Raw genomic sequence first — 56384 nt, forward strand, 5'->3', positions numbered from 1 at the left:
GATGCTCGTGAGTGAGCACTTCCGAGTACGCGGCGGAGCGCGCCTCGTCGGCGCGGTGGACGTGGTCGGTGCGAAGAACAGCGTCCTGAAGCTGATGGCCGCTGCGCTGCTTGCCGAAGGCACGACGACGATCGTGAACTGTCCCGAGATCCTGGACGTTCCGCTGATGGCCGACGTCCTGCGCAGCCTCGGCTGCGAGGTGACGATCGATGGCGGCACGGTGCGCATCACCACGCCCTCCAGCGTCAGTCACGAAGCGATTTCGCCTTCCATGGGCAAGCTGCGCGCCTCGGTGTGCGTGCTGGGTCCGCTCGTGGCGCGCTGCCGCCGCGCAGTGGTGACGCTGCCCGGTGGTGACGCGATCGGTTCGCGTCCCCTGGACATGCACCAGAACGGCCTGCGAAAGTTGGGGGCGGCCAGCCACATCGAGCACGGTGCGGTGGTGGCCGAGGCCGAGAACCTGCAGGGCGCGCAGATTTGGCTGGACTTCCCGAGCGTGGGCGCGACCGAGAACATCCTGATGGCCGCTGTGCTGGCCGAAGGCACCACGGTCATCGACAACGCCGCCCGCGAGCCGGAGATCGTCGATCTCTGCGTAATGCTCCAGCAGATGGGCGCCAAGATCGAGGGCGCGGGCACCTCAACGCTGACCGTGCACGGCGTCTCCTCGATGCGCGCGGTGGAGCACCGCGTCATCGGTGACCGGATCGTGGGTGCGACCTGGGCTTTCGCGGCCGCCGCGACCCGCGGTGACATCACGGTCAACGGGGTCGATCCGCAGCACACCAACCTGATGTTGGAGAAGTTGCGCAGCGCGGGCGCGGAGGTCACCACCGAGGAGGAGAGCTTCCGGGTGGTCATGCCGGAGCGCCCGAAGGCCGTCGACTACGTGACCTTGCCCTTCCCGGGGTTCCCGACCGACTTGCAGCCGATGGCCCTGGCGCTGTCCGCCGTCGCCGACGGCACCTCGATGATCACCGAGAACCTCTTCGAATCGCGGTTCCGGTTCATCGAGGAGCTGGTTCGGATGGGCGCGGACGCGCGCACCGACGGCCACCACGCGGTGGTGCGCGGGCTGGACCGGTTGTCGAGCGCTCCGGTGTGGGCCACGGACATCCGAGCGGGTGTGGGTCTGGTGCTGGCGGGCTTGTGCGCCGACGGTGACACCGAGGTGTGGGACGTCTTCCACATCGACCGCGGGTACCCGAACTTCGTAGAGAACCTCCGCAGCCTGGGCGCCGACATCGCGCGCGTCGCGGACTGATCTTTCGACTTCCTGTGGCCGGTGATCCCGCTCAAGGCGGGGATCACCGGCCACAGGTGTGTTCGGCGCGATCCCGATGATCAACTGCGGCGGTTCGGGTGGCTAAGGTCCTCTGCGCACGAGCGAGCATCCGGAAAGGGAACCGATGAGCACCACCACGCGGGTCGGCCGCATCATGACCTTCACCGCGAAACCCGGTAGGGGCGACGAACTCGCCAAGATCATGATGCAAGTGGCGGAGGGCCTGCGCGGATCGTGGGGCTGCGAGCTGTACCTGGTCAGCCGCGATGCGGAATCGTCCGACACGGTTCGGGTGATCGAAGCGTGGACGGATTTCGCCAGTGCCGACGCTGCGCTGGCCACGACGGTGGCCACGCACGCCGACATCGACCTCAACGACGTGCTGGGAATTCTCGCCGAGCCACCGGGGCAGGTCGACCTGGACGCGCTCGGCGGCGTGGGCCTGTGAATCAGGCGGTTCGCCTGCGCTCGTGCAGCAGGAGCAGGGTGTAGGCGGCGACCGACTGGGCATCGGTGATGTCGCCGGCGGCGATCATCTTCTCGAACTCGTCCCGGCTGAACCAGGCAGTGCGCATGTCCTGCTCCTCGTGCTCGCGTTCGTGCGCCCCTTCGGTGAGCCCGGTGGCCAGGAAAACCCGGCCGCGCTGACTGGACATGCCCGGAGCGACGTCGAGGAGCCCCAGGTCGAGCATGGTCGCCGCGCGCAGCCCGGTCTCCTCGCGCAACTCGCGCGCTGCGAGCTCGCCGGCTTCGACGTCCGCCCGGTCAGGTGCGGTGCCTTGCGGGAACTCCCAGCGGCGCATGCCCAGGGGGTAGCGGAACTGCTCGACGAGGTGCAGGCACCCGCCGTCGAACGGGATGACCAACGCGTAGTTCGGTTTGTCGATGACCCCGTACACGCCGGGGGAACCGTCGTCCCGCCGGACACCGTCCTCCCGCACGGACATCCACGGATTCGCGTACACCTCGCGGCTGCTGGTCTGCTCCATGCGACTCATCCTGCCGCTCACCGGCGCCGGAGGTGCGCATGGGAACCTTCCTGTCATCCTGGGCACGAGAATCTCCAGGTGGGCGGCTTGTCGGGAGAGAGGTTCCCTTACTCGGTCGCGTGGTTGAGCTGCGACTTCCGGCGGCCGTAGGCGAAGTAGACGGCCAGTCCGATCACGGTCCAGATCGCGAAGGTCAGCCAGGTGACGGCGTCGAGTCCGGTGATCAGGTAGGCGCACAGCGCGAGGCCGAGCAGCGGGATGAACGGCATCAGCGGGGTGCGGAAGCTCCGCGGGAGTTCGGGGCGTGTCCGGCGCAGCACCACAACACCGATGTTGACCAGGCCGAAGGCGACGAGCGTGCCGATGCTGGTGGCTTCGGCGAGCTGGTTGAGCGGCACGACGGCGGCCAGCAGTGCCACCAGGATTCCCACCAGCGCGGTGTTGCGGGCGGGAACGGACCGGCGGTTGACCCGCGACAGCGCGGGTGGGACCAGGCCGTCGCGCGACATGGCCACCAGGATGCGCGTCTGCCCGTAGAGCACGGTGAGCACGACCGAAGCGATGGCGATCACGGCGCCCAGCGCGAGCACGACGGCGGGCCAGCCCTGCCCGGTGACCACGCGCAGGGCGGTGGCCAGCGACGCGTCGGACTCGCCCAGCACGCCTGCACCGACCGCGCCCACCGCGGCGAAGGCCACCAGCACGTACATGGCGGTGACGATGATCAGCGACAGGATGATCGCTCTCGGCAGGTCGCGCTGTGGATTGCGCGCCTCCTCGCCTGCTGTGGAGGCGGCGTCGAAGCCGATGAAGGAGAAGAACACAGCGGATGCTCCCACCGAGATTCCGGCGATCCCGGTCGGTGCGAAGGGAACCATGTTCCCGGAGTTGAAGGCCGTGAGTGCCACGGCGACGAAGAACACCAGGACCGCGATCTTGAGCACGGTGGTGACGGTGGTGGCCCACGCGCTCTCCCGCACGCCCAGCAGCAGCACGCCGGTGGCCAGCAGTACGACGACCGCGGCGGGAACGTTGACGACACCGCCCTCGCCCGGCGGCGCGGCGAGCGCCTCGGGGATGGTCACGCCGATGGTGCCCTGGAGGAATTCGTTGAGGTAGCCGCCCCAGCCGACCGCGACGGCGGCGACCGACACCCCGTACTCCAGCAGCAGGCACCAGCCGCAGATCCAGGCGATGATCTCGCCGAGCGTGGCGTACGTGTAGGAGTAGGCGGATCCGGAGACCGGCACGCTGCCCGCGAGTTCCGCGTAGGACAGGGCTGAGCAGAGCGCTGCGAGTCCGGCGAGGACGAACGAGACCACCACGGCTGGGCCTGCGGCCGGCGCGGCCTCGGCGAGCACCACGAAGATTCCGGTACCCAGAGTCGCACCCACGGACAGGGCCACCAGCGGGACGAGGCCGAGCGTGCGGTTCAGCTCGCTGTGCGAGCCCTCGCTGGAGAGCCGTTCGGCAGGTTTGACGCGGACCAGGCTTCGGGCGAAAGACACGAGCGGTAACGGTAACGCCGGTGGTGGGAGGGCGTGCGGCGCGGGTCCTGACGGCTGATTCGTGTTGATCACCCGTGGGGGTGCTCGACATCGATCGCTGCGCCCGTACTCTGTGCCGGGTGCGACTTGTGATTGCCCGCTGCCAGGTGGACTACGTCGGTCGTCTCACCGCGCACCTGCCGATGGCGCAGCGACTGCTGCTGGTGAAGTCCGATGGTTCCGTGTCGGTGCATTCCGATGACCGCGCCTACAAACCGTTGAACTGGATGAGCCCGCCTTGCTGGCTCATCGAGGACCCCGACGTGTGGACGGTGCAGAACAAGGCCGGCGAGAAGCTGGTGATCACCGTCGACGAGGTGCTGCACGACTCCAAGCACGAGTTGGGCGCCGAGCCGGGCCTGGTGAAGGACGGCGTCGAGTCGCACCTGCAGGAGCTGCTGGCCGAGCACGTCACAACCCTGGGCGACGGGTGGTCGCTGGTTCGCCGCGAGTTCCCCACGGCGATCGGGCCGGTCGACCTCATGTGCCGGGATGACGCGGGCAAGAGCGTCGCGGTCGAGATCAAGCGGCGCGGCGAGATCGATGGCGTTGAGCAGCTGACCCGCTACCTGGAGTTGCTCAACCGGGATCCGCTGCTCGCTCCGGTCGCGGGTGTGTTCGCGGCGCAGCAGATCAAGCCGCAGGCGCGGACGCTGGCCGAAGATCGCGGGATCCGCTGCGTGGTGCTGGACTACGACAAGCTGCGCGGCATCGAGCCCGACGAGTACCGCCTGTTCTGATCCGCGTTGTGCGGCAGCGGGCGGTCAACAATTCCGCTGCGGGTGTTGGTGAACTGCTGCGATGCCCGATCGGAGTTCTTCGCCGCGCGCATTCGGCCGCTTGTGGAACGTCGCGATCGAAGTCCGAATCTCGATCGGAATTGGTGCGGAAACGGCAACGCAGGAGAAATTCTCGTCCGTTCCCATTCTTGAGCCCGGAGAGGGGCACAGGCCGGTGAGCGCTCGCGGCGCGGAATGATCGAAAGGTTCCCTTGCTCGCACCGGCCGACCGGCGGTGTGACGCTTAGCGGTCCGCTTGACCAGGGCAGTCGCTGGGTTGCAGGCGGAGTGTGGACAGCGGCGCGAGGGCGGTGGCCAGCTGGCGCAGCAGGGTCTCGGGGCGGCTTGATCGTTCGGCGGTGGTGTCGGGGCGAGATCGTTCGCGCGGTTCTTCCGCGAGTCCGGCGCTGATCGCCAAGTCGATACGGGCGTTCACGGTTCCTCCCCGCAGCGTCGCGAATGCATAACGTGACCATACCGTCACGGTGCGTCGAATTCGGTGGCCGCTCGCGTATATCACTCGCATGGCCCCGGGTGATGACGGGGTGCACACGCGTACGACCGGAAAGTCCCCTGGGTGACGCCACTCGGCGCAAGTTCCGTGATCGATTTAGTGTCTTCCCCAACGAATTGATATCGACTCACGGTCGATGCCTCATCTGTGCGGTACTGTCCGACCGCTATCGCGAATGTGGTGGTTCTCGTTTGACTTTGTTGGGTCTGTGGGAGGTGGGGCGGCAGTGCTGCTAGCCCAAGGTCAGCTACTCGACGCGAACGGCGTCGACTACGTGTTGTTGGCGCTGTATTTCGCGTTCGTGCTGGGGATCGGCTGGTTGGCGCGGCGCGCCGTTTCGACCAGCCTGGACTTCTTCCTCTCCGGGCGCGCGCTGCCCGCATGGGTGACAGGTCTGGCGTTCATCTCGGCGAACCTCGGCGCCATCGAGATCATCGGCATGTCGGCCAACGGTGCCGAATACGGAATGCCGACGATGCATTACTTCTGGATCGGTGCAGTCCCGGCCATGCTGTTCCTCGGCGTGGTCATGATGCCGTTCTACTACGGCTCGAAGGTCCGAAGCGTTCCCGAATTCATGCTCCGGCGCTTCGGCAAGGCCGCGCACCTGGTCAACGGCATTTCCTTCGCCCTGGCCCAGGTGCTCATCGCCGGTGTGAACCTGTACCTGCTGGCCAGCATCGTCAACGCGCTGCTGGGCTGGCCGCTGTGGGTCTCGGTGCTCGTCGCGGCGCTGATCGTGCTCTCCTACACCGCGCTGGGTGGCCTGTCCGCGGCCATCTACAACGAGGTCCTTCAGTTCTTCGTGATCGTCGCGGCGCTGCTGCCGCTGACCATCGTCGGCCTGGTCAAGGTCGGCGGCGTGCAGGGCCTGGTCGACAAGGTGTCCGCGAGCAAGGGCGGCGCCGAGCAGCTGACCGCCTGGCCGGGTGCTGAGCTCACCGGCTTCAGCAACCCGATCCTCAGCGTCGTCGGCATGATCTTCGGCCTGGGCTTCGTGCTGTCCTTCGGTTACTGGACCACCAACTTCGTCGAGGTCCAGCGCGCGATGGCCTCCAAGTCGATGTCGGCCGCGCAGCGGACCCCCATCATCGGTGCCTTCCCGAAGATGTTCATCCCCTTCATCGTGATCATCCCCGGCATGATCGCCGCGGTGATCATCCCGGAGATGACCAACTACAAGCTCACCGAGCAGGGTCCGTACGACTACAACGACGCGATCCTGCTGATGATGCGGGACCTGCTGCCCAACGGCATCCTCGGCATCGCGCTGGCTGGTCTGCTCGCGTCCTTCATGGCAGGCATGGCCGCGAACCTGTCGTCGTTCAACACGGTGTTCACCTACGACATCTGGCAGGCGTACGTCGTCAAGGACAAGCCGGACAACTACTACCTGCAGATGGGGCGCTGGGTCACCGTCGGCGCCACCCTCGCCGCCGTGGGCACCGCGTTCATCGCCTCCGGCTACGAGAACCTGATGGACTACCTGCAGCAGTTGTTCTCGTTCTTCAACGCGCCGCTGTTCGCGACCTTCATCCTCGGCATGTTCTGGAAGCGGATGACCGCGCACGCCGGTTGGTCCGGTCTCGTGCTGGGTACGGCCTCGGCCATCACGGTCTACGCTCTGTCCGAGACCGGGGTGCTGGACCTGCCCGGTCAGGGCGCGAGCTTCGTCGGTGCCGGTGTGGCGTTCGTCGTCGACATCGTGGTCAGCGTCGTCGTCTCCCTGGCTACCAAGCCCAAGACCGAGGAGCAGCTGGTCGGGCTGGTCTGGGGCCTGACGCCGAAGGAGAACCTGCAGGCGTCGACCTCGGGCGAGGACTCGGGCTGGTACCGGCGTCCGGGTCTGCTGGCTGGCATCGCGCTGATCCTGATCATCGCCCTCAACATCATCTTCGGCTGAGCCTGGACCGGGAGGAAATCTCATGGCTAGTGGAGGTTCGGGGCACAGCGCAGGTGCCTTCGACATTCGCACGGTGATCGCGCTGCTGTTCGCGATCTACGGAGTCGTGCTCGTGGTGCTCGGTTTCATCCAGCCGCAAGCTGAGATCGACAAGTCCGCCGGGCTCAACATCAACCTGTGGGCAGGCGTGGGCATGGTCGTGTTCGCCGCGGTGTTCATCGCGTGGGCGCGCCTGCGTCCGATCGCGGTTCCCGATGACGTCGAGGGCGGCACCGCCGCCGAATGACGTGAACCGACCGGGACGGCGTCCGCACTTCAACGTGCGGGCGCCGTTTCGCTTTTCGGCACCGATTCGGCCGTTTCGGTTCCGAATTCAAGATCGTCTGGCTAGCGTGTCCGCCAGCGCGCAGCTGACAAGTGCACCAGTGTCAACAGCACTTGTCCAGCACATGAGTCGGGCGGTACATGACGGTTCTTTCCCGCCCGGTCATTTCGTAGGCTGCGCATTGACAACGAACGTCGCAATGGTGGGAGGCCGGCAATGACCCAGACCGCCCGGGGGAACGTCGAGGAGATCGCCAGCGCGCGGTTCGAGACGTTCCAGTCGATCGACCCGCGCACCGGTGAGGTGGTGGGCGAGCATCCGATCCACGACGCCGAGGCGGTTGAAGGCAGGGTCGCAGCGGCGCGCGAGGCGCAGACCGCGTGGGACGAGCTCGGATTCTCCGGCCGGAAGGCGCATCTCGACCAATGGCGCAAGCTGCTGGTCAAACGCCTCGACGAACTCGCGGCCGTGGTGTGCGCCGAGACCGGCAAGCCGCTCGAGGACGCCAAGCTCGAACTCGTGCTCGTCATTGACCACCTGGCCTGGGCCACCTCCAACGCGGAGAAGGTCCTCAAGCGCCGCAAGGTCTCGCCCGGCGTTCTGATGTCCAACCAGACCGCCACGGTCGAGTACCTCCCGTACGGCGTGGTCGGTGTCATCGGCCCCTGGAACTACCCGGCCTTCACCCCCATGGGATCGATCGCCTACGCGCTCGCGGCGGGCAACGCCGTGGTGTTCAAGCCCAGTGAGCTCACCCCCGGCGTCGGGGAATGGCTGGTCAAGAGCTTCGCCGAGGCCGTGCCGGAGCACCCGGTGTTCCGCCTGGTGACCGGCTACGGACAGACCGGCGCCGCGTTGTGCCAGTCCGGTGTGAACAAGGTGGCCTTCACCGGTTCCACCGCCACCGGCAAGCGCGTGATGGCCTCGTGCGCGGAGAGCCTCGTCCCGGTGCTCGTGGAGTGCGGTGGCAAGGACGCCTTGATCGTCGACGCCGACGCCGACCTCGCAGCGGCCGCCGACGCCGCCGTGTGGGGAGCGATGTCCAACGCCGGCCAGACCTGCATCGGCGTGGAGCGCGTCTACGTCCACGACGCGGTGGCCGACCGCTTCCTGAAGATGGTCAGCGACCGCGCGGCCAAGCTGCGTCCGGGTGGCGAACCGGGTGCCGACTTCGGTCCCATCACGATGGCTTCGCAGGTCAACATCATCCGCGACCACATCGACGACGCGATCGAACGCGGCGGTCGGGCAGTGGTGGGCGGCCGCGACTCGGTGCGCCCGCCGTTCGTGGAGCCCGTGGTGATCGCCGACGTCCCGGAGGACTCGTCGGCCATCACCGAGGAGACCTTCGGTCCGACGCTGGTCGTGCAGCGGGTCCGCGACGTGGACGAGGCCGTCACCCTGGCCAACGCCACCAAGTACGGGCTCGGCGCGACAGTCTTCTCCCGCGCCCGCGGCCAGGAGTTGGCGCGTCGGCTGCGCAGCGGCATGGTCGCCGTCAACTCGGTGATCGCCTTCGCCGGTGTGCCCGCGCTGCCCTTCGGTGGTGTCGGAGACTCCGGCTTCGGCCGGATCCACGGTGCCGACGGCCTGCGCGAGTTCGCTCGCCCGCAGTCGGTGACCCGCACCAAGTTCAAGATCCCGCTCAACCCGATGAGCTTCGCCCGCCCGAAGGGAACGGTCCGCACGGTCGTCAAGATCATCAAGCTGGCGCGAGGCCGCTGAGTGACTCCAGCGCACCCCGGTCGGTGCCTTGGCTTGCGCCTGCGGTGACAGGAAGGTTCCCTTGCTCGCATCCCCCGGAGTTCGGCAGGGGGATGTGCGCGGGCGCACGTCCCGGGCAGAGTTGACCGCGCGCGGTTGATCGCGCCAAGTCCCGGCGGGGAGCGCAAGCAAGGAGGCCAGCGGTGAAGAAGATCATCAACGAGCCGGCGGACGTGGTCGCCGAAGCGTTGCAAGGGGTGGCCGCAGCCCACCCCGAGCTGCTTCGGGTGCAGACCGATCCGGCGGTGATCCTCCGCGCTGACGCGCCGGTCGCGGGCAAGGTCGCGGTCATCTCCGGTGGCGGCTCCGGGCACGAGCCGCTGCACGGCGGGTTCGTGGGATCGGGGATGCTCGCCGCGGCCGTGCCCGGCCCGGTGTTCACCTCGCCCACGCCCGATGCCGTGCAGGCCGCCATCACCGCAGTTCACGGCGGCGCCGGGGCGCTGCTGGTGGTCAAGAACTACACCGGAGACGTGCTCAACTTCGAAACGGCCGCCGAGCTCGCCGGCATCGAGGACGTCGATGTGCGCAGCGTGATCGTCGACGACGACGTCGCGGTCAAGGACTCCACGCACACAGCGGGTCGTCGCGGTGTGGGTGGCACCGTGATGGTCGAGAAGATCGTCGGCGCGGCCGCCGAACGAGGAGCGAGTCTCGACGAGTGCGAGGAACTGGCCCGCAAGGTCGTTTCCCAGGTCCGGTCGATGGGCATGGCCTTGACCGCCCCCACCGTTCCGCACGCAGGACAGCCCAGCTTCGAACTCGCCCCCGACGAGATGGAGCTCGGCATCGGCATCCATGGTGAACCGGGGCGCGCTCGCGTGCCGCTGGGCAGCGCTGATGAGGTCGTGACGCAGCTGCTCGACCCGATCCTGGAGGACCTGCCCTTCTCCGACGGTGACGACGTCCTGCTGTTCACCAACTCGATGGGCGGCACCCCGCAGCTGGAGCTGTACCTGGCGCACGGCATCGCAGAGCGGAAGCTGGCCGAACGCGGCATCCGCGTCCGCCGCCGCCTCGTCGGCCCGTACGTGACGAGCCTCGAGATGCAGGGAATGAGCCTCACACTGCTGAAATTGGACGACGAGCTCACCGAGCTCTGGGACGCGCCCGTGCGCACCACGGCGCTGCACTGGTGAGGAGGAGTCCCAGGATGGGTTGCACAGCACAGGACATCATCGCCGTGCTGAGGGCGGGAGCCGCGGTGGTCGCCGAGCACCGCGACGAGCTGATCCAGCTGGACCGCGAGATCGGCGATGCCGACCACGGCGAGAACATGGACCGCGGTTTCCGGGCGGTCGCAGCCAAGATGGACACCACTGATCCCGAAACCCCGGGTGCCGCGCTGAAACTCGCCGCAACGGTGCTGATCTCCACCGTCGGAGGAGCGTCCGGCCCCCTCTACGGCACGGCGTTCCTGCGCGCGGCGGCAGCGGTCGGGGACGAAACCGAGCTCGACGCCGCTGCTGTGGCGAAAGCCCTGCAGGCGGGCATGGAAGGCGTTGTCGCGCGCGGACGCGCCGAGGTCGGGGACAAGACCATGATCGACGCGCTGTCGCCTGCGGTCGAAGCGGCCAAGAGCGCCGCCGAATCCGGTGCCGACGGCGCGAAGGTGCTGGCCGCCGCCGCCGAAGCCGCGCACCAGGGAGTGCAGGCCACCGAGCCCCTCGTGGCCCGCAAGGGGCGCGCGTCGTACTTGGGTGAGCGCAGCGCCGGGCACGTCGACCCAGGTGCTCGTTCCACCGCGCTGTTGCTGTCCGCGTTCGCCGAAGCCGCAGGAGCCCGTTCATGAGCGTGGGACTGGTCATCGTCTCGCACAGCGCAGGCCTCGCCGAGGGCGTTGTCGAGCTGGCCGCGCAAATGGCGCCCGAGGTGCGCATCGTCGCGGCCGGCGGTCTGCCGGACGGAGGGGTCGGCACCGACTTCCAGAAGGTCTCGGCCGCGCTCTCCGACGCCGACACCGGCTCGGGTGCGGTCGTGCTCTACGACCTCGGAAGTGCCCAGATGGTCGCCGATCTCGCAGTGGAAACCCTCGGCGATCCCGAGACCGCGCAGGTCGTCGACGCCCCGCTGGTCGAGGGTGCCGTTGCCGCCGCCGTTTCTGCGCAAGGCGGCAACGACATGAAGACCGTGGCGCAGGCGGCCGAAAGCGCGCGCGGCAGCTCGGAAGCCGCCGGAGCGCAGCCCGCCCGTGCCGAGTCGGACTCCACCGACCAGGTCACCAGGGAACTCGAGCTGACCAACGACGTCGGCCTGCACGCCCGCCCCGCCGCGTTGCTCGCGCGCAGCCTCACCGGCTTGCAAGCCACGGTCAAGGTCGCTTTGGACGACAAGCAGGCCGACGCGTTCAGCGTCCTCGGCCTGATGGGCTTGGGCGCCCGCAAGGGCGATCGGATCACCCTGCACGCCAACGGGCCCGACGCCGTGCAGGCCGTCGATCGCATCATCGATCTCGTCCAGCGCGACTTCGGCGAATAGCCCGGGGACCTGCGCAAGGGAACCTTCCTGTCACCGATGTTGAGAGGAAGGTTCCCTCGCGCACGTCGTCGGCGGTGTCGGTGACTGCGTTTCAAGGTCGTCGGGGGCTAGGCTGAGTTGATGTCGCCGCGTCGCCACCGAGGCATGCTGCTGCTGTTGCTGTGCTGGGTTCTGCTCGCCGGGTGCACAGCGGACACCTCGACCCCGACCGGCGAATCCAAGCCGGTCGATACGAGCGCACGTGCGATGCTCGGCGAGCTTCGCACCCTCGACCCGTGCACGTTGACCGATCCTGCCGCGCTGCAGCACCTCGGTGCGGTGTCCGAGGCGGGAACGGTGTCGCTGGACTACTGCCTGCTGCACCTCAAACCGGATGACCAGACCCTCATCCAGCTCGCCGTCGGCGAGCTCATGGGCCCCGGAGAAGGCGGAGAAGGGGACCCGGTCGTGCAGCACGGCGCACTGCGCATCGCCCAGAGCGCACCGGTTCCCGGGCATTGCAGTCGCCGAGTGCAGTTCGGTGATGGGATTTCCTTGCAGGTCAGCGCGGATCTTCTGGGTGGTGACCCGGCATCCGGGTTGTGCGGCATCGCGGATTCGGGCGCGAAGCTCGTCGCCGACGCGGTGCAGCAGGGACGCGCGGGTCACCGCGCCTACCCGTCCCACTCATTGGCCCTGCTGGATCCCTGCGCGGTGCTGGACACCGAGTGGGTGAACCAGGTCCCGGGTTTGGAGGAGGCGACACCACGCCCCGGTCTGGCCAACCACGTGTGCTCCTGGGGAGAGCAGTCCGCGGATTCCCCGCGCGTGCAGTTGCAGCACACGGCGGGCGAACCACCGAGGCTCTTGCACGGTGCCGCCGTGGAGGAGCAGGTCGACGGGCGGCGCACCGTCCTCAGCGTCGTCGGCGGTGACCCGCAGGTTCCCCTGTGCTCGGCGGAAACCGCCCACATCTCCTTCGGCCACGTCGCGGGACAGGTGGAGGTCGCTCAGCTCGTCGTCGCCTTGCCCGGCATGACCGGTACTGATGCGTGCGATTACGCGCGCGGGCTGGCCCGCCTGGCATGGCCGAACCTGCCGCCTGCGAATCCCTGACGACCGAACCGGTTACCGTTGTCAACGTGCCTCGACGCAACCGACAGCAGCGCCAGAAGGGTCTTCGCGCGGACACCAGTCACCGCGGAGCCGGCGCGGCGTACGGGGCGTCCCGCGTTGAGCAGGGGCCCGATGGCGACTGGATGGTGCGCACCGTTCCTGCTGCTCAGGCCACCAAGACCTACCGATGTCCGGGCTGCGACCACGAGATCCAGACCGGTATCGCGCACGTCGTGGCATGGCCGGAGGCGGAACTGGGCGGGGTCGACGAGCGCAGGCACTGGCACACCGGTTGTTGGAAGGCCCGCGCACGTCGCGGTCCCACTCGCCGCTGGTCGTAGCCCGCGTCACTGCTGCGCAGGTCACCACGAGCCGACCACCCCAACGTGGCAGGATCGGGTTCGATGAGCACCGAGATCCGCGCCAACACGATGCTGCCCGCCCGCCGGGAGCAGATCACCCTGCACACCGCTGACGGGCTGGAACTGCTCGGGGAGCTCGCGCTGCCCGAGTCGGGGCAGCCGCGGGCCACGCTGATCTGCTTGCACCCGCTGCCCACGCACGGCGGGATGATGGATTCCCACCTCTACCGCAAGGCCGCTTTCCGGCTGCCGGCACTCGCCGACATGGCGGTGCTGCGCTTCAACACCCGCGGTACAGCGAGCGAAGCCGGGCGCAGCCAGGGCAGCTTCGACAACGGCGACTCCGAGCGGTTCGACGTCGCCGCGGCGCTCGAGTACGCGGAGTTCAACGACCTGCCCCACGTGTGGCTGATCGGCTGGTCCTTCGGCACCGACCTGACGTTGGTGCACGGCCTGGACCCTCTGGTGGAGGGCGCGGTGTTGATCTCCCCGCCGCTGCGGTGGAGCACCGAGGACCACCTGCGCGCCTGGGGTGAGTCCGGGAAGCCCGTGCACGCGCTGATTCCCGAGTTCGACGATTACCTGCGTCCGGAAGAGGCGCGCGAGCGCTTCGCGCTCATCCCCCAAGCGAAGGTCACCGGGTTCGCCGACACCAAGCACCTGTGGGTGGGCAAGGCCGAGGCGGCCTTGGACGCCATCGTGGACACCGTCGACCCGTCGGTCACCACCCCGCTGCCTCGCACCTGGGACGGCCCGTCGGAGAACCGGCAGGTCACGATCGTCAACTCGTGATCGCGGCCCGCGAGTGACAGGAAGGTTCCCATCCTCACGTCAGCAGGCCGGACGCTGAGGACCGGTACAGCACCTCGGGGATACCGTGGTGGGTCCGTTCCAGCACTCGTTCGAAGCCGAGCTTCTCGGCGACCCGGATCGCCGGAGCGTTGCGCACTGCGGTGGCGATGACGACGGGCAGCTCCGGGCGGTTGCGGTGTGCCCACCGCACTGCGGCGTGCCCCAACTCCGGGGCGTAGCCGTGCCCCCACGCGATCGGCAGGAAGCGGAAGTACAGGTTGAGGACCTTCTGACCCTCGTCGAGGGCGTTCCTGACACCGCCGAACCCCAGCACCTCGCCGGTGCTGGTGGCCTGCACCGTCCAGTACCCGACGCCGTGGGTGTCCCAGTCGAGTTGGAAGTGCTCCAGCAGTCGCAGCGACTCGGACCGGTCTCTTCTGCCGAATCCGGAGAACGCGTGCGTCTGCTCGCTCGTGTGCACTTCGACGAACTTCTCGGTGTCGGTCGGCAGCGGCCGCCGGAGGAGCAGTCGCCGGGTTCGTATCTCCGAAGGATCGGACACGTGACGCACGGTATCGGGAGCCGCAGCAGTCCGGCAGCCGATTTTCCAGGTTGCCGCGCGGGCTGGTGACAGGAATGTTCCCATGCTCGCTCCCGGCCTGTTGCGTGCTCGGGTAGGGGCGGGTCCGGCAGGATGGTTCCCGTGCACTACATCGAATCCGGAGCCGGTACGCCTCTCGTGCTGCTGCACGCCTTCCCGGTGGACGCGCGCATGTGGAATCCGCTTCGTGGCCGGTTGGAGGAGCAAGCTCGGATCATCGCGCCCGACCAGCGGGGGTTGGGGGAGAGCTCGCTCGACGGGTCCACGGCGCGGGGCATGCTCGATCCGAAGACCGCGCCGCTGACCGCCGACCGCCCGAGCGTCGACGTCGCTGCTGCCGACATCCTGGAGCTGCTCGATCAGCTGGAGCTGCCTCGGGTGGTGCTGGGCGGCTGCTCGATGGGCGGCTACGTCGCCACGGCTGTGCTGCGGGCGGCTCCGCAGCGGATCGCCGGGCTCTTGATGGTGGACACCAAGGCTCCGGCCGACACCGATGAGCAGCGCGACAACCGGCTCGGCGTCGCGACCCGCGCTGAGCAGGAGGGCACTTCCGGCTGGCTCGCCGACTCCATGTTGCCGAACTTGCTGGGGGAGAGCACTCGCCGGCAGCGCCCGGAGGTCGTCGAGGAGCTCCGGGCGCTGATCGAAGCGCAGCCTGCCGATGGGGTGGCGTGGGCGCAGCGAGCCATGGCCGCACGCCCCGACAGCCTCGACACTCTCCGCGCCTTCAGCGGGCCGTCGATGGTCGTCGTCGGCGCGGAGGACACCATCACCCCGCCGTCGGCGGCCAGGGAGATGTCTGAGGTCCTGCCGCGCGGTGAACTGGTCGAACTGGCCGGTTCAGGGCACCTGCCTTCGTTGGAGGTTCCCGATGCCCTGGCCGATGCGGTGCTGCCGTGGCTGGCTTCCCTGGACGTGTGAGGTCTACTGCTCCTCGTCCGCGTTCTGCTCTGAGGTCGGCTTCGTGGTGTCCGGCTCGTTGTCGTCTCGCCGGAACCGCTCCGCGGTTTCGCTGGGCAGCATGAAGTACCGCCCGGAGTCGCGCTGACCGCGCGCGCGGGTGTGGTCACTGCCGGGGTCGCTGTCCGCCATTGCGTTGGTCCTCTCCTGGGGCGTCGGCACGTGGCCGACTTCGCCTTGAGAGACACCGATCGCGGGAACCGATGACGCGCGTTCCCCTGACCAGCGTGAACGCGATCAGTGCTGCTGGTTGGCGTCCACCCGAGCGCCGTCTTGGGAGTACTGCCCCGCCGGCTGCTCCCCGGGCACCGGGAGCTGGATCCGGTGCGTCGGCTCGTCCGTCGAGGCCTGCTTGCGCTGGATCTTGTCCGTGGGCTCGTCACCGGACTGGGCATCCCGCGCCGAACCGCCCTGGCGGGGCGTGCGCTTGGGCAGTCCCGAACTGGTGACGGCCTGGCTCGCGGGCCGCTCAGCGGATTGCGGCTTCTTGTGGATCTCGCCGGTTTCGCGGCCGTCGCGGGCGATGGCTTCTTCCGCGTCCTTGCGCGCCTGCTCGCGGGCTTCGATGGCGGACTTGCGCAGCTTCTCCTCTTCGGCGTCCTCGAGGTCGAGGCGCTCCAGCAGCGGCGTGGTCTGACCGAGCATCTCGGCCGCGTCCCGCAGCTTCTTGGCGACCGTGTCGCGCAGCTCGGTGAGCGAGTGCACGTGCTCGTCGGCCTGCGTGAGCCTGCGCTGCACCTCTTCGGTGGTCGCCCCGAGACGGCGCTGGGCATCGGTGCGTGTGGCGGTGACCAGGCGCTTCGCTTCACGGGTGGCGACGTCGATGCGGCGAGTGGCCTCTTCGGTGCACTCGCGGACCATCCGCTCGGACTTCTCGTTGGCCTCGTGGACGATGCGCTCGGCCTCCTGCTTGGCCTCGTGCAGGCGCCGCTGGGCGGCTTCCTTGCTGGAGGCTTCGCGGGCGTTGGCGGTCTCGGTGGACTCGCGTTCGAGCTTCTCGGCCGCGGCGGTGGACTCCCGCTCGAGCGTCTCCGCCTTGGTCGTGGCGTCGCTGACCAGGGTGTTGGACTGCTCGGTGGCTTCCTGGACGCGGCGGTGAGCCTCGTTGGTGCCTTCGCGAAGGCGGCGGTTCGCTTCCTCGGTGGCTTCGCGGACCCGGCGTTCGGCCTCGGACTTGCTGGTGGCCTCCTGCTCGGCGAGCGTGCGCATCGACTCCGTGCGGCGGGCCGACATCGCGATCTCGAAGTCCTCCTCCACCTGAGTGCGGTGGGCTTCGGACTCCTCGTCGGCGCGCTTGCGGCTCTCCTCGGCCTCGCGGGTGATGCGTTCGGCCTCGGTCTTGGCGCCGTCCATCAGCGACCGGTGCTCGGTCTCCATCTCGCTGCGGCGGTTGTCGACCTCGCTGATCAACCGCTCGTAGCGGGTGCGCAGGTTGACGGCCTCGGACTCGGAGCGTGAGCGGATCTGGGCCGCGTCGCCCTCTGCCCGGGAGCGGATGTCGGAGGCTTCGTCCTGGGCCAGGCGGAGCATGCGCTGCAGGCGCTCGCTGAGGCCTTCGAGCGTTGTCGGGGGCTTCGCCAGACGATCGACCTGACCGCGCAGGCTCTCGATCTCGGATCGGGTCGACTCGAGCTGCTTGGACAGGTCGGCGGCCTGCGACACCGCGGCGTCCCGGTCCGAGGTGAGGATGCGGATGTCGGCATCGAGGCGCTCTAGGTGCTCGTCGACCTGGGCGCGGTCGTAGCCGTTCTTTCGAGCAAGATCGAATCCCGATCCCAGTGGCAGCAAATCGCGGTCGTCGGCAAGGCCCATGAGAACAAAGCTACCTGGAAGCGGACGTTGTTGTGGGAGGTGCGCCTGGGTCTCGAGAGGATTTTCCTCACCTCGTGGAGGCCTGTCGGGTGACACCGCGAACCCGAGTCTTGACCGGCTGGCCAACCAAGGGCGAACATGGGCTGGTCAAGTCGGACATAACGGAGGTGATCGACGTGGCCGGACAGTCGAGCGCTTCGACCTCGAAGCCGTGGGTTCGCTGGCAGGACTGGGTGGGTGTCGTGCTCGGCGCCTACCTCATCCTCGGCACGATGTGGACGTCGACGGACGGTGCCGCGATGTCGGCGATGATCGTGCTCGGCGCTCTGCTGCTGATCGCCAGCGTGTGGTCGCTGTCGATGCCGGATTCGATGACCAGCGAGTACAGCCACATGCTGCTGGGCGTGCTGCTGTTCCTCTCCCCGTGGGTCCTCGGATACACCGAGATGGCGGGGGCCTCCTGGACCTCGTGGATCGTCGGGGTGCTGGCGGTGATCGTCGGTGCGGCGGCGCTGCCCGAGGCCAACGCGGCGCATCGCGGCATCGCCGGGCAGCACTGATTCCCAGCGGGCACGTCGCTCGACACCGCCTGTCGCGCAGGTCCGCTGGGTTGCGAAGCGGTGACGACCAGGTGGTGAACGGTTGCGACAATCGCGCGGTCCGGCGGTAACGTCCGGGCCGCGCTCTTAGTGTTCATCCCGCCATGAGGAGGTCCGGCCGATGCCCAACGAGCTGGGCGAGGGGACCCGTCAACGCCCGTCCACTTCGGACTCGAACCGCGGCGAGCACAGCGGCGGCACCCGGGAGCGCATTCTGACCGCGGCCGGTGAGCTGTTCGCCGAGCACGGCTTCAACGCCACGCCGACCTCCCGGATCGCCGAGCGCGCCGAGGTCCCGAAAGGCCTCATCCACTACTACTTCCGTCGCAAGCAGGACCTGCTGGCCGCGCTGATCGAGCGACTCCCGGAGGAGGAGCTGGAATCCGAGCACCTCGTCGTGAGCGGTGACGTGGCCGGCAGTCTGCGGCGCTTGGTGAGCGAGCTCGACGCCCGGCTGGAGTCCTCGATGCTGCTCAGCCACCTGCTGTGGCGGGAGGCCGATACCCACGACGCGGTGCGGCGAGCCATGCAGCAGAGGTTCGGCGTGGTCGTCGAGCAGATCCGCCGCGTCATCGAACTGGCCTTGCCGCCCGGCCTGGCGGGGTGTGACATCGAGGCGGCCGCGATGCTGCTGGCGCGCGTGGTCAACCACCGGCACTCGGTCGCGCGCCACCGCACCGAGGACGACGAGCTGGACCGCGAGATCGGGTTCATCGCCAAAGCCCTCGAGCTGGGCGCCGCCACCCGCGCGGTGGAACCGGCCTGAGGCGGCTCCGGCCTTGTGACGGGGTGTTCCTCGCGCTAGAAACTCCCGCAGGCGATCACCGCGGGAGGTTGGGGTGGGCATTGGGCGCGTTCGGTTATCCCGGAGGCAAGGGCTCGTCGCCACCGGTTTCGGCATCGCCGGGGCAGGTGCCATGACCACGACGTCGTTCGTCGACGCGTCGCCGGATCCCGTGACCTACCCGGTCGCCGGCCTCAACGACGAGGTGGAGCTGATCGAGGACCGCTACGGCGTCCCGCACCTCTACGCCGACAGCGAGGACGACGTCTTCCTCGCGCAGGGCTTCAACGCGGCGAGGGAACGTCTCTTCCAGATCGACCTGTGGCGGCGTCGCGGCCTGGGCTTGCTCGCGGAGGTCTTCGGGCCCGACCACGCCGCGCAGGATCGTGCGACGCGCCTGTTCCTCTACCGCGGCGACATGGACGCCGAGTGGGCGCGCTACTCCGAGGACGCGCAGCACATCGCCACGCTGTTCGTGCAGGGCATCAACGCCTACATCGACTGGCTGGAAGCGCACCCGGAGCGGCTGCCGGAGGAGTTCCGGCTCCTCGAATACCGGCCCGCCCGTTGGGAACCGGCCGATGTGGTGCGAATCCGCAGCCACGGGCTGACCCGCAACCTGGAGAGCGAGGTCGAGCGCGCCCGGGTCGTCTGCGCCGAGGGAGTGGAAGCCGACCTGGTGCGCCAAGGGCTGCAACCGGGTCACCGGACGGTCGTGCCGCGAGGATTCGACCCCTGCGCGCTTCCCGCCGACGTGCTGGACGTCTTCGACCTGGCGACCCAGGACGTGGAGTTCAAGGAAGGTTCCCTTCGTCGCATCCCGCGCGACGCGACGACCGAGGGCAGCAACAACTGGGTGGTCGGCGGGAAGCGCACGGCGACCGGACGCCCGATCCTGGCCAACGACCCGCACCGGGCCTACTCGGCGCCGTCGCTGCGCTACATCGCGCACCTGTCGGCGCCCGGCTTGGACGTGATCGGAGCGGGTGAGCCCGCGCTTCCGGGGATTTCGATCGGTCACAACGGGACCGTCGCCTTCGGCTTGACGATCTTCCCGATGGACCAGGAAGACCTCTACGTCTACCAACTCGACCCGGCCGATCCGCACCGCTACCGCTACGGCGAGGGCTGGGAGGAGATGACCGTGCTGCCCGAAGCGGTCCCGGTGCGCGGTGAGGCGGACCGCGAGGTGGAGCTGGCCTTCACCCGGCACGGCCCGGTGATCCACGTCGACCGGAAACGCAACCTGGCCTGCGCGGTGCGCACCGCGTGGCTGCAGCCGGGAATGTCCCCGTACTTCGGCAGCATCGCCTACATGCGCGCGCAGAACTTCACCGAGTTCACCGATGCGCTGCGCAATTGGGGTGCCCCGACCGAGAACCAGGTCTACGCCGATGTGGAGGGAAACATCGGGTGGGTTCCGGCCGGGATGGCTCCCAAGCGGGTTGGCTACGACGGGTTGCTCCCCGTCCCGGGCGACGGGCGCTACGAGTGGGACGGTTTCCACTCGGGCGACGACCTCCCCAGGTCGTTCAACCCGGCGGAGGGCTTCATCGCGACGGCGAACCAGTTCAACCTGCCGCCCGAGCACCAGGACCTGGGGCTGGGTTACGAGTGGACCAACCCCTTCCGCCACCAGCGGATCGTGGAAGTTCTCTCCCGTCAGCACAAGCACACCGTCCGCGACTCCGAACTGCTGCAGAACGACCAGTTGTCGATCCCGGCGAGGCGGATCCAGCCGCTGCTGTCGCGTGTGGACAGCGGCGAAGCCGAGTTGCGTCGTGCCCTGAGGATGCTGCGCGACTGGGATGCGGTCCTGGGGGCGGATTCTCACGCCGCGGCCCTGTTCGAGGTGTGGTTGTCCAAGCACCTCGGCCCGGGGTTCGCGCGGGCAGTGGTGCCGAGGGCGGCGAAGCTCATCGACAGCGTGGACAACCTGGTCATGCTCGAGGAGCTGGAGAGGCCGGGGCGATGGCTGCCCGATGCGGCCGCGCGCGACCGACTCCTGCTGGACACGCTGCGCACGGCCTGCGCGGAGGTGAAGGAACTGCTCGGCCGCGGTGAAGCGTCGTGGAAGTGGGGACGGCTGCACCACAGCCTCTTCGAGCACCCGGCCTCGGATGCTTTCGACGAGGCTCAGCGGGCGCGGTTCGACGTGGGACCGCTGCCGCGGGGCGGATCGTCGGCGACGGTGAACCAATCGACCTACCGCGTCAGCGACTTCCGCCAGACCAACGGCCCGTCCTTCCGGATGGTGCTCGACGTCGGCGACTGGGATTACTCGGTGGCGGTGAACACGCCGGGCCAGTCGGGGAACCCGTGGGATCCGCACTACCGCGACCTCGCCGAGAGCTGGCAGGAGGGAACCTACTTCCCGCTCCGCTACAGCCGTGAAGCCGTCGAGGAGATCGCAGAACGCAGGATCCTGCTGGTGCCGGCCTGATCGCGCCCGATCGCGAGGCTCGGTTGGTGGGAGAAAGGTTCCCTGGCACCGGTCGCGGAGCCGACAAACGGCGGGTCCGCGCGGGACCCGCCGCAGGCCAAGCGGGTCAGTGGGCCTGGGCCGCCGGCTCGACCAGTTCGACCAGGACACCGCCGGCGTCCTTGGGGTGGACGAAGTTGATGCGGCTGTCGGCGGTACCGCGACGGGGCTTGTCGTAGAGCAGGCGCAGGCCCTTGGCGTGGAGGGCGGCCATCGCGGCCTCGACATCGGTGACCCGGTAGGCGAGCTGCTGCAGGCCAGGGCCGTTCTTGTCGAGGAACTTGGCGATGGTGGAGTCGTCGCGCAGCGGTGCGATGAGTTGGATCTGGGTGGCTCCGGTGGTGGTGGTGTCGCCGGGAGCGCGCAGCATCGCTTCGCGGACGCCCTGCTCCTCGTTCTCCTCGGAGTGGGCGACCTCGAGGCCGAAGGTGTCGCGTTGGAAGGCGATGGCCTCGTCGAGGTCGGGGACCGCGATGCCCACGTGATCGATTGCCGTGACCAGGTCGTTCAGTTCCGCTCGCATGGTCGCAGCGTAGTCGCCGCGGAAAGCCTGGGAAAAGCGGCGAAATCCGAAGATCGAATTGCCCCAACAGGTGGAGTCGGGTGCTCTGTCCCGGAGGCGAGCATGTGGCTAATTCACGCGGAAGGGGTAGAAATGGTCAAGACGCAACGAACCCGCAGACTCGCCGTCCTCCTCGTCTCGTTCGGCATCGCCGCCGCGACGGCCACTCCCGTCGCGCTCGCCGCAGGTGATGACGGGACCATCAGCGGCGGAGGCGGTCCCAACCCGAACGCCGAGCGGATGAGCCGAGACCGCGGCTGGGTGGTTCCCCTCGCGCCGCTGCACTTCGGTGCGGAACCGTACGCGCAGGTGCAATCCGCGGCCGCCACCGCAGCCGACGAAGCCGGCTGCAGCATCAGCGCCGCCGCCGCGACGAACCTGGCGCTGTCCACGACATGGCCGGAGGTCTCTCCCTCCGGGGAATCCCCGTCCCCGATGACGCTGTCCCGCTACGACGACCAGACCTCGCTGGCCGATCCCGAGCAGCGGGCGGAGGGACTGTTCTTCAACCCCGGCGTCGGCATGTGGCAGCTCGACTCGGCCGGCCTGGGCTCCAAGGAGACCGCCGCGACCGCCATCGACAGCTCGTCCGCGGCCGCGAAGATGGTTCCCTACATGGTCGACAAGTACTGCTCGTCGATCAACGGTGGTTCCAGCGAAGCCTCCGCCCGCGCCTCGGCGTGGGGTGACTGGCACGCGTGTGATTCCGGTGCCTGCGAGGACGTCTACCAGCGACTGGGCTCCGACGGCGTCACCAAGGACGAGAACGTCGGGCGCTACGGTGGCGCCGAGGCGCGCAAGTGCACCTTCGAAGGCGCCGAGTACGACTGCCTGTACGTCGACCCCAGCGCCGCGCAGGGCGAGGACGCCTGGACCGCCGACGACTACGGCCCCGCACCTCTCCCGTCCCCGTTCTACGTCTTCACCTACGAGAAGAGCGGCGTCGACTACGAGGTCAGGTACTGGCTCAAGGGCGACTCGGGTGCGTCGACCGACGTGTCCGCCTCCAGGGAGTTGGGCGTGGACGCCCGCAGCAAGCTGTCGTGGGACGAGGAATCGACCCTCTGCGACACCACCACCGGCACCGGCAACTGCTGACGCCGCTCGGTTCCGGGGCCGGTGTGAGCATGGGAACCTTCCTGTCACTCCGGCCCCGGAAAACCGCTGCAAGGGAACCTTCCGCTCACTCCGCGAGCACGTTTATGGCAGTCGTCACAAGCGGTGCTCACGAGGTTCGCGGGTATGGTCCCGATGGCGTTCGCGGGAGATGATGGTGCGCGACGCCGAAGAGCTGGTGTGTCGACGATGACCGGGAGGCAATCGTGAGTGGTTCTGTGATCGTTGCGGGCGCGCGCACCCCGATGGGGCGACTGCTCGGTTCGCTCAAGGACTTCTCCGGTGCGCAGCTCGGTGGAGTCGCCATCAAGGCCGCGCTGGAGCGCGCCGGTGTCGCACCCGAGCAGGTGCAGTACACGATCATGGGTCAGGTGCTGACCGCCGGAGCCGGGCAGATCCCCGCCCGCCAGGCCGCTGTCGCCGCCGGGATTCCGATGGACGTTCCGGCGCTGACGATCAACAAGGTCTGCTTGTCCGGGCTCGACGCGATCGCGCTGGCCGACCAGCTCGTCCGGGCCGGTGAGTTCGACATCGTGGTGGCCGGTGGCCAGGAGTCCATGACCCAGGCGCCTCACCTGCTGACCGGTTCGCGCGAGGGCTTCAAGTACGGCGACACCACCATGCTCGACCACATGGCGCACGACGGGCTGTTCTGCGCGTTCGACCAGGTCGCGATGGGTGTGTCGACCGAGAAGCACAACGCTCGCTACGAGCTGACCCGCGAGGAGCAGGACGCCTTCTCCGCGCGGTCTCACCAGCGCGCCGCAGCCGCTATCGAGTCCGGTGCGTTCGCCGAGGAGATCGCGTCGGTGGAGATCCCGCAGCGCAAGGGCGACCCGGTCGTGTTCGACACCGACGAGGGCGTGCGCGGTGCGACCACCACCGAAACGCTGGGCAAGTTGCGCCCGGCCTTCTCCGCCGACGGCACGATCACCGCGGGCTCGGCCTCGCAGATCTCCGACGGCGCCGCAGCGGTCGTGGTGATGAGCAAGGCCAAGGCCGAAGAGCTGGGCTTGGACTACCTGGCCGAGATCGGCGCGCACGGCGTGGTGGCCGGCCCGGACGCGAGCCTGCACGAGCAGCCGTCGAACGCGATCAAGAAGGCCTGCGAGAAGGCCGGTGTCGACGCGACCGGCCTGGACCTGGTCGAGATCAACGAGGCTTTCGCCGCGGTCGGCATCGTCTCGACCCGCCAGCTGGGAATCGACGAGGAGAAGGTCAACGTCAACGGCGGCGCGATCGCGCTGGGACACCCGATCGGGATGTCCGGCGCCCGCCTCGCACTGCACCTCGCGCTCGAGCTCAAGCGCCGCGGCGGCGGGACCGGTGCCGCAGCGTTGTGCGGCGGCGGTGGTCAGGGCGACGCCCTGCTGCTCAGGGTCCCCTCAGCCTGACCTCGGCATCCCGGAGAAATCCCTGAGAGGTACCCGGGGATTTGCCCACCTTCATGATCAACTGTCTGGTTCGTGGCTACCCTGGATGGCATGAAGTGGCTTCCAGGGGGATGGCAACGAGCTGACTGGGGCGAACCGACGCGCACGATTCCGCGCGGGACCGCTCGCTACGCCGAGGGGCGACCGGCGGCGGGACCCCACCCGCCGGCAGCCGCGCCCACGTCCGCACTGCTGGGCTCCGACGCTCGCGACGTGGACGTGAGCGCGGCGGGCTTCCGCACGCTGCTGATCGGCGGTGGGATCAGCGGCCTGGGCACCGTGCTGATCGCCGCGACGCTGGCCAACAGCGGCAGCACCCCGGGCATGTGGGTCTGGCAGCTGGTCTTCGGCGTGGCGTTCCTGTGGTTCCTGATGGGGTCACGCGGAATGCTGCGCGGCCGCGGGTTCCTCATCGACCGCAGCGGCTTCTACGCGCGCACCAGCGGCGAGGTCGTCGGCGTCGACTGGCGTGAGATCAAGGCCGTCGGCATCGGCACGCTGCCGTGGATCGAGAACAAGCGGCCGGTGAACCCGGAGCGCCGCCGCGCGCTGGAGATCTACCCCGCGGATGCCGGTTTCATCGAACGTCACCCGGAACTGGAGCGCTGGTTGGTGGAGGAGGCGCCGACGGTCCAAGGGCTCCCGCCGGACCGCTACCGGTTCCACCTCCCGCCGTTCAGCAGCCTGCCGAAGGATCTGGAGAGCGCGATCAAGGACATCGCGCCGCAGAAGTGGGTGGGCCAGTACCGGCGTCACCTGCCGCCCCCGCCGCAGGGCTGATCGGCCTCGGCACCCAGGCTCGCGACCGGGTCAGCGGCGCTCAGGAGCGGATCATCGACGGAGAAGGTGCGTGCCGCGCCCCTGCCCGTCGCAGCCGTTTCGAAGCGGACGGTGACCCGGCCGTGCCCGGACCCCTGGACCCAGCCGTGCCCGTGCTCGGCGTGCTGGACGTCGTCACCTGCTCGCCACTGCCGCGACGATGGCGGCGGCGTTCCGGCCGGTTCGGCCGCCTCCGGTTCGGGGGTGGGGCCGTCCTCCGGGTCGGCGGGGTGGTCGAACAGTGATTCCTGCTCCGAGGTGGCAAGACCCGAGTAGGACACCCCGACCAGCCGCACGGGAGTGCCCGGTGGCAAGGCGATCGGCAGGAGACGGCGGGCCGCGGCCGAGAGGGCGTGCAGCTCGCTGGTGGCAGAGGAGAAGGTCTCGGCGCGGCTGATCGTGGTGAAGTCCGAGTCGCGGACCTTGAGCGTCACCGTGCGCGCGGCGCGCCCCGAGGACACCAGCCGCCGGTGGGCGTTCTCGGCCTGGCCGACGACCTCGGCCAGCAGCGTCTCGCGGTCGGCGATGTCGTGATCGAAGGTCGTCTCCGCGCTGACCTGCTTGGCCTCGGCGCGTTCGGCTACGGGGTGGTCGTCGATGCCCTGCGAGAGCCGGTGCAGTTCGCCGCCGACGGCTTGCCCGAGCAGGGACGTCACGTCCTGGGAGTGCATCGCGGCGAGCTCGCCTACCGTGTTGACCCCGATGCGGTGCAGCTTGGACTCGGTGACCGGACCGATGCCCCACATCTTGCGCACCGGAAGAGCCCACAGCAGTTCTTGCTGCTCGTCAGGCGGCACGACCAGCATGCCGTCGGGTTTCGCCAGGCCGGAGGCGATCTTCGCCAACTGCTTGCCCGGGCCCGCACCGATCGAGGCCGCCACCCCGACCTCGCGCAGTACCCGTGCCCGGAGCGCGGCGGCGAACTCCTCGACCCGCTGCACGTCGGCACCGGTGAGCTCGGTGGGCTCCAGGAACGCCTCGTCGACCGACACCTGCTGCACGACGTCGGAGACCTCGCGCACGATGCCCAGGACCTGCCGGCTCACGACCTGGTAGACGCGGAAGCGCGGCGGCAGGACGACCGCCACCGGGCAGCGCCGACGCGCCTCGCCCATCGGCATCGCGGACTTGGCCCCGTACTCCCTGGCTTCGTAACTGGCACCGGCGACCGTGCCGCGCGGGCCGAGCCCGCCGACCAGGACCGGACGGTTGCGCACGGTCGGACGGGTGAGCTGCTCCACGGACGCGAAGAACGCGTCCATGTCCATGTGCAGCACCCACCTCATGGGACTCATTGAACTCGAACAGGCCGACAAGGTCCCACAAGGCGCGGCCGTGAGCGCCGTCTCCGTCGCTCTCCCGGCCGGGGAGCTCAAGGTCGTCTCCGGCTCACCCGCGCCCCGGCCGGACCGGTGCATGGGAACCTTCCTGTCACTTCCCGCGGGGGTCAGCGCAGGCGGGACCAGGCGTAGGTGGTCATCGCGTCGCGGAGGTACGCGGCCATGCCCTTGGGCTTGCGGCGCTCGATGCGCTGCCGGAACTTCGGCTGGTTGACGTACATCTCGGCCAGCCGGAGGTAGGAGGCGCGGTCGGGCGTCCAGAAGTGCCCGAGCCACTGGTAGTGCTCGTGGACGATCTGCTGGGTCCGCGGATCGTTGCTGGGCACGCCGGTGGCGAACAGTTCGGCGACGGTGGAGCTGATCCGCTGCCAGTCCTGCCCGATCTTGCGGGCGACGGCTTGCTTCTGGGCGGGGCTGAGGTTCCCGGCGCCGGGGGGTGTGGCGTTTCCGATCAGCGCGGTGCCGTCCTCGACGGCCTCGGTCTGTTCGAGAGCTGCGCTCCCGGACAGGTTGTTCGGCTGCACGGCGTTCCCCCTGCTTCGATCACGCGCGAGCACCGCGCCTTCCACCACGACCTACGTGCAGTGACGATCAAGACTCTTTCGAGCGAAATGTGTCAACTGCCTGTGGCACATTAGCGGAGACGCGTAGCTCCGGTGCGTGATCCAGCAGATCCGCGGCAACTCGCGTGATCGCGACGCGGATCTCAGCTGGGGGGAGGGGCTCAGCCCTGCTGGTCCTCTTCCGGCTCTTCCTTCGCGGCCGGCTCGCGAGGTGCGAGGAAGACCACGCCCCGGTCCAGGTCCAGCGGACCGCCCGGGTCGTGCTCGCGGGAAACACCGTCCTCGTCGCCCTCGTGCTTGAGCCTGCGACCGGGGAACATCTCACCGATTGCTGCCATAACCCCACCGTAACCGCGACCTGCGCCGAGGCACAGCGGTGAGCGAAAGGTTCCCATGCTCGCACCGCAGAGCCCGCCCGTGAGACGAAGGTGCCCGCCTCGCCAGTGGCGAGACGGGCACCTGTCGGTCAAAGCCTCAGCACTGGGACTTGTAGAAGTACTGGGCCTGCTGGTCCATGGTGTCGCGGGTCAGGGAGATCATCTCGGTCTTGGTCTCGCGCTCGACCGGCTGGCCCTTGATAGCCGCGATGGCGCGCTTGACGCCCTCCTGGCCGATCTTGCCCGGGTTCTGCGCGATGAGGGCCTGCACCCGCCCGTTGCGGAGGTCGTCGACCTGCTTGGGGCTCGCGTCGAAGCCCACCAGCTGCACCTGACCGGACTTGCCCGCGTTGGACAGCGCGGTGCCCGCGCCCTCACCGGTGTTGAGGTTCGTGCCGAACACGCCCACCAGGTCCGGGTTTGCCGCCAGCGTCGAGGACACGATCTGCGCGGCCGTGGCCGGCTCGTTCTCGGTGTACTGGGTCGCCAGCAGCTTCAGGTTCGGGTGCTTCTTGACCTCGTCCTCGAAGCCCTTGGCGCGCTCGTCGGTGGTGGAGGTGCCCGCCTTGGTGTTGAGCGCCAGAACCGAGCCGGGCTTGCTGCCCAGCAGCTGCACCAGCGTCTGCGCCGCCAGCTGTCCGCCGGCGTAGTTGTCCGACGACAGCGAGGTGACCGCCACGGAACGGTCCTCCAGCGCGGTGTCGACCTCCACGACCTGAATGCCGTTGCCCTTCGCCTGCTGCAGCGGCGCGGCCAGGGCCTTGTCGTCGGTCGGGGCGATGATCACCGCACCCGGCTTGCTGCTGACGATGCCGCCGAGGATCTGCGACTGCTCCGCCTGCTCGAACTTCTCCGGGGCCTGCGGGTTGAGCTGGTAACCCTGCGCTGCGGCTTCCTGCTGCGCCGCGCACTCGATGGAGACGTAGAAGGGTTCACCGCGCTGACCGGTGATCAGGGCCAGGTTCTTGTTGTTCGGGTCGGTCTGGCCGCCGGTGCCACCGATCTGCCCGGAACCGCATCCGGCCAGCAGCAGCGCCGCGGCGCCGAGCGCCAACAGCCCCTTGTGCGTTCTCATCGAAACAACCTCCACACGGCTCTGTGTTGAAAAAGGCTTTGGTTTCAAAGGGTTTTCAGGTCATCGGTTGTTGCGGGCCCGACGTCGGCGCTGGTCCAGGTAGACCGCGGCGACCAAGACCGCTCCGACAGCGATCGGCTGCCAGAACGGGCGAACACCGGCCATCACGAATCCGGCGTCGAGCACCGCCGGGATGAAAACGCCGATGACGCTGCCGAGAATCGTTCCGATGCCGCCGAAGAGGCTGGTTCCGCCCAGCACCACGGCGGCGATCGAGTTGAGGTTGTCGTTGCTGTGACCGCTGATCGTGGTCGTGCCGAAGTAGGCCAGTGACATGAAACCGGCCAGCCCGGCCAGCACGCCGGTGAGCGTGTAGACCGCGATGAGGTGGCGGGTCACCTTGATCCCGCTGCGCCGCGCGGCTTCGGCGTTGGAGCCGATCGCGTAGGTGTAGCGGCCGAAGGCGGTGGTGTGCAGCAGCCACATCGCCAGCAGCGTGATGATCGCGGCCAGGATCACCAGGTTCGGCACCACCGCGAAGGACGTGCCCGTGCCCAGCGTGGTGCGCAACGCGGCCGGAACCGTGCGCACGTCGATGCCGTTGGTCAGCAGCTGAGCGGCGCCGAGCGCGGCGCCGAAGGACCCGAGCGTGACGATCAGCGCGGGCACCCGGGCCACGGCCACCAGCAACCCGTTAAGCAGGCCCCACACCGCGCCGCCGATCAGCGCGGCGACCAGCCCGATCGCGATGACGCCCCAGCTGGCGCCGGTGGCGTCGCCACCGCTGAGCGCCTCCATGGTCATCGCCGAGACGACCCCGGCGAACACCAGCACCGAACCCACCGAGAGGTCGATGCCGGAGGTGATGATCACGAAGGTCATGCCCACCGCGAGCATCAGCAGCGGCGCGGCCTGCACCAGCAGGTTCTGCACGTTGAACAGGGTCAGGAAGGCGTCCGGCCGCAGCGCGCCGAACAGGGCGCACAGCACCACGAGCACCAGGCCCGTCCACACGGTGTTGGATCCGGCCAGCCGTGAGCGGAGGCTCACAGCGGGTTCGTCGGGAGACTGCTGCACCGGCGTCTCGGGGGAAGTCTTCTGCGGAGTGGACATCAGCTCGCGTCCTCCTGCGACAAGGCCCCGGTCATCGCGCCGACCAGGTCTTCCAACTTGGCTTCCGACGCCTTGAACCGCGCCACCCTGCTGCCCAGGCGCAGCACCTCGACGCGGTCGGCAACCGAGAGCACCTCGGGCATGTTGTGGCTGATCAGCACGACGGCCATCCCGTTGTCGCGAACCCGCCGGACGACGTCGAGGACGCGTTCCCGCTGCACCACGCCCAGCGCGGCGGTCGGTTCGTCGAGGAACACCAGCCGGCTCGCCCACGCGACCGACCGCGCCACCGCGACGCTCTGCCGCTGCCCGCCCGACAGCGCCCCGATCGGCACCGACAGGTCGGGCAGTGCCACGCCGAACTTGGCGAACTGCTCGGTGGCCTCGGCGCGCATCTTGGCCTTGTCCAGCATCCCGAGCTTGCCGAGCAGGCCGGGACGCCGGATCTCGCGTCCCAGGAAGAGGTTCGCGGCCGGGTCCAGGTCCGGCGCGACGGCCAAGTCCTGGTAGGCGGTTTCGATGCCGTGACCGCGCGCAGCGGACGGCGAGTCCAGCGACACGGGTGTGCCATCGACCAGGATCTGGCCCGAATCCGGCTGCTCCACCCCGGAGAGGCACTTCACCAGGGTCGACTTGCCGGCACCGTTGTCACCGATGAGCGCGACCACCTCACCGGGATGCACGGTGAAGGAGGCCCCTCGCAGCGCTTCCACGCTGCCGTAGCGCTTGACTAGATCACGTGCTTCGAGAAGTGGTTCGGTCATGCGTGGCTCCCAGCTGATGGAGGTCTGCACAGCACGGTGGTGAGGTCCCCTTCGAGGCGGGTCTGCCCGGCGGCGTGCGGAACGACGGCGGTGGCACCGCGGCTGAGCTGCACAGGGGAACCATTCGCGCAGTGCAGTTCCCCGCTGCCGTCCAGCACGATCAGCACCCCGAAGGAGGGGTCGATCTCGGCCGAACCGTGCACGCGGTCGGCGCGGAAGAACGGCGCGGCGTCGTCGGCGAGCAGTGGAACGCGTCCTTCACCCAGCCCGCCGGTGCGCTTGATCAACGATTCGAGGAGAGCGTCGTCGAACCCGGATCGGTTGACGGTCTCCAACGCGGTGGTGGTCTCCAAGCCGAGGAACGCGCCTTCGGCATCGGCCAGGAATCCCTGCCACTCGAGGGTGATCGAAAAATCGGTGGGCTGCTGCAGCTCCACGATGAAGACCCCGGCGCCGATGGCGTGCGGGGTGCCGGCGGGAACGTGCACCGTGTCGCCAGGCTTGACCGGGATCTCGTTGAGCGAGCCCAGCATCGCCGAGGAGTCCTGGGTGCGCACCCACTCGGCCACGACCTCCGGGGACACGTCCTCCCGGAAGCCCAGGTAGACCACGGGGTTCGCGCCGCTGGTCCCCACCACGATCCACGCTTCGGTCTTGCCGAAGCGAGAACCCAGGTGCCGCTTGGCGAATCCGTCGTCGGGGTGGCAGTGGACCGGCAGCCGCTGTCCGGCGTCGAGCAGCTTCACCAGCAGCGCGGTGCTCTCACCGAAGGCCGACACGTGATCGGTCCCCAGCCAGGACTGCGGGTCGCTGCTGACGACGTCCCGCAGCAGCTGTCCGTCGGGCAGCCGCGAAAGACCGGACTCCTCCTGGCCGAACCGGGTGGTGGTGGACGCGACCCAGTCTTCGGGGCCGAACTCGCGGTCGTCGCCGCCGCCGCGCAACGCGGCGATCGACGCCCCGCCCCGGTAGAACTGCCGGGGTTGGTTCGCTGGCAGCACCGTGGGCTGCGCGGATGGTGAACTGTGGACGGAACTCAACGAACTACCTCTCCAGATCCTCGGACCAGCAGCCTGGTCGGGACGACCACGCGGCCGGGCGGCGACGTGTCGCCGTCCAGCCGCGCGAACAGCAACTCGGCCGCGGACTTGCCCAGCGCCCAGGTGTCGTGGGTGACCACGGTGATCGGTGGGTCCAGCAGGTCGGCCAGCTCGAAGTCGTCGAAGCCGACCAGCGCAGGTCGCGAAGGCCGACCGGACAGCGAGCGCAGCGCGTGGATGGTGATCCGGTTGTTGCCGGTGACCAGCGCGGTGGCGTCGCGCAGCGGGCCGGAGAGCGCTGCGGACACGGATTCGTCGCTGTGCGGTCCCATCACGACCAGCTCGGGGTCGAAGGGCACGCCGGCCTGGGCGCAGCCCTCGCGGAATCCGCGCAGCCGTTCGGAGGCGGTGTGGATCTCGGGGGCGTCGCCCAGGAAGCCGATGCGGCGGTGGCCTTGCTCGGCGAGGTGCCGGGCGGCCTGCGCCGTCCCGCCGGCGTTGTCGATGAGCACCGAGTCCGCTTCGAGGTTGCCCGGCGGGCGGTCGACGAAGACGACCGGTGTGCCCGTGTTGATCTCGTGCGCGATGTAGCCGTGCTGGTGACCGGCGGGGACGACGATCAGCCCGTCGACTCGGCGGGCGCAGAACTCCAGGACCAGCTCTCGTTCACGAGTCGGGTCCTCGTCGGAGGAACCGGTGAGGACCTGCTTGCCCTGCACCTGGGCGACTTCCTCCACCGCGCGGGTCAGCATCGAGTAGAAGGGGTTGGCCAGGTCTTCCAGGACCAGGCCGAGGGTGCCGGTCCCGGTGCCGCGGCGCAGGTTGCGGGCGCTGACGTTGCGGCGGAAGCCGAGCTGGTCGATCGCGGAGAGCACGCGTTGCGCGGTCACCGGATGAACCCCGGCTTCGGCGTTGACGACGCGGGAGACCGTTTTGACGCTCACACCGGCCAGCCGCGCGACATCGGTCATGGTGGCGCGGCGGACGCTTCTCGAATCAGACAACGTTGTCATGGCGGAGCGGATTGGACCCCACCCGCGAGCGGTTTGTCAATGCTGTTCGTCCGGTTCTGCTGCGCTCGGACGCGCCGCTTGCGCCACCCGGCCCAACCGCGGCGGGCGCGCCGAGATCGCTGCCGCCGGGCGCGGGGAAGTGACAGGAAGGTTCCCTTCCTCGCGGTTCAGCGCCGTGCGGAGGGAGGGGTCAAGGCATCCGGCAGCCGCAACCGATGCGCCTGATCGGCGCCCTCGGTGGCCAAAAGCGACAGGAACGGCGCTGAGCGTTGACCTCGTCCGCGTCGGCCCGCGACGGTGGGTCGGCGTGGCTTGACAAGGTTGTCTAGGTGCGGAGAAGACGATGCTTCCAGGCATGTCCAGAAGATCCGTTTTGCGCGCGATGGGTGCTGCGGCCGTCGCAGGCGGGATGTTCGCGACCACGTCGCTCCCCTCGTCGGCGCAGGGGAGTTGGAAACCGGTTGCCGACGCCGTTCGCGAGGAATTCCTGTGGGCGTGGCGCCACTACGTCGACCGCGCCTTCGGCGCCGACCACATCAAACCGATCTCGGGCGGACGGGAGGACTTCTTCGTCGAGGGGCACTCGGTCGGCCTGAGCGTCGTCGAGGCGGTGGACACGCTGTGGCTGATGGAAGCCGACGCCGAGGTCGAGCGAGCCGTGCAGTGGATCGTCGACGACCTCGACTTCAACATCGACGCTCCCTTCCAGGTCTTCGAGACCAACATCCGCATGGTCGGAGGCCTCGCGGCCGCCTACCACTGCACCGGTGATCCACGGCTTCTCGAGCGCGCCAAGGACGTCGCCGACCGGCTCCTGCCGGCTTTCACCCGGTCTCCGACGGGCTTGCCCTACCGGTACGTGAACCTGGCGACCGGGCAGGTCAGCGACCCGGAGACCAACATCGTCGAGATCGGCACCTACATCGCCGAATTCGGCGTCCTGTCGGAGTGGACCGGGGACAACCGCTATTACGAACTGGCGAAACGAGCGATGCGCGTCGCCTACGACCAGCGCACCGACATCGGCCTCCTGCCGCACGACATCAACGCCGAGACGGGGCAGTGGCGCAACCGCCAGGCGACCGTCGGACCGCCCGGCGACTCGTACTACGAGTACCTGTGGGACGGGTACCGGTTGTTCGGCGACCCGGAGCTCAAGCAGTGGTACGACGCGCTCACCGACGCGATCCTGTCGAAGCAGGCCGAACACCGGGACGGGATGCTGTGGTTTCCGCAGGTCGACGCCTTCACCGGTGAGGTCCTCAGCCGGGAGCAAAGCGTCCTCGCCGGCTTCTACGCGGGCCTGCTCGCAGAATCCGGCCGTGTCGCCGAAGGTCGCGCTTACCACGATGCGTTCAACGTGGTGCAGGACCAATTCGGCGTGATCCCGACCTTCGTGGACTACTCGACGATGAAGGCGACCCGCGTCGACAACGCGCTGCGCCCGGAGTTCGCCGACTCCGCGCTCATGCTGTGGCTGGCCACCGGCGACGAGGTGTTCCGCGAGCGCGCACACACCCACTTCAAGAACATGGTGGCCACTTCCAAGGCGAAGTACGGCTTCGCGTCCCTGGCGGACGTCACCGCCGCACCACCGTCCCAACAGGACACTTGTCCGGGCTACTGGTGGTCGGAGCAGATGAAGTACTACTGGCTGCTGTTCTCCGACACCCCGCGGCTGGACTACCGCGACAACTACCTGAGCACCGAGGCGAACCTGCTGCGCGGAGCGCGGCGCTGAGGCGGGGATGGGAACCTTCCTGCCACCGGTGGTGAGTGAGAGGTTCCCATCCTCGTTCCCGTTGCGGGGATACCCTGGAGGCCATGGCTGATCATGTTCAGGTGGTGACCACCACCGACTCCGAGGAGTCCGCCGCCGAGCTCGCGAGGGGCGTCGTGGAGGCCCGGCTCGGGGCGTGCGTGCAGGTCGTGCCGATCCGCAGCTTCTACGTGTGGGAGGGCGCGGCCCAGGACGACCCGGAGTGGCAGCTGCAGATCAAGACCTCCAGCGGTCGGTTGGACGCGCTCGTCGCGCACCTGAAGACCCATCACGGCTACGACGTCCCGGAGATCATCGCGACGCCGATCGTCGGCGGGAACCCCGATTACCTGGCTTGGGTCGACGAGCAGGCGACTCCGGCGTCTCCGTGACCCGCGTCACCGGGCACACTCGCTAGAGGTGCCGTGCAATCGGAAGTGGGGTCGACGTGCCGCGTAGCTATGGCGGGTGGTTCCGGCTGGTCGCGATCGCCGAGGCGTTCTCGTGGGCAGGACTGCTGGTGGCGATGGCGTTCAAGTACGGGCTCGGGTGGCCGCTGGGCGTGACCGTCATGGGCTCGGTCCACGGCGCGCTGTTCACCGCGTACGTGGTGACCGCGCTGGTCGTGTTCAGCCCGCTGCGCTGGCGCTTCTGGACGTTGGCGCTGGCGTTGGTGGCCTCGGTGCCGCCGCTGGCGACGGTGTGGTTCGAGCGCTGGGCCAATCGCCGCGGCATGCTCACCGTTCCGGACTCCGACGCCCCGACGTTCTGGGGTCAGGTGCGCTACGCGCTCAAGGAGCTCAACTAGAAGTCGCCCGCGGAGTGGCGGACCTTGCCGAGCAGTTCGGTGAGCTGCTGGGTCTGACGTTCGGTGATGCCGCTGAGGCCGAAGTCGATCTCGGTGACCGAGTCGGTCGCCTTCTGCATGAGGTCCCGGCCCTGCTCGGTGATCTCCACCAGGGTGGTGCGCCGGTCCGTCGGGTGCGGGACGCGCCGGACCAGGTCGTCCTGCTCGAGCCTGTCGACGATGTTGGTCACGCTGGTCGGGTGCAGCTGGAGCCGGTCGCCCATGACCCGCATCGGCAGGCTGCCGCGCTTGGAGAACGTCAGCAGCACGAGGGCTTCGTACCGGGCGAAGGTGAGGTTGTGCGCGCGCAGGGCGTTGTCGACCGCTGACTGCAGGATCTGCTGCACGCGCATCACGCTGGTCACCGCTGCCATCGTCGTGGACGGGCCGATCCGCTCTGCCCAGGTCTCGGCCGCTCGGGCGATGGGGTCGAAGGGCAGCGGGCCACGGGAGCTCATAGCGCCGACGCTAGCAGCGAGAGGAAGCACGTCTGATGACTGTGCTGCTACTACTGGTTCCAGGACTTGAATGACGTGGACTGATCGGAGGAGGCAGACGTGCTGGTGGCGTTCAGCGTGGCCCCGAGCGGGGCCGGTGAGAGCGACGGTGTCAGCGAGGCGGTCGCAGCTGCTGTGAAGGTGGTCCGGGATTCCGGTCTGCCGCACGAGACGACGTCGATGTTCACCACGATCGAGGGCGAGTGGGACGAGGTCATGGACGTCGTCAAACGGGCCACTGAGGCCGTGTCCGCGCAGGCCCCGCGCACGAGCCTGGTGCTCAAGGCCGACATCCGGCCCGGGCACTCAGGGCAGCTGCGGGCGAAGGTGGAGCGGGTCGAGCAACATCTTCGGGAACAGTAGGTGAACGCGAAACGGGGGTGGTGCCATCGGCACCACCCCCGTGATCACGTCAGGCTCGACTGACGTCAGCCCTCCGGGTGGTCCACCACCGGGGCGTTGACGCACTCGCTGCTCTGCGGCGACAGAACCGGGACGACGACGCCGATCGCGGCACCCACGTTGTTGCCGCAGGCCTGCACCGGGACGGCGCTGATGTTGTTGTCGTCCAGCAGGTTGACGCCGTCGTTGTCGGCGGTGTCAGCGAACGCGGCGCTGCCCAGGGTCACGATGCTGAGGGCGGCGACGCCGGCGGCACCGGCAACACGGGTTGCAATACGCACTGTTTCGAACCTCTCGTTGAACTACTGGCCGAAGGTCCCCCACGAGAGACCCCGCGGCCCGCGAGCGGACGAACAGTCCCCCGCGGGCTCTGTGTCCTCTTCGGCGATCACTGCGGGAGAACATGAGGGTTTGATCGCCTACTCCACCTGTTCGAGTGTCTTCGTTCACCAATTCGAATTGATCTTTGCGTTTTCGGCGTGTCGGGCGAGTGCATTCGGTGACCGGCTCGCCGCCCGGATGTGACCTTGCGTCCGCTCGTGCGAGAAAGGTTCCCTTCATCGCACGCCCACGCGCCACGCCGCAGGTAGGACGTGTCAGGATGGAAACCGTGACGAGGCCGGATCCACGCCAGAACGCAGCAGCGATGTCCGCCGGGATGGCGGGCGCAGTCGACCTGTCGGCACTCAAGAACCGTGCCGAGGCCGCCAACTCCAGCGCGCAGCCGCCCAGCGGCGGTGACGGAGCTGCCGGGCAATCGCACCCGGCGATCATCGAGGTCACCGAGGCCGATTTCCAGGCCGAGGTGGTCGAGCGATCCCTGCAGGTTCCGGTCGTCGTGGACCTGTGGGCGACCTGGTGCGAGCCGTGCAAGCAGCTCTCGCCCGCGCTGGAGAAGCTCGCGCGCGAGGGCAACGGCGCCTGGGTGCTGGCCAAGGTCGACGTCGACGCGAACCCCCGGATCGCGCAGCTGTTCCAGGTCCAGTCGGTGCCCATGGTGATCGCGGTCGCCGGTGGTCAGCCGGTCGACGGCTTCGCCGGTGCTCAGCCGGAACCGCAGTTGCGGGAGTGGATCGACTCCCTGCTCAACGCCCTGCGCGACCAGTTGCCCGGCATCCGGGCGGCCGAGGAAGGCGCGGCTGAGGGCGCCGAGCCGGAAGAAGAGCTCGAGGACCCGCGGTTCACCGCGGCCGAGGACGCCTTGGAGCAGGGCGACTTCGCCGCCGCCGAGGCCGCGTACCAGCAGATCCTCGACAGCGAGCCCGCCAACGAGCAGGCCAAGGCCGCTCTGATGCAGGTGCGCTTCATGGCCCGCGCCGAGCAGGCCGACCCGTCGGCGATCGAGCGCGCCGACGCCGCACCGGACGACCTCGACGCACAGATCGCCGCCGCTGACGCGGAGGTCGCGTTCGGCAAGGTCGACGAGGGCTTCAGCCGCCTCATCCAGACCGTCAAGCGCACCGCGGGAGACGACCGCGACCGGGTTCGCACGCACCTGGTCGAGATGTTCGAGATCTTCCCCGGGGGCGACGAGCGGGTCACCAAGGCCCGTCGCAACCTCGCCAGCGCGCTGTTCTGATCTTCACCACCACGATCGCCCTCGGAGCCGACGGGTTCCGAGGGCGATCGTGGCCGTGGTGAGAGATCGGTGCCCTTCCACCAGGATTCCGGCGGCCTCGATCAGGCCGGGTCCACCAGTCGCTCGCGTAGCGCTGCGACACCGGACTCGCCCAGCCTCCCCGCGGTCGCCAGGTAGGCGGCGAAATCCCGTTCGCTGATGACCTCGTCGAGGGCCTCGCGTTCCGTCGTGCCCTGCCGGGCCAGGAATTCCCGGACCTTCGAGGTGTCATCGCCCAAGCCGGACGCCGCGCACTGCTCCGCTCGGCGCTGGTGACTGATCGCGTAGTCCTCAGCGATGTCCTGCGCGCTCGCTCCGAGAGCGGCCAGCAAGATCAGGCAGATCAACCCGGTGCGGTCCCTGCCACTGCCGCAATGCACCAGCACGCCGCCGGGGCCGGCCTCGGCGATGGTGCCGAGCACCTCGCCGAGGCGCTGCGGGTAGCGGTCGAGGAACGGCCCGAAGTACAGGGGAGTGCACGAGAAGGCCCCACCCCACCGGTCCCAGAACTCGGTGTCGGAGGTGTCGTCCAACGGGAGGCGGAGGGCGGTCAATCCTGCCGGGCGTGCAGCGCGGTCCAGCTCGTCCTCGTCAGGACCGGTCAGATCGATGATCGTGCGGACCCCGTGCTGCCACACGCGTTCCCAGCCCACCGCCGTCAGCCTCGCGGGGTGTTCCGCTCGTACGACCGTTCCCCAGCGGACGCGGCCGCCGGCCACCGGTAGACCACCCAGATCACGGGCGTTCACCACGCCCTCGAAGTCGAGAATCCGTTGTGAGCTCATGCTTCGGAGGACGCGCGGGCCCGCTGGAGGTTGAGCGGGAAGCTCAGCTGTCGTACTTGGTGGTGCACGGCGCGAGGCCTTCTTGCACGCCGACCCGGAAGGCCTCCACCCGCGCGAAACCGACCGGAACCTGATCGCCGTTGACGTTCGCCGAGATCAAGCTCTGCTCGCCGAGCAGCGCGGACACGCCCTCGTCGATGTCCTCGGGCACGATCCGCAGCTTGCCCACCGGGTTGCGCTGCCCGATCGGGTCCTCCACCAGCAGACCGCTCCACGCGCCGACCATGCACGCGGTCCGGAGCCCGGCGGCCTCGTCATCGAGGGAGTAGCCGGCGGCCTTCTGCACCGAAAGCGCGTACCGGGACGCGATTTGCGCGTAGGCGGCGAAGTCGCCGTATCCGGAGGACTGGCTCTCCTTGCTCGGAGGCGTCGCGATCTCGCGCAGCTCCGGGACGTTCAACGAGATCGTGTTCGTCTCGGTGCAGTACGACGCGGGCGTCGTCGGTTGCCGCCCCGAGCAGGTCCGGGGCTCGGCGATGACCCTCGGCGGCTCCGCACCGGTGTCCCGGAACACCGCGCGCAGGCTCTCCTCCACGGCCTTCAAGCTCTTGTCGTCGACGGGCAGGTCGGTTTCCTGCTGGGTGGGCTTCCAGTTCTGGAACAACGTGGTGCGCTTCTTGACCTCGTCGTTGGTCATCTTCGCGCAGCGTTCGGGCCCGTCGCTGAAGCCGAACTGGAAGGCGCTGACCCGGTCGAAGGCGGTGCCGTGCGCGTTGCTGCCGGTGAAGTCCGAGGCACCGGGCGAGTCGCGGATGAAGTTGAGCACGCCCATGACCTCGTTGAGGCCGGAGCCGGTGGACACCTGGAAGTACTGCGATGAGCCCTCGGCGACGTGCCGGAAGTAGGCGCCGGTGAAGCAGTCGGCCTGCTGCTCCAGCACGATCACGGGATCGTTCTGCCCGGCGGTGCCCGCGCGGTGCTGCACCGCGTGCCCCATCTCGTGGGCCAGCACGGTCACCACCGCCAGCGGCCCGAAGCTGTTGTTGAGCTCCGGGAGCAGTTTTCCGCGGTCCCAGGCGACGAGGTCCTCGGGCGGGCAGTAGAAGGCGTTGACCATTCCACCGGTGTTCTGCCCGCACAGCGGGGCTCCGGGAGCTCCCGAGTCGTAGGAGATCAGGCGCTTCACCGGTTCGAACTGCTTGCCGTCGAAGGCCTCCGGGAAGGCCTCGGCCCAGTAGGCGTCGACGTCGGAGACCGCGTTGCGGGCGAGCTTGTCCATCTCCCCGTTGTCGGTGCCCTCGACCGGGAGCGGAGCCTGCGGGGAACCTTCCTTCGGTCCGCTCGGGCCGTCGGCGGCCGGAAGCCCCGCCACGCTGGTCGTGGAGTAGCCGCCTAACGTCGTGGGCACACCGCTGATGACCTGCGAACACCCGCCGACCAGGGATGCGCAGGTGAGCGCCGAGATCACGGCGCCGAGGATGCGCCTACGCCGCCGGGTTCCCGTCGCCACCACTCCACGCGCCCCATCTCGCTACCGGTACTGAACTCGTCGCCCTGGGCCGGCCGCGCGGACCGGTCTGCGCGGAGCAGCCTATCGGGTGGTGGATCTTCGTCACGGACGATCTCAGCGGATGCCGATCGTGGGTGGCAGGAAGGTTCCCATGCTCACTCCAGGCACCCGCTGGAGCCGGAGGTCGCGCCGTCGCGGAAGGCCGCGATCCGATCCGAACCGCTCATCGTGGGGCCTCCGCCGCGGGAGACCGCATCGGAGTCGAGGACCACCTGCACCGCCTCGTCCAGGTCACCGGGGGACAGGTGCGGCTGCTGCGCGGTGAACGCGCCGGTCAGGCAGACGATGCGTTCGCCCGTCACCGGGCGTCCCAGTTCGGTCAGCGCGGCGAGCGCGTAGCGGGAGGCGAGCAGCGTGGTGACGGCCTGGTCGCCGATGTCCTCGTGCGTCCTGCTCAGTGCCGCGGGATCGGCGCTGACGGTGGGAGGGGACGGGCAGAAGCCGACCGGTCCGACTGCTCCCGGGCAGCCGGTGGCCCGCGCTGGAGGGACCCATCGTCCGCCGTGGCCGATGACGACGGACCTGAAGTGCTCGGCCACGGACGTGGTGTCCAGCAGCGTTGCCAAGGGCACGTTCGGATCGTCGTCGACCGGCTCGGCGACGTCGCTCTCAGCCACTCCGGTGCACCCGCGAGGGCCACCGGAGAATCCGCGCTGGAACGCGGTCACCCGATCGAAGGCCGTGCCGTGCCCGGTGGTGCCGACGGGGTCGCGGAAGACGGTGATGGCGCGCAGTGCCTCGTCGATCTGGTCGGGGTCGGTGCGCAGGTGCTGCGCGTGCCCGTCGGACACCCAGCGGAGGAAGGAACCCGCGTAGCAGTCTGCCATCGCCTCCAGCCGCAGCGGCGCGCCCTCGGTGAGACCGGCGCGCTGCTGAACGGCGTGTCCGACCTCGTGGGAGAGCACCACCGCCACGGCCGTGTCCCCGTAGTGCTCGCGCAGCACCGGCAGCAGCGCTGTGCGATCCCAGGCGATGGCGTCCACGGATTGGCAGTAGTACGCGTTGCCCTCGACTTCCTGCCGGTCCGAGGCACACGGCGGAGGCGTGCCGACGCCGCCGGTGTCCACGGAGAAGAACCCTCCGTCGAGGTCGCGCCAGGCAGAGCCGAACGTGTCGGGGTAGGCCTGAGCCCAGTAGCGCTGCACGTCGGTCACGACCGCGGCCGCCAACCGGTCGGTGTCACCGCGGTCGGTGCCGTGTACGAACGCCGGGTCCACCGTGGGTTCCGACACACTCGGCGCCGGCGCCGGAGGCGTCGTGCAGGCGCTGATGATCAGCCCGATGGTCACCGCGACAAGTCCGAATGCACGCACGCGACCCAGCTTCCCACCTGTCTCGCGGGTGGTGGTGCCGTCGGGTGCGCATCTCACGCGACCGCGTCGAGCGAGATATGGTCCGCTCCCGTGAGAGCCGTCCACCGCTTTACCGTCCGGGCCCACCTGCCCGAACCGCTGAGCCCGCTGGGCAAGCTGGCGACGAACCTGCGCTGGGCGTGGCATCCGCCCACGCAGGACCTGTTCTCGGCGGTCGATCCGCAGGTGTGGTCGGCGGTGGGGTCAGATCCGCTGCGCCTGCTGTCGGAGGTGCCCGCTGAGCGGTTGCGCCAGCTCGCCGCGGACGAGGACTTCCTGGCGCGCACCCGCGCGGTGGGCGACGATCTGCGCCGCTACCTCACCATGCCGCGCTGGTACCAGCAGCGACAGGACGAGGGAGCGGAGCTCCCCACTTCGATCGCCTACTTCTCGATGGAGTTCGGTCTCACCGAAGCGCTGCCGAACTACTCCGGTGGGCTCGGCGTGCTCGCGGGCGACCACCTCAAGTCGGCCTCCGACCTGGGCGTCCCCATGATCGGGGTGGGTTTGCTCTACCGCTCCGGTTACTTCCGGCAGGGGCTGTCCTCGGAGGGCTGGCAGGTCGAGCACTACCCGGTGATCGACCCTCGCGGACTGCCGCTGGAGGTGCTCACCGACTCCGATGATCGGCCCGTCGTGGTGGAGGTCGCGATGCCCGCGGGCCGCACCTTGCACGCGAGGGTGTGGAAGGCGCAGGTCGGGCGCGTTCCGCTGCTGCTCCTCGACAGCGATCTCCCGGACAACGACGACGACCTGCGGGGCACCACCGATCGGCTCTACGGCGGCGACGCCGAGCACAAGATCCGCCAGCAGATCCTCGCCGGCATCGGCGGTGTGCGGGCGGTGCGCGCCTACTGCCGTCTCACAGGCCACCCGCAGCCCGAGGTCTTCCACACCAACGAGGGGCACGCCGGTTTCCTGGGGCTGGAGCGCATCCGCGAGCTGCAGGCCGACCCCGGGCTGGACTTCGACCAGGCCACCGCCGCGGTCCGGGCGGGAACGGTGTTCACCACGCACACCCCGGTCCCGGCCGGGATCGACCGCTTCCCGGTGGACCTGGTGCGCCACTACTTCGATGACGGGGCGCAGCAGCCGCTGCTGCCGGGCGTGCCGTCGGACCGGGTGCTCGCGGTGGGCGCCGAGGACAACCCGGGCATGTTCAACATGGCGCACATGGGACTGCGGTTGGCGCAGCGCGCGAACGGCGTCTCGGAGCTGCACGGCGAAGTGATCCGCAAGATGTTCCGCAACCTGTGGCCGGGGTTCGGGGTCGAGGAGATCCCGATCAGCTCGGTCACCAACGGTGTGCACGGGCCGACCTGGTCGGCGCGTGAACTCGGCAAGCTGCTCGGCGAGTCGGAGATGGACAGCGGCGCCGGGTTGCGCGGCATGGAGCCGGTCAGCGATTCGCTGTTGTGGGAGCTGCGCTGCTCGCTGCGCCAGCGCTTGATCGACGAGGTGCGGCGCAGGCTGCGCGTGGCCTGGCAGCAGCGCGGTGCCTCGGACCTGGAGCTGGGCTGGTGCGACTCGGTTTTCGACCCCGAGGTGCTCACCATCGGTTTTGCGCGAAGGGTTCCCACTTACAAGCGGGCGACGCTGATGCTGCGCGACACCGATCGGTTGCGGGAGCTGCTGCTGGACTCCGATCGGCCGGTGCAGATCGTGGTGGCGGGCAAGTCCCACCCGGCCGATGAGGGCGGCAAGGCGATGATCCAGCGGATCGTGCGCTTCGCCGACAGCGCTGATGTGCGACACCGCATCGTGTTCCTGCCGGACTACGACATGTCCTTGGCCCGCTACCTGGTGTCGGGTTGCGACGTGTGGCTGAACAACCCGGTGCGCTCGCTGGAGGCGTGCGGGACGTCGGGGATGAAGGCCGCGCTCAACGGGGGGCTGAACCTCTCGGTGCGCGACGGCTGGTGGGACGAGATGTGCGACAGCCGCAACGGGTGGGCGATTCCCACGGCCGACGGTGTCAGCGACCCGAACCGGCGGGACGACCTGGAAGCCGCTGCGCTGTACGAGCTGATCTCCGAGCACGTGGCGCCGATGTACTACGAGCGCAACAGCGACGGCGTGCCCGGCAAGTGGATGTCGATGGTGCGCCACACCTTGGCGACCTTGGGGCCGCGGGTTCAGGCGTCGCGGATGGTCCGCGAGTACGTCGACGGCCATTACACGCCTGCGGCGCAGTCGATGCGCGCCATGTCCGTCGACGACTTCAGCGGTGCGCGGGAGATCGCCGACTACCGGAGGCGGCTGCAGGCGGCGTGGAACCAGGTGCGGGTCGGGGACACCGAGATGTCGGTGGATCACGGGACACCTCTGCTGGGCGGGCAGGTCACGGTTCGCGCGAGGGTGGACCTCGCCGGCCTCGACCCGTCCGATGTGGACGTCGAGGTCGTGGTCGGCAGGGTCGACGACAACGACGTACTGCACGACTTCGTGACCGCGTCGATGAAGTCCACCGGCGATGGCCGGTACGCGGCCACGGTGACCCTCCCGCACGCGGGCCCGGCGGGCTACAACGTCAGGGTCCTGCCACGGCACTCGCTGCTGTCGCAGCCCGCGGAGCTCGGCAAGGTCGTGCTCGCGGGCTGACGCCGGTCACCTCCGCGAACCGCGATCCCACCGACGCGTCCCGCGCGGAGTGGAGGATGGGAACCTTTCGCGCACTCCGGTGACAGAACGGTTCCCATCCTCACAACGCCCCACCGCCTGCACGCAGGGCAGGTTCTGATGGGGCAGGGTGGGGTCATGAGTGAAACCATGCGGGCCATCACCCAGGACGAGTACGGCGGTCCGGAGGTGCTTCACGAGGCACAGCTGGACAAGCCCGAGCCAGGACCGAGCGATGTGCTGATCCGCGTGCGAGCCGCCGGTGTCAACCCCACCGACTGGAAGCACCGCGCGGGCCCGGGGTTCCTGCTCGATCCCCCGCGCATCCTCGGCTGGGACGTGTCCGGCGTGGTCGAGGCGGTGGGAATCGGCGTCACGCTGCACAAGCCGGGCGACGAGGTCTTCGGCATGCTGCCCTACCCGCTGGGTGTCGGTTCGCACGCCGAGTTCGTGACCGGGCCGGCGCGTGCCTTCGCCGCCAAGCCTGCCGGTGTGGACCACGTGCAGGCAGGTGCGATCCCCTTGGCGGCGCTGACCGCCTGGCAGGCGCTGAACGACACCGCTGATCTGCAGGCGGGCCAGCGGGTTCTGATCCACGCGGCAGCTGGCGGTGTCGGGCATCTCGCGGTGCAGATCGCCAAGGCCAAGGGCGCCCACGTCATCGCCACGGCGAGCAAGGCCAAGCACGAGTTCCTGTCCGGTCTGGGAGTCGACGAACTCATCGACTACAACTCGACCGACTTTGCCGAGGCCCTCGACGATGTGGACGTCGTGCTCGACACGATCGCCGCCGACTACCGCAGCCGTTCGCTGCAGGTGCTGCGCAAGGGCGGGATCCTCGTCTCGATCCTGCCCTACGACCGGGAGTCGCTCGCCGCCGAAGCCGAGGAGCTCGGTGTGCGGGCCGAGCTCATGCTCGTGGAGTCCGACCACGCGGGCATGGAGGCCGTGCGGGAACTGGTCGAGGCGGGCAAGCTTCGCGCCGAGATCGCCGGGACGTTCCCGCTCGCCGACGCGGCCAAGGCCCACGCGCAGGGCGAGACCGGGCGCACCCAGGGCAAGCTCGTGCTGACCATCGACTAGAACTCGCGTGCCCGCGCCGGTGGGGCGGTGAGCATGGGAACCTTCCTGTCACTTCGCTGGTAGGAAGGTTCCCATGCGCTCAGCTCACGGACAGGCGCTGGCGGGTTTCGGTGACCCGGGGGGACCACGGGGCCAGCTCCTCGGCGCGCGCCAAGGCCGTGCGGGCGGCCGCGTTGTCGTGGAGGAGCATGTGCGCGCGGGCGAGGGTGGCCAGGTCGTCGGCGCGGGACAGCGGTGAGTGGTTGTACTCGGCGCCGCTGGTGGCCAGCCGGACCGCGATGTCGGCGTCTCCCTCGATCAGGGCCAGCAGCCCGTTGGTGCCGTTGAGCTCGAACTCCGGGTACCCGAGTTGCACCGCGTCCTGCAGGGCTTTCTTCGCCGTCGGCAACAGGCTGTCCGCCGGCATCTGCCCGGATTCGACGGCCTTGAATCCCAAACCCGCCAGACCTGCGAGCAGGTAGGCCATCTTGCGCGGCGGAACGTCGTTGTCGGACAGGAACTTCAACAGCAGCAGCACGCCTGGCGCGTAGAGCCCGCGCGATTCCAGCACCGCGATCTGGCAGGAGACCGTCGCGTTGATGCCCGGGAAGCGCTCGGCGAGTTCGTCGGCGCGGGCCTGCGCGGTGTCGATGTCACCGCTGCGCAGGGCCTCGTAGGCGCGCGCCGCCAGGGGTGCGGCGAGGAAGTCCGAGCGTTCCGCCTCCGGCAGCCGGGGCAGGGAGAACAGCAGCCACCCGGTCGACGTCGTCAGCGGCACGCGCTTGGGCCACAACTTGACGAGCATGAACGCGCTCATCGCCAGCGCCATCCCGCGTCCGAACGCACCGGGCACCCACCACCACGCGGCGGCCACCGCGGCCAGGCCCGTGAGTGCGGAGAGCAACCCTGCCAGCCAGCAGCGCAGGATCACCGGTGAGCGCCACGGTCCGATCTGCGCCCGCAGGGTCACGGGCAGCGCCCGGAAGGTGAAGGTCACGTTTCCGCGCTTGAAGGACGCGACCTCGCGCATCGCGCCGAACACGATCTGCCGCACGCGCAGTCCGAAGACCGCAGAACCGAGCAACAACCCGACCTGCGTGGCCACCGGCAGCAGGATGGCTCCCACCACACCACCGGACCAACCGGCCGCGACTCCCGTGAAACCGGTGCCGAGGAGGACTTCCACCGTCGCTAGGACAACCGCGCCCACAACGGTGACCAGCACCCAAGGGCGGAACAAAAGGCTCTGCGCTCGCACAAGGCCCGGAGCCTACGGGACCGGCACCGGCCGGGTGACCGCTTTGCTCCCGGTCGCCGTCGCATCCGGCCGCGAAGTGAGCAAGGGAACCTTCCTGTCACTCGCCAGGCGGTGAGTGACAGGAAGGTTCCCTTGCTCTGGTCAGGCCGCGGCGGCGGTGGTGGGAAGGCCCGCTTGCTTCCACGCGTGGAAGCCGCCTGCGAGGTCGGTGGCCCTGGTGAGGCCGAGTTCCTGGGCCTGGGCGGCAGCGAGGCTGGAGGCGTAGCCCTCGTTGCAGACCAGGACGACCGGGCGGTCCGGGTGCAGGCCGGTGAGCCGGTGGCTGCCGGACGGGTCGAGCCGCCATTCCAGGACGATGCGTTCCACGGTGAGCGCGCCGGGGATCTCACCGCCGGTGAGCCGATCGGATTCCGGCCGGATGTCGATGATCAGGCCGCCGTCGCGCTGGATCTCGAAGGCCTCGTGCGGGCCGACCCGCGCGAGCTTCTCGCGCGATTCGGCCAGCAGGTGCTCGATGCCGTAGGGGCCGAAGCCGACCTGCTCTTCTCGGGGTTCGGGGATGTGGGGCATCACTTGACCTCGCTTCGCTGCGGAGGAACTGAGGGGATCTCGGCGAGGTCGGCGTAGTAGCGGACCGGGAGCAGCGGCGGCGAGTAGGCGTGCACGCTGGCCGAGTTGACCGAGCTGACGTTGGTGACCTGGTGGGCGCGTCCGGCGCCGAAACCGACTCCGGCGCCGAGTTCGTGGTGCTTGGTCCGGGTCGGGCCGTTGGCGTAGCGGTAGTCCTCGCGCAGTTCGCCGAACAGGACGGAGAACGAGCCGGAGGCCCCGCCGTGGTCGTGGGCCGGCGTGCCCTGGCCGGGGGCCCAGGACAGCAGCCAGAGCTCGACGCCTGCGGTCAGGCCGAGTTTGGCCCACCACCGCTGCTGCTCGTCGACGCGCACGATGTTCATCAGGTCCGCGGTCAGCTCGCTGGTCACGAGGCTGGTGAGTTCGCGCAGCTCGCGCGGGGTCCAGTTGAGGCGGTCGGGGTGGATCAGGTCCCGCAGCAGGGGGAGGTCGAAGGCGGGGTGCACTTCGGCTTCGCCGAGGGCGGGCACGGGTGCGGTCGGGGTGTACTCGGACCGCGGGGAGGTCGGTTTCTCGGGCTGCGTGATGCTCATGGGTGTCTCCAGGTGTCTTGCGGTGTGCACCGGCACGACACGCACACCCCTCCCGCGAGGGGTGGGGTGGCTGGACGATTCGTCGTGCCGCGATGAAGTCGGAAAGCGGGAGGTCTCTCGGACCGCTTTCAGCGACAGGCGGAGGCGACGACCCGGAAGAGGTCGATCACGCGATCGCGGGTGAGCAACGAATCGGACACGCCGTCGATAGTTGCACCGGATCGTCCGCGAGGACAGGGGCGTGACGGAGTTCCCGGGATGTGGACCGCCCCGGGAGTGCCCGGCTGCGGCATCCCGCTCGCAGGGGGTGCGGTGAGGACGGGAACAATGGGCGCGGAAGGACCGGCCGGAGCCTGTGGCGGTCCTCGACGGAGACGAGCGCCGAGCGCGCCTGGTGCGCAGCCGCGGTCAGTCACGGCTGGGAGGTAGACGTGGAGGACCTGGTCATCCAGATGGAGGGCGTCGGTGTCCGGCGGGGCAACACGACGCTGGTCGCCGACGTGAACTGGTCTGTCGAGCTCGACGAGCGCTGGGTCGTGCTGGGGCCCAACGGGGCCGGCAAGACGACGCTGCTGAAGATGGCCAGCACGGAGATGCACCCGACCACCGGGACCGTCGAAGTGCTCGGTGAGCGGCTCGGCAAGACCAACGTCTTCGACATCCGCCCGCTGATCGGGCTGTGCTCGGGCGCCTTGGTCAACCGGGTCCCTGGCGACGAGATCGTTCGCGACGTGGTGGTCAGCGCCGGGTATTCGGTGTTCGGTCGCTGGCGCGAGAAGTACGACGCGATGGACACCGATCGCGCGGTCGAACTGCTCGAACTGCTCGGAGTCGCGCACCTCGCGGATCGTGAGTTCGGCACGTTGTCGGAGGGTGAGCGCAAGCGGGTCATGATCTCCCGCGCGCTGATGACCGACCCGGAACTGCTGCTGTTCGACGAGCCCGCGGCGGGTCTCGACCTCGGTGGCCGGGAAGACCTCGTCGCTCGCCTGTCGACGTTGGCGATGGACCCGGACGCGCCTGCATCGGTGCTGGTCACCCACCACGTCGAGGAGATCCCGCCGGGATTCACCCACTGCTTGCTGCTGCGTGACGGCGCCATCGTCGCCCAGGGCCTTCTCGACGACGTGCTCACCGAGGACAACCTGTCGAAGACCTTCGACCAGGACCTCGAACTGCAGCGGGCGGGGGACCGCTACTTCGCCCGCCGCCGGGCCTGACCCGCGACCGGTGCAGCCGGGCCCGACGATCTGCGCCTGGGGTTGAGATCCGTGACACAGCAGATGCGGAGCCTGGCGCGATAGCCTCGCGGGCGGCAAGAGCGGTGGTTCGACGAGGAGGTTGCTGCGTGGGCGAGTTCGTCAGGCTTGAGGTCGAGGGTGCGATCGGCACGATCCGGCTGGATCGGCCGAAGATGAACGCGCTGAACCGGCAGATCGAGACCGAGCTTCGCGATGTCGCGATCGAGGCCGCGGAGCGCGACGACATCCGCGCCGTGATCGTCTACGGCGGCGAGAAGGTCTTCGCGGCCGGCGCGGACATCAAGGAGATGGCCGACATGTCCTACGGGGACATGGCTGACAAGGAGAAGCGCGGGCTGTCGCACGCGATGAGCCAGGTCGCGGCGATCCCGAAGCCCACGGTGGCCGCGCTGACCGGTTTCGCCCTCGGCGGCGGTTTCGAGCTGGCGCTGTCGTGCGACCGGCGGATCGCGGCCGACAACATCAAGGTCGGTCAGCCCGAGACCCTTCTCGGTGTCATCCCAGGTGCCGGCGGTACGCAGCGGCTCGCGCGGCTGATCGGGCCCAGCAAGGCCAAGGACATCATCTACACCGGACGTTTCGTCGAGGCGGACGAGGCGTTGGCGCTGGGCATGGTCGACGAGATCGTGCCGTCCGCTGACGTCTACGCGACCGCGAAGCGCTGGGCGGAGCAGTTCACCGGTGGTGCGGCTCGGGCCCTGGCGGCGGCGAAGGCCGCGATCGACGGTGGTCTGGACGTGGACCTCGACAACGGTCTCAAGCTCGAAACCCACCTGTTCGCGGGCACCTTCGCGACCGAGGACCAGAAGATCGGCATGAAGTCGTTCGTCGAGAACGGTCCCGGCAAGGCGAAGTTCACCGGTCGCTGATCCTGCCGTGACCAGTCGAGACAGTCGTGACGAGAGCCCTCCGATTCCCGGTTCCCGGCCCGCGCCGGCCGTTCGCGGCCGGCTCGTTCTAGGGGCGCGCGGTGGGCTACTCGTTCGACGTCGACGACGTGACGTTCCTGCGCTCGGCGGAGGGACGTGCCGCCGTCGCCGAGCTCTCCGGGCTCGCTCTGACCGGCAAGTCGCGGCTGACCGACGTCGCCACCGCGCGGCGCCGGGTCGGTGAGCGCTTCGCCGCGGCGGCGCTGGAAACGGCGGTGCTGCGGCGCAAGGCCGAGTCCAAGCTGGACTGCAGCGGTGACTGGTTGTTCACCGACGCCGCGTTGCAGCAGGCCACCGCGAGCACCGTCGCGCGGCATCGCGCGCAGCGCTTGGCCGGCCGCGACGTGCATGACGTGACGTGCTCCATCGGTGCCGATCTCGCTGCTGTGGCCGCTGTTGCCGAGCGCAGCGTGGGATCCGATGTGGACCGGGTTCGGCTTCTCATGGCCCGGCACAACCTGGTCAGCGCGGGTCGTGACGCGGTGGTGGTGGAGGCCGATGCGCTGCGGCCGGTCACCCGCGACACCGCGGTGGTGGCCGACCCGGCGCGCCGGGACGAAGGCGGCAGGCGCCGTTGGAGCCCGGCCGACCTGGTCCCGCCGCTGGACGAGCTGCTGGCCGTCTACGCCGGGCGCGACCTGGTGGTCAAGTGCGCGCCGGGACTGGACTTCGCCGCCGTTCCCGATGAGGCGGAGGCCGAGGTCGTGTCACTGGCCGGGCAGGTCAGGGAGGCGGCCCTGTGGTTCGGGTCGCTGGCCGACCGGACCGTCCGGCGCCGGGCGAGCGTGCTGCGGGCGGACGGCACGGCCTGGACCATCACCGACGCGGAGACCGACGACTGCCCGGCCGAGGACGTGCGCGAGTGGATCGTCGACCCGGACGGCGCCGTGGTGCGAGCGGGGCTCGTGCGCCACTACGCGGCGCGGCACGGACTGGTCCAGCTCGACCCGCACATCGCCTACCTCACCGGGGATGTGCCGCCGCCGGGCGTGCGGGCTTTCCGCGTCCTCGAACACGGCCGGTTCAACGAGAAGGCGCTGCGGGCATTGCTGCGCAGCCACGACGTCGGGCGGCTGGAGATCTTGGTGCGCGGTGTTGACGTGGATCCGGACGCGTTGCGCCGCCGGCTCAAGCCCAAGGGGTCGCAGGAGGCGAGCGTCGTGATCACCAGGGTCGGGGATCACGCGATGGCCTACCTGTGCCGGGCGGAGCGCGCCTGACCCTCGTCTCTGGTGACCGGCATCACGAAATGGCCGCCTCTGGCGGGTCTCGCCGGTGAGTGCGGCGAAATCGGGAGGCAGCGCCGCCGGGGCCTTCTCTATGCTTGTGCGGAGTATGGGTACGTCGTCTGTGAAATCTTCGCTCGCTGATCTGCGGGACCGCTTGCCGGAGCTGATGCTGCAGGACCAGCGTCGGCTGCGTCGCCGCATCGAAGGCGCCCGCAAGATCCGCGATCCCGAGTCGCTGCGGTCGGTCGTCGCGGAGATCACCGGCGATGTGGAGAAGGCCGAGCTGCGCGTGCAGCGCCGCCACGACGGCGTCCCCAAGATCAGCTATCCGGAGAGCCTGCCGGTCAGTCAGCGGCGCGACGACCTGCTCACCGCCATCCGGGACAACCAGGTCGTCATCGTCGCAGGTGAGACCGGTTCCGGTAAGACGACGCAGCTGCCCAAGATGTGCATGGAGCTGGGGCGCGGCATCAAGGGCGTCATCGGGCACACCCAGCCGCGCAGGCTGGCGGCGCGCACCGTCGCCGAGCGGGTCGCGGAGGAGTTGGGCACCGAGATGGGTGGTGCCATCGGCTATCAGGTGCGGTTCACCGAGCGCACCGGCGACGACACCCTCGTCAAGCTGATGACCGACGGGATCCTGCTCGCCGAGATCCAGCACGACCGGCTGCTGCGGCGGTACGACACGCTGATCATCGACGAGGCGCACGAGCGCAGCCTCAACATCGACTTCATCCTCGGCTACCTCAAGCAGCTGCTGCCGCAGCGCCCCGACCTGAAGGTCATCATCACCTCGGCGACGATCGACCCGGAGCGCTTCTCCCGGCACTTCGACGACGCCCCGGTCGTGGAGGTCTCCGGCCGCACCTACCCGGTGGAGGTGCGCTACCGGCCGTTGCTGGAGGAATCCGGCGACGAGGAGGAACCGTCCTCGGACGTCCGCGACCAACCGCAGGCCATCTGCGACGCGGTGCGCGAGCTGTTCGCCGAGGGACCCGGTGATGTTCTCGTCTTCTTGAGCGGCGAGCGGGAGATCCGGGACGCGGCCGATGCGCTCGCGCAGCTGCAGCTGCGCGACACCGAGATCCTGCCGCTGTTCGCGCGGCTGACGGCCGCCGAGCAGCACCGCGTGTTCCAACGCCACACCGGGCGCCGCGTCGTGCTGGCCACCAACGTCGCGGAGACGTCGCTGACGGTTCCCGGCATCAAGTACGTCATCGACCCGGGCACCGCGCGCATCTCCCGCTACAGCTTCCGCACCAAGGTGCAGCGGCTGCCGGTCGAACCGATCTCGCAGGCTTCCGCGAATCAGCGGAAGGGTCGTTGCGGCCGGGTGTCCGAGGGCATCTGCATCAGGCTGTACTCCGAGGAGGACTTAGAGTCGCGACCGGAGTTCACCGATCCGGAGATCCTGCGCACCCACTTGGCCTCGGTCATCTTGCAGATGACCTCCCTGGGGCTCGGCGAGATGGAGTCCTTCCCGTTCCTGGAGCCGCCGGACCGCAGGCAGATCACCGATGGCCTCAACCTGCTGCACGAGCTCGGTGCCCTGGAGAACACCAAGTCCGCTGCCGACCGCAAGCTGACGCGCGTCGGCCGCAGCCTCGCCCAGCTGCCCATCGACCCGCGTCTGGCGCGGATGGTGCTGGAATCGGAGCGCAACGGCTGCCTGCGCGAGGTGCTGGTGATCGTGGCCGCGCTGTCCATCCAGGACCCGCGCGAACGCCCCGCCGAACACCAGCAGGCCGCCGACCAGAAGCACGCGCGCTTCGTCGACAAGGACGCCGAGTCCGACTTCCTCGCCTACCTGCGCCTGTGGGAGCACCTGCGCACCCAGCAGAAGGAGCTGTCCTCCAACCAGTTCCGCAAGCTCTGCCGCAACGACTTCCTCAACTACCTGCGGGTGCGCGAGTGGCAGGACCTGTTCGGCCAGCTGCGCCAGATGGTCAAGTCGATGGGGATGACGCTGGCGGACCAGCCCGCCGACGCCACCCGCATCCACCAGTCGCTGCTGGCCGGCCTGCTGTCGCACATTGGTCTCAAGGACGTCGAAAAGCGCAACGGCGCGCAGCGTTCCGGTCCGCCCGGACGTGGCTCCCAGGAGTACCAAGGAGCCCGCAACGCGCGGTTCGCGGTGTTCCCCGGGTCGTCGTTGTTCAAGAAGCCGCCGCGCTGGGTGATGGCGGCGGAGCTCGTCGAGACCTCCCGCCTGTGGGCGCGCATCGTCGCCCGCGTGGAACCGGAGTGGATCGAGGAGCTGGCCGGACACCTGGTCAAGCGCAACTACAGCGAACCGCACTGGGAGAAGGACCGCGCCGCGGTGGTCGCGGCCGAGCGGGTCACGCTCTACGGCGTGCCGCTGGTGGTGGGCCGCAAGGTCAACTACGGGCGGATCGATCCCGAGGTCAGCCGCGAGTTGTTCATCCGCCACGCGCTGGTCGAGGGGGACTGGGACACCCGGCACGACTTCTTCCACCAGAACCGCGCGCTGCTCGACGAGGTCGAGGGCCTCGAGGAGCGGGCGCGCCGCCGCGACATCCTGGTCGACGACGAGACGCTGTTCGAGTTCTACGACCAGCGCCTCGGCGAGGACGTGGTCTCCGGCAGGCATTTCGACACGTGGTGGAAGAAGACTCGCCGCGAGCAGCCGGACCTGCTCAACTTCGAGAAGTCCATGCTGATCAACGAGACCTCGGAGCAGGTCAGGGATCAGGACTACCCGGACCACTGGACCTACGGCGAGCACCGGCTGAAGCTGACCTACCAGTTCGAGCCGGGATCGGATGCCGACGGCGTCACGGCGCACATCCCGCTGCAGGTCCTCAACCAGATCGACGACGAGGGGTTCGACTGGCAGATCCCGGGCCTGCGCGAAGAGCTCGTGACCACGTTGCTCAAGTCGCTGCCCAAGCACACGCGGCGCAACTTCGTGCCCGCCCCGGACTTCGCCAAGGCCGTGATCTCGCGCGTGGGACCCGACGACGGCCCGCTGCTGGAGACCTTGCAGCGCAGTCTCCGCCAGCTGACCGGTGTCGACGTGCCGCGCGGCGAGTGGGATCCGGACAAGGTCCCCGATCACCTGAAGATGACCTTCCGCGTGGTGGGCCGCAAGGGTCGAAAGCTCGCCGAGTCCAAGGATCTCGAGTCGCTGAAGCTGCGGCTCAAACCCAAGGTGCGGGAGGAGATCTCGGCCGCGGCAGACGACATCGAGCAGGGCGGGCTGAGCTCCTGGAGCTTCGGCGACCTTCCCCGCACCTTCTCCCAGCAGCGTTCCGGGCACGCGGTGAAGGCGTACCCGGCGCTGGTGGACGAGGGTGAGAGCGTCGCGGTGCGGATGTTCGACACCGAGCGGGAGCAGCAGCGCGCGCTGTGGGACGGCACGCGGCGGCTGCTGCTGCTCAACGTGCCCTCGCCCGCGAAGTCCATCCGGCGCGGCATGAGCACGACCAGTCGTCTCGTGCTCGGCGGGAGCCGCTACGGCGACCTGGATTCGGTCCTCGACGACTGCGTGCGCTGCGCCGTGGACAAGCTGATGGCCGACAGCGGCGGGCCCGTCTGGGACGGCGAGGCGTACGCCAAGCTGGAGGCGAAGGTCCGCGCCGGGCTCGGCGAGTACGCGGTGGCGGTGCTGGCGGAGGTCGAGCGGGTCCTGGTCGCCGCGCAGCACGTCGAAGCGGTGATCGCCGACCGGCCCAAGGGCGTGTCGGCGGAGTCGCTGGACGACATCCGCGAGCAGCTGAAGGGCTTGCTGCACCCGGGTTTCGTCACCGCGACCGGCTTCGACCGGCTTCGCGACCTGGTCCGGTACCTGCGCGCGATCGAGCAGCGGCTGGACAAGGCGCAGCACCAGCCGCAGCGCGACCGGGAGTGGATGCACCAGGTGGACGAGGTCGAGCAGCGCTATCGGGAGCTGCTGGCCGGCGTCGCGCGAGGGCGGTCTCCCAGTCCCGCGCTGCTCGACGTGGGCTGGATGATCGAGGAGCTGCGGGTGAGCCTGTTCGCCCAGTCCTTGGGCACGCCGCGGCCGGTGTCGATCAAGCGCGTGCACCGCGCGATGGACAAGATCGAGGACTGAGCGCCTGCCGGAGTCGTTCGCGCGCAGGCGCGAGCCGTGGGTCGCACGCATGATTCCCCCAAGAAGATGGTGCGCAATTCGTGCCCGTGTGCGTGTTTCGGGCCGGACCACAACGAGTATCCGGCATCGAACACGCGTTCGCACCACTCAAAAGGGTGGAAGACCAAGGAGAAACGGCAGAGATCAACGCCGCATCCGCGCGAGAGGCGCCCTGGAGAGGACGATCCGCGGATTCGGAGCCGATCCGAGCGTCCGGTCTGGTGAACCGGAATAGCGCGGAAACGGTCGACTCAGAAGCTCGCGGGTGACACCGCGATTCCGAGCGCTCCCGGCCCCGTGTGGGCTCCTATGATCGCGCTGGTCTCCTCCAGCGTGACCCGGCGCACCTGAGGCAGCTGCGAGCACAGCGCGTCGAGCACGTGCTTGGCGCGGTCGGAGGCCTGGAAGTGCTCCACGCCCACGTCCACGGGTCCGCGGCCGGCTCGTTCCGCGGCGGTCCCTATGGCCTTGCGCAGGGCTCGGTCCGGTCCGATCCCCTTGTGCAGCTGGTCGATGATGCCGTCCTTCATGATCAGCACCGGTTTGATCGACAGCGCCTGGCCCAGCAGTGCCTGAGCCCGGCCGATCCGCCCGCTGCGCTGGAGGTACTCCAGCGTGTCGACGTAGAGCAGCTGCGTGGTGCTGCGGAGGCGGTGCTCCAGGACGTTCATCACGCCGTGCGCGTTGGCGCCCGCTGCGGCGGCCTCCGCGGCCGCGATCACCGGGAATCCCAGGCTCAGGCCCGTCAGTCGCGAATCGACCACGTACACCGGCACGCCGATCTCCGCGGCGGCAATTCGGGCGGCCTGGCAGGTTTGGGACATTCCTTCGGAAATGTGGATCGAAATGATCGCCTCGACGCCGGAGGCCGCGGCGTCGGCGTAATTCCAGTAGAACGCGGGAGTGGGCGGCGGGCTGGTGGCTACCGGGACGTTGTTCCGCATTGCCTCGGCCATCTGGGCGTGCAGCACTCGCCGCTCGTCGTTCTGCTCATCGCCCACGGTCAGTTCGAGCTGCACGATGGAGATTCCGAGTCGGTCGGCCACGTCGAGCGGAACCGAAGCCGTCGAATCGGTCACGATGGCGACGCGTCTTCTCATAGTGGCAAGGCTACTAATACGTAAGGTTCGTTCACATACTTTCCGGATGTCGCGTTGCCACTTTTGCGGCGGTTGATCATCCCGGCCCCGGGGAGGGTGAGTACTGTCACGGGCGGGGCCTGGTTGCACCCCGGCTACTGGCAAGTAACATCCTCGGTGGTTGGTATCACTGTGCTTTCCAGTCGAGGGCATGGCAAGGTCAACCTAACCCGGACGGAGCAAGCGCCGGGTCCACAAGCAGAGCCGCTGGAGGACCAGCGAGCGTCAGTTGAGTCCGCAGGAGGTCGAAGAGGGCCCATGAACATCGTCGTCCTGGTTAAGCAGGTGCCCGACACGTATTCCGAACGGAAGCTGGCTGCTGCGGATCACACGTTGGACCGCGAGTCGGCTGATGCCGTGTTGGATGAGATCAATGAGCGCGCCGTGGAGGAGGCGCTGTTGATCAAGGAGGCCCAGGGCGGCGAAGTGACCGTCGTGTGCATGGGTCCCGATCGCGCCACGGATGCCATCCGCAAGGCGCTGTCGATGGGTG

General features: G+C 68.9%; 55 protein-coding genes (1 of these 55 running past the window's edge). 31 read left to right on the forward strand and 24 right to left on the reverse strand.

The genetic code is table 11. The features are described from left to right. Positions 1-7: 7 nt before the first annotated feature. Both murA and ACYVF3_RS17525 read left to right on the forward strand, forming a co-directional pair. Positions 8-1264 carry a UDP-N-acetylglucosamine 1-carboxyvinyltransferase gene (gene murA / locus ACYVF3_RS17520; protein ID WP_461155295.1) on the forward strand — a complete coding sequence of 419 codons (1257 nt, stop codon included), beginning with the start codon at positions 8-10 and terminating at the stop codon, positions 1262-1264. A 145-nt stretch (positions 1265-1409) separates the two neighbouring features. After that, positions 1410-1733 carry a putative quinol monooxygenase gene (locus ACYVF3_RS17525; RefSeq protein ID WP_461155296.1) on the forward strand — a complete coding sequence of 108 codons (324 nt, stop codon included), beginning with the start codon at positions 1410-1412 and terminating at the stop codon, positions 1731-1733. A 1-nt stretch (position 1734) separates the two neighbouring features. On the opposite strand, the gene ACYVF3_RS17530 is transcribed toward ACYVF3_RS17525, so the two are convergent. Beyond that, complete coding sequence (locus ACYVF3_RS17530) at positions 1735-2274, reverse strand: NUDIX domain-containing protein (protein WP_461155297.1); 540 nt, start codon at positions 2272-2274, stop codon at positions 1735-1737. A gap of 107 nt (positions 2275-2381) precedes the next feature. Further along, on the reverse strand, positions 2382-3782 hold the full coding sequence (locus ACYVF3_RS17535) for an amino acid permease (RefSeq protein WP_461155298.1): 1401 nt from the start codon (positions 3780-3782) through the stop codon (positions 2382-2384). 119 nt (positions 3783-3901) lie between these two features. Between ACYVF3_RS17535 and nucS the strand changes: the two genes are divergently transcribed. Beyond that, the gene (gene nucS / locus ACYVF3_RS17540; RefSeq protein ID WP_461155299.1) at positions 3902-4561 is read left to right on the forward strand and encodes an endonuclease NucS; all 660 of its coding nucleotides are present in this window, start codon (positions 3902-3904) and stop codon (positions 4559-4561) included. A gap of 283 nt (positions 4562-4844) precedes the next feature. Here the strand turns inward: nucS and ACYVF3_RS17545 are convergent, their stop codons facing one another. Next, positions 4845-5036, reverse strand: a complete 192-nt coding sequence (locus ACYVF3_RS17545) for a hypothetical protein (protein ID WP_461155300.1) — start codon at positions 5034-5036, stop codon at positions 4845-4847. Between the two features lie 253 nt (positions 5037-5289). On the opposite strand from ACYVF3_RS17545, the gene ACYVF3_RS17550 reads away from it, so the two are divergent. From ACYVF3_RS17550 to ACYVF3_RS17590, 9 genes are all read left to right on the forward strand, one after another. Continuing rightward, on the forward strand, positions 5290-7017 hold the full coding sequence (locus ACYVF3_RS17550; protein ID WP_461155301.1) for a sodium:solute symporter family protein: 1728 nt from the start codon (positions 5290-5292) through the stop codon (positions 7015-7017). A 22-nt stretch (positions 7018-7039) separates the two neighbouring features. Beyond that, entirely contained in the window at positions 7040-7303 is a 264-nt protein-coding gene (locus ACYVF3_RS17555; RefSeq protein ID WP_145737779.1) for a hypothetical protein, read from the forward strand. A gap of 255 nt (positions 7304-7558) precedes the next feature. Next, on the forward strand, positions 7559-9067 hold the full coding sequence (locus tag ACYVF3_RS17560; RefSeq protein ID WP_461155302.1) for an aldehyde dehydrogenase family protein: 1509 nt from the start codon (positions 7559-7561) through the stop codon (positions 9065-9067). A gap of 182 nt (positions 9068-9249) precedes the next feature. Then, the gene (dhaK, locus tag ACYVF3_RS17565; protein ID WP_461155303.1) at positions 9250-10245 is read left to right on the forward strand and encodes a dihydroxyacetone kinase subunit DhaK; all 996 of its coding nucleotides are present in this window, start codon (positions 9250-9252) and stop codon (positions 10243-10245) included. 14 nt (positions 10246-10259) lie between these two features. Next, positions 10260-10898: a dihydroxyacetone kinase subunit DhaL gene (dhaL, locus tag ACYVF3_RS17570; protein ID WP_461155304.1), complete on the forward strand. Its 639-nt coding sequence runs from the start codon at positions 10260-10262 to the stop codon at positions 10896-10898. Beyond that, positions 10895-11584, forward strand: a complete 690-nt coding sequence (dhaM, locus tag ACYVF3_RS17575) for a dihydroxyacetone kinase phosphoryl donor subunit DhaM (protein ID WP_461155305.1) — start codon at positions 10895-10897, stop codon at positions 11582-11584. Before dhaL ends, dhaM begins: the two co-directional genes overlap by 4 nt. A gap of 120 nt (positions 11585-11704) precedes the next feature. Next, complete coding sequence (locus ACYVF3_RS17580; RefSeq protein ID WP_461155306.1) at positions 11705-12679, forward strand: DUF3558 domain-containing protein; 975 nt, start codon at positions 11705-11707, stop codon at positions 12677-12679. A gap of 26 nt (positions 12680-12705) precedes the next feature. Continuing rightward, positions 12706-13020 carry a hypothetical protein gene (locus ACYVF3_RS17585; protein ID WP_461155307.1) on the forward strand — a complete coding sequence of 105 codons (315 nt, stop codon included), beginning with the start codon at positions 12706-12708 and terminating at the stop codon, positions 13018-13020. A gap of 63 nt (positions 13021-13083) precedes the next feature. Continuing rightward, on the forward strand, positions 13084-13833 hold the full coding sequence (locus ACYVF3_RS17590; protein WP_461155308.1) for an alpha/beta hydrolase: 750 nt from the start codon (positions 13084-13086) through the stop codon (positions 13831-13833). A gap of 34 nt (positions 13834-13867) precedes the next feature. Here the strand turns inward: ACYVF3_RS17590 and ACYVF3_RS17595 are convergent, their stop codons facing one another. Continuing rightward, positions 13868-14395, reverse strand: a complete 528-nt coding sequence (locus ACYVF3_RS17595; RefSeq protein ID WP_461155309.1) for a GNAT family N-acetyltransferase — start codon at positions 14393-14395, stop codon at positions 13868-13870. 141 nt (positions 14396-14536) lie between these two features. Between ACYVF3_RS17595 and ACYVF3_RS17600 the strand changes: the two genes are divergently transcribed. Continuing rightward, positions 14537-15355 carry an alpha/beta fold hydrolase gene (locus ACYVF3_RS17600; protein WP_461155310.1) on the forward strand — a complete coding sequence of 273 codons (819 nt, stop codon included), beginning with the start codon at positions 14537-14539 and terminating at the stop codon, positions 15353-15355. A 3-nt stretch (positions 15356-15358) separates the two neighbouring features. Here ACYVF3_RS17600 and ACYVF3_RS17605 read toward each other — a convergent pair whose 3' ends face one another. Then, positions 15359-15526: a hypothetical protein gene (locus ACYVF3_RS17605; protein ID WP_461155311.1), complete on the reverse strand. Its 168-nt coding sequence runs from the start codon at positions 15524-15526 to the stop codon at positions 15359-15361. A 105-nt stretch (positions 15527-15631) separates the two neighbouring features. Continuing rightward, the gene (locus ACYVF3_RS17610) at positions 15632-17206 is read right to left on the reverse strand and encodes a M protein (protein WP_461155312.1); all 1575 of its coding nucleotides are present in this window, start codon (positions 17204-17206) and stop codon (positions 15632-15634) included. A 176-nt stretch (positions 17207-17382) separates the two neighbouring features. On the opposite strand from ACYVF3_RS17610, the gene ACYVF3_RS17615 reads away from it, so the two are divergent. The 3 genes from ACYVF3_RS17615 (at position 17383) to ACYVF3_RS17625 (ending at position 21032) form a co-directional block, all read left to right on the forward strand. Then, positions 17383-17766 carry an SPW repeat protein gene (locus ACYVF3_RS17615; RefSeq protein WP_461155313.1) on the forward strand — a complete coding sequence of 128 codons (384 nt, stop codon included), beginning with the start codon at positions 17383-17385 and terminating at the stop codon, positions 17764-17766. A gap of 160 nt (positions 17767-17926) precedes the next feature. Then, the gene (locus ACYVF3_RS17620) at positions 17927-18571 is read left to right on the forward strand and encodes a TetR/AcrR family transcriptional regulator (protein ID WP_461155314.1); all 645 of its coding nucleotides are present in this window, start codon (positions 17927-17929) and stop codon (positions 18569-18571) included. 151 nt (positions 18572-18722) lie between these two features. Then, complete coding sequence (locus tag ACYVF3_RS17625; protein ID WP_461155315.1) at positions 18723-21032, forward strand: penicillin acylase family protein; 2310 nt, start codon at positions 18723-18725, stop codon at positions 21030-21032. 106 nt (positions 21033-21138) lie between these two features. On the opposite strand, the gene mce is transcribed toward ACYVF3_RS17625, so the two are convergent. Beyond that, the gene (gene mce, locus ACYVF3_RS17630; RefSeq protein WP_461155316.1) at positions 21139-21594 is read right to left on the reverse strand and encodes a methylmalonyl-CoA epimerase; all 456 of its coding nucleotides are present in this window, start codon (positions 21592-21594) and stop codon (positions 21139-21141) included. A 132-nt stretch (positions 21595-21726) separates the two neighbouring features. Here mce and ACYVF3_RS17635 point away from each other — a divergent pair, with 132 nt between their 5' ends. From ACYVF3_RS17635 to ACYVF3_RS17645, 3 genes are all read left to right on the forward strand, one after another. Beyond that, a complete protein-coding gene (locus ACYVF3_RS17635; RefSeq protein ID WP_461155317.1) occupies positions 21727-22731 on the forward strand; it encodes a hypothetical protein in 1005 nt (334 codons plus the stop codon). Positions 22732-22955: 224 nt separating this feature from the next. Then, positions 22956-24143: an acetyl-CoA C-acetyltransferase gene (locus ACYVF3_RS17640; protein ID WP_461155318.1), complete on the forward strand. Its 1188-nt coding sequence runs from the start codon at positions 22956-22958 to the stop codon at positions 24141-24143. 90 nt (positions 24144-24233) lie between these two features. Beyond that, positions 24234-24962: a hypothetical protein gene (locus tag ACYVF3_RS17645; RefSeq protein ID WP_461155319.1), complete on the forward strand. Its 729-nt coding sequence runs from the start codon at positions 24234-24236 to the stop codon at positions 24960-24962. On the opposite strand, the gene ACYVF3_RS17650 is transcribed toward ACYVF3_RS17645, so the two are convergent. The 8 genes from ACYVF3_RS17650 to ACYVF3_RS17685 all read right to left on the reverse strand — a co-directional run bounded on the left by ACYVF3_RS17650 (position 24935) and on the right by ACYVF3_RS17685 (position 32244). Continuing rightward, a complete protein-coding gene (locus ACYVF3_RS17650; protein WP_461155320.1) occupies positions 24935-26287 on the reverse strand; it encodes a DNA polymerase IV in 1353 nt (450 codons plus the stop codon). The genes ACYVF3_RS17645 and ACYVF3_RS17650 overlap by 28 nt on opposite strands. Positions 26288-26448: 161 nt before the next feature. Further along, a complete protein-coding gene (locus tag ACYVF3_RS17655) occupies positions 26449-26865 on the reverse strand; it encodes a TipAS antibiotic-recognition domain-containing protein (RefSeq protein ID WP_461155321.1) in 417 nt (138 codons plus the stop codon). Positions 26866-27065: 200 nt separating this feature from the next. After that, positions 27066-27242, reverse strand: a complete 177-nt coding sequence (locus ACYVF3_RS17660) for a hypothetical protein (RefSeq protein ID WP_186459303.1) — start codon at positions 27240-27242, stop codon at positions 27066-27068. A gap of 136 nt (positions 27243-27378) precedes the next feature. Next, positions 27379-28356 (reverse strand): ABC transporter substrate-binding protein, encoded by a 978-nt coding sequence (locus ACYVF3_RS17665; protein WP_461155322.1) that lies wholly within the window; start codon positions 28354-28356, stop codon positions 27379-27381. A 60-nt stretch (positions 28357-28416) separates the two neighbouring features. Further along, positions 28417-29469: an ABC transporter permease gene (locus tag ACYVF3_RS17670; RefSeq protein WP_461155323.1), complete on the reverse strand. Its 1053-nt coding sequence runs from the start codon at positions 29467-29469 to the stop codon at positions 28417-28419. Continuing rightward, entirely contained in the window at positions 29469-30233 is a 765-nt protein-coding gene (locus ACYVF3_RS17675) for an ATP-binding cassette domain-containing protein (RefSeq protein ID WP_461155324.1), read from the reverse strand. The genes ACYVF3_RS17670 and ACYVF3_RS17675 overlap by 1 nt, the downstream gene beginning before the upstream one ends. Continuing rightward, on the reverse strand, positions 30230-31234 hold the full coding sequence (locus ACYVF3_RS17680; RefSeq protein WP_461155325.1) for a class I mannose-6-phosphate isomerase: 1005 nt from the start codon (positions 31232-31234) through the stop codon (positions 30230-30232). The genes ACYVF3_RS17675 and ACYVF3_RS17680 overlap by 4 nt, the downstream gene beginning before the upstream one ends. Positions 31235-31269: 35 nt before the next feature. Continuing rightward, positions 31270-32244: a LacI family DNA-binding transcriptional regulator gene (locus tag ACYVF3_RS17685; RefSeq protein ID WP_461155357.1), complete on the reverse strand. Its 975-nt coding sequence runs from the start codon at positions 32242-32244 to the stop codon at positions 31270-31272. A gap of 397 nt (positions 32245-32641) precedes the next feature. On the opposite strand from ACYVF3_RS17685, the gene ACYVF3_RS17690 reads away from it, so the two are divergent. The 3 genes from ACYVF3_RS17690 to ACYVF3_RS17700 all read left to right on the forward strand — a co-directional run bounded on the left by ACYVF3_RS17690 (position 32642) and on the right by ACYVF3_RS17700 (position 34853). Continuing rightward, on the forward strand, positions 32642-34027 hold the full coding sequence (locus tag ACYVF3_RS17690; protein ID WP_461155326.1) for a glycoside hydrolase family 47 protein: 1386 nt from the start codon (positions 32642-32644) through the stop codon (positions 34025-34027). Positions 34028-34110: 83 nt separating this feature from the next. Continuing rightward, entirely contained in the window at positions 34111-34437 is a 327-nt protein-coding gene (gene cutA, locus ACYVF3_RS17695; RefSeq protein WP_461155327.1) for a divalent-cation tolerance protein CutA, read from the forward strand. Between the two features lie 56 nt (positions 34438-34493). Continuing rightward, positions 34494-34853, forward strand: coding sequence for a DUF3817 domain-containing protein (locus tag ACYVF3_RS17700; RefSeq protein WP_461155328.1), 360 nt, complete (start codon positions 34494-34496; stop codon positions 34851-34853). On the opposite strand, the gene ACYVF3_RS17705 is transcribed toward ACYVF3_RS17700, so the two are convergent. Continuing rightward, positions 34850-35350, reverse strand: a complete 501-nt coding sequence (locus ACYVF3_RS17705) for a MarR family winged helix-turn-helix transcriptional regulator (RefSeq protein WP_461155329.1) — start codon at positions 35348-35350, stop codon at positions 34850-34852. The genes ACYVF3_RS17700 and ACYVF3_RS17705 overlap by 4 nt on opposite strands. A gap of 99 nt (positions 35351-35449) precedes the next feature. Between ACYVF3_RS17705 and ACYVF3_RS17710 the strand changes: the two genes are divergently transcribed. Further along, entirely contained in the window at positions 35450-35752 is a 303-nt protein-coding gene (locus ACYVF3_RS17710) for an MTH1187 family thiamine-binding protein (RefSeq protein WP_461155330.1), read from the forward strand. Between the two features lie 65 nt (positions 35753-35817). Here ACYVF3_RS17710 and ACYVF3_RS17715 read toward each other — a convergent pair whose 3' ends face one another. Beyond that, positions 35818-36072, reverse strand: coding sequence for a hypothetical protein (locus ACYVF3_RS17715; RefSeq protein ID WP_145737754.1), 255 nt, complete (start codon positions 36070-36072; stop codon positions 35818-35820). A gap of 320 nt (positions 36073-36392) precedes the next feature. Here ACYVF3_RS17715 and ACYVF3_RS17720 point away from each other — a divergent pair, with 320 nt between their 5' ends. Continuing rightward, positions 36393-37370: a tetratricopeptide repeat protein gene (locus ACYVF3_RS17720; RefSeq protein WP_461155331.1), complete on the forward strand. Its 978-nt coding sequence runs from the start codon at positions 36393-36395 to the stop codon at positions 37368-37370. A 101-nt stretch (positions 37371-37471) separates the two neighbouring features. Here ACYVF3_RS17720 and ACYVF3_RS17725 read toward each other — a convergent pair whose 3' ends face one another. From ACYVF3_RS17725 to ACYVF3_RS17735, 3 genes are all read right to left on the reverse strand, one after another. Next, the gene (locus ACYVF3_RS17725; protein WP_461155332.1) at positions 37472-38194 is read right to left on the reverse strand and encodes a tyrosine-protein phosphatase; all 723 of its coding nucleotides are present in this window, start codon (positions 38192-38194) and stop codon (positions 37472-37474) included. A gap of 43 nt (positions 38195-38237) precedes the next feature. Further along, positions 38238-39662, reverse strand: a complete 1425-nt coding sequence (locus tag ACYVF3_RS17730) for a neutral zinc metallopeptidase (RefSeq protein ID WP_461155333.1) — start codon at positions 39660-39662, stop codon at positions 38238-38240. A gap of 197 nt (positions 39663-39859) precedes the next feature. Beyond that, a complete protein-coding gene (locus ACYVF3_RS17735) occupies positions 39860-41077 on the reverse strand; it encodes a neutral zinc metallopeptidase (protein ID WP_461155334.1) in 1218 nt (405 codons plus the stop codon). 90 nt (positions 41078-41167) lie between these two features. Here ACYVF3_RS17735 and glgP point away from each other — a divergent pair, with 90 nt between their 5' ends. Further along, positions 41168-43717 (forward strand): alpha-glucan family phosphorylase, encoded by a 2550-nt coding sequence (gene glgP, locus ACYVF3_RS17740; RefSeq protein WP_461155335.1) that lies wholly within the window; start codon positions 41168-41170, stop codon positions 43715-43717. A 156-nt stretch (positions 43718-43873) separates the two neighbouring features. Continuing rightward, positions 43874-44818 (forward strand): NADP-dependent oxidoreductase, encoded by a 945-nt coding sequence (locus tag ACYVF3_RS17745; RefSeq protein ID WP_461155336.1) that lies wholly within the window; start codon positions 43874-43876, stop codon positions 44816-44818. 79 nt (positions 44819-44897) lie between these two features. Here ACYVF3_RS17745 and ACYVF3_RS17750 read toward each other — a convergent pair whose 3' ends face one another. The 3 genes from ACYVF3_RS17750 to ACYVF3_RS17760 form a co-directional block, all read right to left on the reverse strand. Beyond that, positions 44898-45983 (reverse strand): hypothetical protein, encoded by a 1086-nt coding sequence (locus ACYVF3_RS17750; RefSeq protein WP_461155337.1) that lies wholly within the window; start codon positions 45981-45983, stop codon positions 44898-44900. A gap of 213 nt (positions 45984-46196) precedes the next feature. Then, the gene (locus ACYVF3_RS17755) at positions 46197-46625 is read right to left on the reverse strand and encodes a rhodanese-like domain-containing protein (RefSeq protein WP_461155338.1); all 429 of its coding nucleotides are present in this window, start codon (positions 46623-46625) and stop codon (positions 46197-46199) included. Then, the gene (locus ACYVF3_RS17760) at positions 46625-47218 is read right to left on the reverse strand and encodes a cysteine dioxygenase (RefSeq protein ID WP_461155339.1); all 594 of its coding nucleotides are present in this window, start codon (positions 47216-47218) and stop codon (positions 46625-46627) included. Before ACYVF3_RS17760 ends, ACYVF3_RS17755 begins: the two co-directional genes overlap by 1 nt. Positions 47219-47670: 452 nt before the next feature. Between ACYVF3_RS17760 and ACYVF3_RS17765 the strand changes: the two genes are divergently transcribed. From ACYVF3_RS17765 to hrpA, 4 genes are all read left to right on the forward strand, one after another. Further along, positions 47671-48438 carry an ABC transporter ATP-binding protein gene (locus ACYVF3_RS17765; RefSeq protein ID WP_461155358.1) on the forward strand — a complete coding sequence of 256 codons (768 nt, stop codon included), beginning with the start codon at positions 47671-47673 and terminating at the stop codon, positions 48436-48438. 128 nt (positions 48439-48566) lie between these two features. Beyond that, complete coding sequence (locus ACYVF3_RS17770; RefSeq protein WP_461155340.1) at positions 48567-49349, forward strand: enoyl-CoA hydratase/isomerase family protein; 783 nt, start codon at positions 48567-48569, stop codon at positions 49347-49349. A 101-nt stretch (positions 49350-49450) separates the two neighbouring features. Then, positions 49451-50629, forward strand: coding sequence for a THUMP-like domain-containing protein (locus ACYVF3_RS17775; RefSeq protein WP_461155341.1), 1179 nt, complete (start codon positions 49451-49453; stop codon positions 50627-50629). 175 nt (positions 50630-50804) lie between these two features. After that, complete coding sequence (hrpA, locus tag ACYVF3_RS17780; protein ID WP_461155359.1) at positions 50805-54713, forward strand: ATP-dependent RNA helicase HrpA; 3909 nt, start codon at positions 50805-50807, stop codon at positions 54711-54713. Between the two features lie 290 nt (positions 54714-55003). Here the strand turns inward: hrpA and ACYVF3_RS17785 are convergent, their stop codons facing one another. Next, positions 55004-55852 (reverse strand): DegV family protein, encoded by an 849-nt coding sequence (locus tag ACYVF3_RS17785; protein ID WP_461155342.1) that lies wholly within the window; start codon positions 55850-55852, stop codon positions 55004-55006. 297 nt (positions 55853-56149) lie between these two features. On the opposite strand from ACYVF3_RS17785, the gene ACYVF3_RS17790 reads away from it, so the two are divergent. Next, on the forward strand, positions 56150-56384 hold part of the coding region annotated (locus ACYVF3_RS17790; RefSeq protein WP_461155343.1) for an electron transfer flavoprotein subunit beta/FixA family protein (this coding region is incomplete at its 3' end). The annotated region continues 309 nt past the right edge of the window; 235 of 544 annotated nt are visible.

It is taken from the genome of Saccharopolyspora tripterygii (assembly GCF_054778355.1).

Coding starts and splice junctions, on each gene's coding strand:
- ACYVF3_RS17625 (WP_461155315.1), top strand. CDS start 18,723: ATGACCACGACGTCGTTCGTCGACGCGTCGCCGGATCCCGTGACCTAC.
- ACYVF3_RS17530 (WP_461155297.1), bottom strand. CDS start 2,274: ATGGAGCAGACCAGCAGCCGCGAGGTGTACGCGAATCCGTGGATGTCC.
- ACYVF3_RS17765 (WP_461155358.1), top strand. CDS start 47,671: ATGGAGGGCGTCGGTGTCCGGCGGGGCAACACGACGCTGGTCGCCGAC.
- ACYVF3_RS17690 (WP_461155326.1), top strand. CDS start 32,642: ATGTCCAGAAGATCCGTTTTGCGCGCGATGGGTGCTGCGGCCGTCGCA.
- ACYVF3_RS17675 (WP_461155324.1), bottom strand. CDS start 30,233: ATGACCGAACCACTTCTCGAAGCACGTGATCTAGTCAAGCGCTACGGC.
- ACYVF3_RS17660 (WP_186459303.1), bottom strand. CDS start 27,242: ATGGCAGCAATCGGTGAGATGTTCCCCGGTCGCAGGCTCAAGCACGAG.
- ACYVF3_RS17560 (WP_461155302.1), top strand. CDS start 7,559: ATGACCCAGACCGCCCGGGGGAACGTCGAGGAGATCGCCAGCGCGCGG.
- ACYVF3_RS17550 (WP_461155301.1), top strand. CDS start 5,290: ATGTGGTGGTTCTCGTTTGACTTTGTTGGGTCTGTGGGAGGTGGGGCG.
- hrpA (WP_461155359.1), top strand. CDS start 50,805: ATGCTGCAGGACCAGCGTCGGCTGCGTCGCCGCATCGAAGGCGCCCGC.
- ACYVF3_RS17785 (WP_461155342.1), bottom strand. CDS start 55,852: ATGAGAAGACGCGTCGCCATCGTGACCGATTCGACGGCTTCGGTTCCG.
- mce (WP_461155316.1), bottom strand. CDS start 21,594: ATGCGAGCGGAACTGAACGACCTGGTCACGGCAATCGATCACGTGGGC.
- ACYVF3_RS17605 (WP_461155311.1), bottom strand. CDS start 15,526: ATGGCGGACAGCGACCCCGGCAGTGACCACACCCGCGCGCGCGGTCAG.
- ACYVF3_RS17525 (WP_461155296.1), top strand. CDS start 1,410: ATGAGCACCACCACGCGGGTCGGCCGCATCATGACCTTCACCGCGAAA.
- ACYVF3_RS17645 (WP_461155319.1), top strand. CDS start 24,234: ATGAAGTGGCTTCCAGGGGGATGGCAACGAGCTGACTGGGGCGAACCG.
- ACYVF3_RS17755 (WP_461155338.1), bottom strand. CDS start 46,625: ATGCCCCACATCCCCGAACCCCGAGAAGAGCAGGTCGGCTTCGGCCCC.
- ACYVF3_RS17555 (WP_145737779.1), top strand. CDS start 7,040: ATGGCTAGTGGAGGTTCGGGGCACAGCGCAGGTGCCTTCGACATTCGC.
- ACYVF3_RS17745 (WP_461155336.1), top strand. CDS start 43,874: ATGAGTGAAACCATGCGGGCCATCACCCAGGACGAGTACGGCGGTCCG.
- ACYVF3_RS17670 (WP_461155323.1), bottom strand. CDS start 29,469: ATGTCCACTCCGCAGAAGACTTCCCCCGAGACGCCGGTGCAGCAGTCT.
- ACYVF3_RS17620 (WP_461155314.1), top strand. CDS start 17,927: ATGCCCAACGAGCTGGGCGAGGGGACCCGTCAACGCCCGTCCACTTCG.
- ACYVF3_RS17580 (WP_461155306.1), top strand. CDS start 11,705: ATGTCGCCGCGTCGCCACCGAGGCATGCTGCTGCTGTTGCTGTGCTGG.
- ACYVF3_RS17635 (WP_461155317.1), top strand. CDS start 21,727: ATGGTCAAGACGCAACGAACCCGCAGACTCGCCGTCCTCCTCGTCTCG.
- dhaM (WP_461155305.1), top strand. CDS start 10,895: ATGAGCGTGGGACTGGTCATCGTCTCGCACAGCGCAGGCCTCGCCGAG.
- ACYVF3_RS17665 (WP_461155322.1), bottom strand. CDS start 28,356: ATGAGAACGCACAAGGGGCTGTTGGCGCTCGGCGCCGCGGCGCTGCTG.
- ACYVF3_RS17685 (WP_461155357.1), bottom strand. CDS start 32,244: ATGACCGATGTCGCGCGGCTGGCCGGTGTGAGCGTCAAAACGGTCTCC.
- ACYVF3_RS17760 (WP_461155339.1), bottom strand. CDS start 47,218: ATGAGCATCACGCAGCCCGAGAAACCGACCTCCCCGCGGTCCGAGTAC.
- ACYVF3_RS17705 (WP_461155329.1), bottom strand. CDS start 35,350: ATGAGCTCCCGTGGCCCGCTGCCCTTCGACCCCATCGCCCGAGCGGCC.
- ACYVF3_RS17590 (WP_461155308.1), top strand. CDS start 13,084: ATGAGCACCGAGATCCGCGCCAACACGATGCTGCCCGCCCGCCGGGAG.
- ACYVF3_RS17725 (WP_461155332.1), bottom strand. CDS start 38,194: ATGAGCTCACAACGGATTCTCGACTTCGAGGGCGTGGTGAACGCCCGT.
- ACYVF3_RS17650 (WP_461155320.1), bottom strand. CDS start 26,287: ATGAGGTGGGTGCTGCACATGGACATGGACGCGTTCTTCGCGTCCGTG.
- ACYVF3_RS17610 (WP_461155312.1), bottom strand. CDS start 17,206: ATGGGCCTTGCCGACGACCGCGATTTGCTGCCACTGGGATCGGGATTC.
- cutA (WP_461155327.1), top strand. CDS start 34,111: ATGGCTGATCATGTTCAGGTGGTGACCACCACCGACTCCGAGGAGTCC.
- dhaL (WP_461155304.1), top strand. CDS start 10,260: ATGGGTTGCACAGCACAGGACATCATCGCCGTGCTGAGGGCGGGAGCC.
- ACYVF3_RS17720 (WP_461155331.1), top strand. CDS start 36,393: ATGGAAACCGTGACGAGGCCGGATCCACGCCAGAACGCAGCAGCGATG.